The sequence below is a fragment of the Faecalimonas umbilicata genome, assembly GCF_004346095.1.
GTDB lineage: Bacteria > Bacillota > Clostridia > Lachnospirales > Lachnospiraceae > Faecalimonas > Faecalimonas umbilicata.
This window is the reverse complement of the sequence record NZ_SLZV01000007.1, coordinates 66,160-123,830: the sequence shown is the minus strand read 5'-3', so window position 1 is coordinate 123,830 and position 57,671 is coordinate 66,160. Positions and strand designations below refer to the sequence as shown.

At 42.1% G+C, this 57,671-nt stretch carries 47 protein-coding genes (2 of these 47 only partly in view); 33 read left to right on the top strand and 14 right to left on the bottom strand.

Translation table 11 applies throughout. The features are described from left to right. The 3 genes from EDD74_RS15330 to EDD74_RS05025 all read left to right on the top strand — a co-directional run. On the top strand, positions 1–73 hold the final stretch of the coding sequence (locus EDD74_RS15330) for an LPXTG cell wall anchor domain-containing protein (RefSeq protein ID WP_242990125.1). Its footprint begins 731 nt before the window's first position; 73 of the gene's 804 nt are visible here — the last part of the coding sequence; its start codon lies off the left edge, out of view; its stop codon occupies positions 71–73. A 247-nt stretch (positions 74–320) separates the two neighbouring features. After that, positions 321–587 carry a type II toxin-antitoxin system Phd/YefM family antitoxin gene (locus tag EDD74_RS05030; RefSeq protein ID WP_008976571.1) on the top strand — a complete coding sequence of 89 codons (267 nt, stop codon included), beginning with the start codon at positions 321–323 and terminating at the stop codon, positions 585–587. A gap of 3 nt (positions 588–590) precedes the next feature. Then, positions 591–908 (top strand): type II toxin-antitoxin system RelE/ParE family toxin, encoded by a 318-nt coding sequence (locus EDD74_RS05025; RefSeq protein WP_008976570.1) that lies wholly within the window; start codon positions 591–593, stop codon positions 906–908. A 575-nt stretch (positions 909–1,483) separates the two neighbouring features. Here the strand turns inward: EDD74_RS05025 and EDD74_RS05020 are convergent. The 7 genes from EDD74_RS05020 to EDD74_RS04990 form a co-directional block, all read right to left on the bottom strand. Continuing rightward, positions 1,484–1,822, bottom strand: a complete 339-nt coding sequence (locus EDD74_RS05020) for a hypothetical protein (RefSeq protein WP_116441646.1) — start codon at positions 1,820–1,822, stop codon at positions 1,484–1,486. Positions 1,823–1,906: 84 nt separating this feature from the next. Further along, positions 1,907–2,413, bottom strand: a complete 507-nt coding sequence (locus tag EDD74_RS05015) for a hypothetical protein (protein WP_116441647.1) — start codon at positions 2,411–2,413, stop codon at positions 1,907–1,909. A gap of 440 nt (positions 2,414–2,853) precedes the next feature. Then, on the bottom strand, positions 2,854–3,732 hold the full coding sequence (locus EDD74_RS05010) for an ABC transporter ATP-binding protein (RefSeq protein ID WP_116441648.1): 879 nt from the start codon (positions 3,730–3,732) through the stop codon (positions 2,854–2,856). Positions 3,733–3,736: 4 nt separating this feature from the next. Beyond that, entirely contained in the window at positions 3,737–4,396 is a 660-nt protein-coding gene (locus tag EDD74_RS05005; protein ID WP_116441649.1) for a hypothetical protein, read from the bottom strand. After that, positions 4,397–5,461, bottom strand: coding sequence for an ABC transporter permease (locus EDD74_RS05000; RefSeq protein WP_116441650.1), 1,065 nt, complete (start codon positions 5,459–5,461; stop codon positions 4,397–4,399). Between the two features lie 81 nt (positions 5,462–5,542). Beyond that, the gene (locus EDD74_RS04995) at positions 5,543–6,724 is read right to left on the bottom strand and encodes a HAMP domain-containing sensor histidine kinase (protein WP_116441651.1); all 1,182 of its coding nucleotides are present in this window, start codon (positions 6,722–6,724) and stop codon (positions 5,543–5,545) included. Then, a complete protein-coding gene (locus EDD74_RS04990) occupies positions 6,712–7,386 on the bottom strand; it encodes a response regulator transcription factor (protein WP_116441652.1) in 675 nt (224 codons plus the stop codon). Before EDD74_RS04990 ends, EDD74_RS04995 begins: the two co-directional genes overlap by 13 nt. A gap of 298 nt (positions 7,387–7,684) precedes the next feature. On the opposite strand from EDD74_RS04990, the gene EDD74_RS04985 reads away from it, so the two are divergent. Genes EDD74_RS04985 through EDD74_RS04975 form a run of 3 tightly spaced genes read left to right on the top strand, consistent with a single transcriptional unit; the run spans position 7,685 to position 12,205 of the window. Then, positions 7,685–8,131 carry a MarR family winged helix-turn-helix transcriptional regulator gene (locus EDD74_RS04985; protein ID WP_008976563.1) on the top strand — a complete coding sequence of 149 codons (447 nt, stop codon included), beginning with the start codon at positions 7,685–7,687 and terminating at the stop codon, positions 8,129–8,131. 1 nt (position 8,132) lies between these two features. Next, on the top strand, positions 8,133–10,370 hold the full coding sequence (locus EDD74_RS04980; RefSeq protein WP_008976562.1) for an ABC transporter ATP-binding protein: 2,238 nt from the start codon (positions 8,133–8,135) through the stop codon (positions 10,368–10,370). 2 nt (positions 10,371–10,372) lie between these two features. After that, complete coding sequence (locus EDD74_RS04975) at positions 10,373–12,205, top strand: ABC transporter ATP-binding protein (RefSeq protein ID WP_008976561.1); 1,833 nt, start codon at positions 10,373–10,375, stop codon at positions 12,203–12,205. 153 nt (positions 12,206–12,358) lie between these two features. Here the strand turns inward: EDD74_RS04975 and EDD74_RS04970 are convergent, their stop codons facing one another. Next, the gene (locus EDD74_RS04970; protein ID WP_008976560.1) at positions 12,359–13,837 is read right to left on the bottom strand and encodes a DUF1846 domain-containing protein; all 1,479 of its coding nucleotides are present in this window, start codon (positions 13,835–13,837) and stop codon (positions 12,359–12,361) included. 252 nt (positions 13,838–14,089) lie between these two features. Here EDD74_RS04970 and ftsH point away from each other — a divergent pair, with 252 nt between their 5' ends. The 4 genes from ftsH (at position 14,090) to EDD74_RS04950 (ending at position 20,054) form a co-directional block, all read left to right on the top strand. Then, positions 14,090–16,090 (top strand): ATP-dependent zinc metalloprotease FtsH, encoded by a 2,001-nt coding sequence (gene ftsH, locus EDD74_RS04965; protein ID WP_116441653.1) that lies wholly within the window; start codon positions 14,090–14,092, stop codon positions 16,088–16,090. A 217-nt stretch (positions 16,091–16,307) separates the two neighbouring features. Next, entirely contained in the window at positions 16,308–18,146 is a 1,839-nt protein-coding gene (gene uvrC / locus EDD74_RS04960; RefSeq protein WP_116441655.1) for an excinuclease ABC subunit UvrC, read from the top strand. A gap of 42 nt (positions 18,147–18,188) precedes the next feature. Continuing rightward, a complete protein-coding gene (hprK, locus tag EDD74_RS04955) occupies positions 18,189–19,115 on the top strand; it encodes an HPr(Ser) kinase/phosphatase (protein WP_008976557.1) in 927 nt (308 codons plus the stop codon). Between the two features lie 12 nt (positions 19,116–19,127). Beyond that, the gene (locus tag EDD74_RS04950) at positions 19,128–20,054 is read left to right on the top strand and encodes an ROK family glucokinase (protein WP_016439975.1); all 927 of its coding nucleotides are present in this window, start codon (positions 19,128–19,130) and stop codon (positions 20,052–20,054) included. Positions 20,055–20,178: 124 nt separating this feature from the next. Here the strand turns inward: EDD74_RS04950 and EDD74_RS04945 are convergent, their stop codons facing one another. Next, entirely contained in the window at positions 20,179–22,773 is a 2,595-nt protein-coding gene (locus tag EDD74_RS04945; protein ID WP_016439976.1) for a transglycosylase domain-containing protein, read from the bottom strand. A gap of 176 nt (positions 22,774–22,949) precedes the next feature. On the opposite strand from EDD74_RS04945, the gene EDD74_RS04940 reads away from it, so the two are divergent. Beyond that, entirely contained in the window at positions 22,950–23,609 is a 660-nt protein-coding gene (locus EDD74_RS04940) for a YigZ family protein (protein WP_009263001.1), read from the top strand. A gap of 54 nt (positions 23,610–23,663) precedes the next feature. On the opposite strand, the gene hpf is transcribed toward EDD74_RS04940, so the two are convergent. The 3 genes from hpf to typA form a co-directional block, all read right to left on the bottom strand. Further along, positions 23,664–24,200: a ribosome hibernation-promoting factor, HPF/YfiA family gene (hpf, locus tag EDD74_RS04935; RefSeq protein WP_008976553.1), complete on the bottom strand. Its 537-nt coding sequence runs from the start codon at positions 24,198–24,200 to the stop codon at positions 23,664–23,666. Between the two features lie 211 nt (positions 24,201–24,411). Further along, positions 24,412–25,311 (bottom strand): phosphatase PAP2 family protein, encoded by a 900-nt coding sequence (locus EDD74_RS04930; protein ID WP_116441656.1) that lies wholly within the window; start codon positions 25,309–25,311, stop codon positions 24,412–24,414. Continuing rightward, positions 25,311–27,134: a translational GTPase TypA gene (gene typA / locus EDD74_RS04925; protein ID WP_008976551.1), complete on the bottom strand. Its 1,824-nt coding sequence runs from the start codon at positions 27,132–27,134 to the stop codon at positions 25,311–25,313. Before typA ends, EDD74_RS04930 begins: the two co-directional genes overlap by 1 nt. A gap of 261 nt (positions 27,135–27,395) precedes the next feature. Here typA and EDD74_RS04920 point away from each other — a divergent pair, with 261 nt between their 5' ends. The 9 genes from EDD74_RS04920 (at position 27,396) to EDD74_RS04880 (ending at position 37,565) form a co-directional block, all read left to right on the top strand. Next, a complete protein-coding gene (locus EDD74_RS04920; RefSeq protein WP_009262999.1) occupies positions 27,396–28,043 on the top strand; it encodes a single-stranded DNA-binding protein in 648 nt (215 codons plus the stop codon). Positions 28,044–28,158: 115 nt separating this feature from the next. Beyond that, complete coding sequence (gene dapA / locus EDD74_RS04915) at positions 28,159–29,049, top strand: 4-hydroxy-tetrahydrodipicolinate synthase (RefSeq protein WP_008976549.1); 891 nt, start codon at positions 28,159–28,161, stop codon at positions 29,047–29,049. 182 nt (positions 29,050–29,231) lie between these two features. Beyond that, positions 29,232–30,005 (top strand): 4-hydroxy-tetrahydrodipicolinate reductase, encoded by a 774-nt coding sequence (gene dapB, locus EDD74_RS04910; RefSeq protein ID WP_008976548.1) that lies wholly within the window; start codon positions 29,232–29,234, stop codon positions 30,003–30,005. A gap of 102 nt (positions 30,006–30,107) precedes the next feature. Then, the gene (locus tag EDD74_RS04905; RefSeq protein WP_016439979.1) at positions 30,108–30,497 is read left to right on the top strand and encodes a hypothetical protein; all 390 of its coding nucleotides are present in this window, start codon (positions 30,108–30,110) and stop codon (positions 30,495–30,497) included. A gap of 263 nt (positions 30,498–30,760) precedes the next feature. Then, on the top strand, positions 30,761–33,331 hold the full coding sequence (secA, locus tag EDD74_RS04900; RefSeq protein ID WP_116441657.1) for a preprotein translocase subunit SecA: 2,571 nt from the start codon (positions 30,761–30,763) through the stop codon (positions 33,329–33,331). Between the two features lie 104 nt (positions 33,332–33,435). Further along, positions 33,436–34,555, top strand: a protein-coding gene (gene prfB / locus EDD74_RS04895; RefSeq protein WP_116441658.1) for a peptide chain release factor 2 whose coding sequence is annotated in 2 segments (ribosomal slippage) — positions 33,436–33,510 and positions 33,512–34,555 — 1,119 coding nt in all. Because the reading frame shifts where the segments join, the coding sequence is not laid out codon by codon here. A 35-nt stretch (positions 34,556–34,590) separates the two neighbouring features. After that, a complete protein-coding gene (locus EDD74_RS04890) occupies positions 34,591–35,031 on the top strand; it encodes an ACT domain-containing protein (protein ID WP_008976544.1) in 441 nt (146 codons plus the stop codon). A 3-nt stretch (positions 35,032–35,034) separates the two neighbouring features. Beyond that, positions 35,035–36,270, top strand: a complete 1,236-nt coding sequence (locus tag EDD74_RS04885; protein ID WP_008976543.1) for a homoserine dehydrogenase — start codon at positions 35,035–35,037, stop codon at positions 36,268–36,270. An 83-nt stretch (positions 36,271–36,353) separates the two neighbouring features. Beyond that, positions 36,354–37,565 (top strand): aspartate kinase, encoded by a 1,212-nt coding sequence (locus tag EDD74_RS04880; protein WP_116442482.1) that lies wholly within the window; start codon positions 36,354–36,356, stop codon positions 37,563–37,565. Positions 37,566–37,639: 74 nt separating this feature from the next. On the opposite strand, the gene EDD74_RS04875 is transcribed toward EDD74_RS04880, so the two are convergent. Beyond that, the gene (locus EDD74_RS04875; protein WP_116441659.1) at positions 37,640–38,092 is read right to left on the bottom strand and encodes a CYTH domain-containing protein; all 453 of its coding nucleotides are present in this window, start codon (positions 38,090–38,092) and stop codon (positions 37,640–37,642) included. Between the two features lie 150 nt (positions 38,093–38,242). Here EDD74_RS04875 and EDD74_RS04870 point away from each other — a divergent pair, with 150 nt between their 5' ends. From EDD74_RS04870 to EDD74_RS04830, 9 genes are all read left to right on the top strand, one after another. Beyond that, positions 38,243–38,800: a DJ-1 family glyoxalase III gene (locus tag EDD74_RS04870; protein ID WP_039861412.1), complete on the top strand. Its 558-nt coding sequence runs from the start codon at positions 38,243–38,245 to the stop codon at positions 38,798–38,800. A 23-nt stretch (positions 38,801–38,823) separates the two neighbouring features. Next, positions 38,824–39,495: a hypothetical protein gene (locus EDD74_RS04865; RefSeq protein WP_008976538.1), complete on the top strand. Its 672-nt coding sequence runs from the start codon at positions 38,824–38,826 to the stop codon at positions 39,493–39,495. A gap of 142 nt (positions 39,496–39,637) precedes the next feature. After that, positions 39,638–40,924 carry a trigger factor gene (tig, locus tag EDD74_RS04860; protein WP_016439982.1) on the top strand — a complete coding sequence of 429 codons (1,287 nt, stop codon included), beginning with the start codon at positions 39,638–39,640 and terminating at the stop codon, positions 40,922–40,924. Between the two features lie 37 nt (positions 40,925–40,961). Further along, entirely contained in the window at positions 40,962–41,543 is a 582-nt protein-coding gene (clpP, locus tag EDD74_RS04855; protein WP_008976537.1) for an ATP-dependent Clp endopeptidase proteolytic subunit ClpP, read from the top strand. Between the two features lie 59 nt (positions 41,544–41,602). After that, a complete protein-coding gene (gene clpX, locus EDD74_RS04850) occupies positions 41,603–42,880 on the top strand; it encodes an ATP-dependent Clp protease ATP-binding subunit ClpX (RefSeq protein WP_009262990.1) in 1,278 nt (425 codons plus the stop codon). Positions 42,881–42,949: 69 nt separating this feature from the next. Then, on the top strand, positions 42,950–45,292 hold the full coding sequence (gene lon / locus EDD74_RS04845) for an endopeptidase La (protein ID WP_116441660.1): 2,343 nt from the start codon (positions 42,950–42,952) through the stop codon (positions 45,290–45,292). Positions 45,293–45,309: 17 nt separating this feature from the next. Then, positions 45,310–45,927, top strand: coding sequence for a ribosome biogenesis GTP-binding protein YihA/YsxC (gene yihA / locus EDD74_RS04840; protein WP_009262988.1), 618 nt, complete (start codon positions 45,310–45,312; stop codon positions 45,925–45,927). A gap of 44 nt (positions 45,928–45,971) precedes the next feature. After that, positions 45,972–47,093 carry a sporulation integral membrane protein YtvI gene (gene ytvI, locus EDD74_RS04835; RefSeq protein ID WP_039861409.1) on the top strand — a complete coding sequence of 374 codons (1,122 nt, stop codon included), beginning with the start codon at positions 45,972–45,974 and terminating at the stop codon, positions 47,091–47,093. A 36-nt stretch (positions 47,094–47,129) separates the two neighbouring features. After that, positions 47,130–48,368 (top strand): MalY/PatB family protein, encoded by a 1,239-nt coding sequence (locus EDD74_RS04830; RefSeq protein WP_008976530.1) that lies wholly within the window; start codon positions 47,130–47,132, stop codon positions 48,366–48,368. A 195-nt stretch (positions 48,369–48,563) separates the two neighbouring features. Here the strand turns inward: EDD74_RS04830 and EDD74_RS04825 are convergent, their stop codons facing one another. Further along, the gene (locus tag EDD74_RS04825) at positions 48,564–49,355 is read right to left on the bottom strand and encodes a ZIP family metal transporter (protein ID WP_116441661.1); all 792 of its coding nucleotides are present in this window, start codon (positions 49,353–49,355) and stop codon (positions 48,564–48,566) included. A 202-nt stretch (positions 49,356–49,557) separates the two neighbouring features. Between EDD74_RS04825 and uvrB the strand changes: the two genes are divergently transcribed. The 4 genes from uvrB to recD2 all read left to right on the top strand — a co-directional run. After that, the gene (gene uvrB, locus EDD74_RS04820; protein ID WP_116441662.1) at positions 49,558–51,549 is read left to right on the top strand and encodes an excinuclease ABC subunit UvrB; all 1,992 of its coding nucleotides are present in this window, start codon (positions 49,558–49,560) and stop codon (positions 51,547–51,549) included. Between the two features lie 25 nt (positions 51,550–51,574). Further along, positions 51,575–54,424, top strand: coding sequence for an excinuclease ABC subunit UvrA (gene uvrA / locus EDD74_RS04815; RefSeq protein WP_008976521.1), 2,850 nt, complete (start codon positions 51,575–51,577; stop codon positions 54,422–54,424). Between the two features lie 43 nt (positions 54,425–54,467). Beyond that, entirely contained in the window at positions 54,468–55,457 is a 990-nt protein-coding gene (gene mreB / locus EDD74_RS04810) for a rod shape-determining protein (RefSeq protein WP_008976520.1), read from the top strand. Positions 55,458–55,721: 264 nt separating this feature from the next. Next, a protein-coding gene (gene recD2 / locus EDD74_RS04805; protein WP_008976519.1) for an SF1B family DNA helicase RecD2 crosses the window boundary here: on the top strand, positions 55,722–57,671 show its 5' portion. It continues 273 nt past the right edge of the window; the window shows 1,950 of its 2,223 coding nt (coding positions 1–1,950); its start codon is at positions 55,722–55,724; its stop codon lies beyond the right edge, outside the window.

Below are 57,671 nucleotides of genomic sequence, written 5' to 3'. Positions count from 1 at the left end.
ACTTCCAGTCGCAGGAGCAGGACTTGCTTCACTCGGAGTTGCCCTTGCAACCATCTTAAAGAAACGGAAATAATTCAATAGTTTGATTTCATTGAAGCCTAATCGCTTATGCGTGAGGGCTTCTTTGTGTATGAGGGAAAATATAGGCTGATTTGTTGCCCGCGGCATCATGCGGAACTGGGTGTATGGATAGGGGATGGACAAAATGGATAGTATTTGTTATAGATATTATGTTGAGTTCTTTTTCTGTATTGATTTAATAGTATAATAAATGTATAATATAGTTAGAATATTGTTATCAATAATTAGGAGGTGTCATTATGAATATTCGTCCATCCGCAGCAATCCGCCAGAATTATAACGAGATTGCCGATATGTGCAGAAAGACCGCAGAGCCAATTTTCCTTACCAAGAACGGCGAGGGAGATTTAGTCGTTATGGATATTGAAACTTATAACCGCAGGGAAAAAATGCTGAAGCTACGTGAGGAACTTTTGGCAGTAGAGGAAGACAGAATGGCAGGCAGAGTTGGCTGTACGCTTGATGAACTGGACGCTTACCTTGATGATGTGATTGCAGAGGTGTAGCGTATGACAGAGAGTAAGAGATACCAAGTCATTGTTTCTGATAGGGCAAAGAGAATGTTGGGAACACATATCCGTTTCATGGCACAGGTCAACAAAGAAGCAGCAGCGGCAAAAAAGAAAGAGATTATGACTGCTATGCGTTCCCTCTGTCAGATGCCGCAGCGTTTTCCATTTTTTGAAGAATCCTATATTACACCGAATAAATATCACAAGATGTTTGTTGCAAAGTGGTATCTTGTCCTCTATCAAATACAAGATGATACGGTGTATGTGGAGTATATTTTAGATTGCCGTAAGGATTACAGTTGGCTCATTCGATAATAATAAAAGTAGGAGCAGGACTTGCTTCACTCGGAGTTGTCCTTGCAACCATCTTAAAGAAACGGAAATAATTTGATAAATTTATTTGATCGAAGCCTAATCGCTTATGCGAGAGGGCTTCTTTGTGTATGAGGGAAAATATAGGCTGATATGTGATGTATAGAGAGGGGACACTTGCCCAGCCGTCCCACCGCCCTGTTAGGAACCGTCGCTCTGGGCATCCTACGGAACGTTGGAAGTGAATAAGAGTGGACAAAACAGATAATATTTGCAATAGATACTATGCTGATTTTCCTTTCTTTGTAGTCAAAATGTAGTCATATGTAGTCAAATTGAAAAAGCAAAAATGCTGATTTTTCAAGGGAAATTGGATTTTCCAACGGGGTTCGATTTTCTCATCCCCTGCTTTGAAAAGCCTTAAGAACAGCGTAGAATTGTTGTTTTAAGGCTTTTTCTATTTTAAATTTTAAAGAGTAGAATCCCTGCAGGCTGAATATATGGAATACAGTTCTAATGAAGTAGCTGCACGATAACTCTATACTTTTTAAACGATTCAACAACCCAAAGAATTTCCCTTAGTACTTTTTCTTTAGGAACATAGAAATCAGCATCGCCAAGATCCCTAAGAATAAATAGACCAATGCATATAAGAGAAATGCCTTTTCACCTATATCCAAAAACAACCATGTGCCGACCAAAAAGAATAACGCTGTAAGAATTGGTGATGCCCATAATTTTTTTATGTCTTTACCAGCATATACTCCGGTACAAATTGCGTAAATAGGGTCCACTGCAAAAAATAGAATAAGGCAAGTTGCCATTCCACTGTCACCTTCTAGAAAGGTAACCGCAAGACAAGGCAATCCCAACATGATTACTCCTGATGCTATTATCCAAGGTAAAAATTTCTTCATGTGCGCAAGCTCCTTTACAAATGCTATCTTCATATATTTCTTTTAGTTCCTATCACAACGTGTCAATTCCAATGTTGTAAACCGCTATGTATCAAATTCTAAAAGATACATTATATCCGTATCTAAATCATATAGTGCTAAAGAAAAATTGAAGGAACCTCTAAATATATTCGTGTCATCTTTAGGATCTTTGCTGTTTGCATATCTATCATAAAAATAATAATATCCATTCTTAATTTCAGGAATATTTGAAGCATCAGCCAGATTATAATTATAAAAATGATCTTCTTTTTCACCCCCATACATTAAAAGCTGAAGATTTTCCGTCAATGGAAGGCTTTTCCATTCCTTTGTATATTCCAATGCTTTTTCTCTATTTTCAGAGCAATCTAATATTAGAACGTAATCTCCATCTCCATGAAAACCTCTGTGGCTATCTGTTTCTTTTAAAACCTTAAACTCTTTTTTATTAAAGCCAAAGGTATCTCTAATGAAATGATTCTGTTTTGCTTTTAATATGTAATCAAATAAAAATGGGCTACTTAAAGTAATGATCACCAACAATACAACAACTAGTTTCCAGCGTTTCATAGAACATCCCCTTTCGTTCATTTTCTCATTTCATTTACTATGTTCTGTTTTTCACAGTATATCATATTTTTCTACAAACATTTCTTAATATTTTTTATTTTTTAGTTCCAAAAGATCAAGTGTGTAATTACTCTGTCTGTAAAATTTAAATTACAACATAGCCTATAAGAGTTGTTTTACATTGTGCCGACATAAAACTATATCTGACGATTTTTGCTTCCAAAAGTAACTATTGGCATGTATGTATCACAGATTCATGTAGAAAAAAGCCTTAAGAACAGCATAGAAGCACTGTTTTAAGGCTCTTTAACACTTCAAATGAAAGTTAATCATAAGTTTTGTACATGTGATTAAAAAAACTCCGAGAACCTGGAATTTTACCAGTTTTATCCAATGTGTTGTAACATCTCTTGCTTTAGCTATGGGGAGTGTCAAACATATTACTTATTACACTTATTTGTAAAGTAAATGTATGCATCTTCCAATGTACCAGGAATAGACATACAATCTAATTCAGGTTGTGTGTCCGAAAGCACTCTTAACTGCAAACCTCCTTCTACATATTGTTTTGATGTAATGCGATACTTGCCTTCTATTTTTCTTGCTTTTTCCTCATCAGATACTTTACAGATCCATATCTTTCCCTGTGCTTCTTCGGCTAAATTTTTCATAGAACCCGCATATAAAAATCTGCCTTTATGCATAATTGCAAGTTGATTACAGGTAGCAGCTAAATCTTCTACTACATGAGTTGAAAACAAAACCGTTCTGTTTTCAGAAAAGTCTACTAACAAATTCCGAATACGAATGCGTTCTTCTGGATCTAAGCCGGTAGTTGGTTCATCTACAATTAAAAATTCTGGTTCATTCAAAAGCGCCTGGACTAATCCGACACGTCTTTTCATACCGCCTGATAGTTGTTTCATTTTCTTTTTTCGATGTTCGATCAGACTGGTTTTTTCCAAATAATAGTCTATTCGTTTTCTGCATTCTTTTTTCTCTACACCTGCCAGAGCCCCCATATATTCCAAGCATTCCTGAACAGTCAAATTCGGATAAAGTTCAATTTCCTGTGGAAGATACCCTATTTTTTTCTGAATTTTTTCATAATTTCCTTCACTGTATAATATTCCATCCAACGTGACCGTACCGCTGACTGGTTTCAATACAGTAGTCAATACCCGCATGAAAGTTGTCTTACCAGCTCCATTTTCTCCTAACAGTCCGAAAATTCCGTTTGGTATGTCTAGGTCTGCATGGTCAATTGCTGTCACACCATTCTTAAATCTTACCGTTAAATCCTCAATATGAATACTCATAAACTTACCCTCTCTTTCTAACTATCTTTGGCAATGCTATTAATAAAACAAATCCTATACAAATACACAAAGCTTTCCCATATAGCCACGTAATATCAGCAGTATTTTCTATATTTCTAAAGGTATAAGAAAACAGATTCCATGCCCCAAAAAGCTTGTCTCCCCCTGTGGAATTTGTTGCTACCCAGATCAAAAGGCAGCTTCCAATTCCCATCCACATATTGCGAAAAAGCATAGACAATGTATTAGCCAATATTCCCCAAAAGAAAATGGTTACTGTAATTGCCAAAAAATAGGAAATAAACTGAAGTAGTTCACTTTCTGTTACTGGATGTGTGATCGGCTTCTGAAATGTAAAAAATAGTCCGTATCCTAGAACAGAAAGCAGTAATAAGAAGATTTCCTGTATCATTATTCGCTGCATGATGGAAGAAATTCTCCTTTTTATTGGATATAGTCTGTGTACTTCGGAACGTTTGCTTGTAATTTCCTGTACATACGTGTCTGCACAAAAAGTAGCAGTCAATATCGCAAAAGGGGGTTCTATGGAAAGTCCTATTTCATTTGTGAATATAACACCACGAATCAAACTTAAAATCACAACAAAGGATGAGGCATAAGCAATCTTATAAAATGGCAGGACTATCTTTAGTTCTTTCTTCATTTACATCCGCCTCCTCTTCCAAATCTGTATCGAAATCAAAATAATTGCTACAGATACTAAAATAAGAAAACTCTGATTTAAAAGTGCCATTGGCGGCGGTGTCATATCGAACAGCTGTCCGGGAAATCGAACCATAATTGCAAAAGGTCTTCCCCAATATCCATAGACTCCTTCCGCATTTCTTTCGCCCATATTGGAATACATCATGTAAAGAATCAGAAGCGGCACTCCAGGAAGTGGATTTTTAAACAGGAGTGAAATCAATGTATATACACTTACAATCATCATCATATTGGGAAGTATATAAAGTGCAGTAGAAACTACAAAATCCCATAACCGCACTTCAAATCCACTGTCTTTTGTATAGATGAGACATAACACCCAAAATAGCAGATTTAAAATAGTCAAAGCAATCAAACATGTTACAAATCCTGCGCTTACTTTTGCCAGTACATACTTTCCAGCAGAAATCGGTTTTGTGTGAAGCAATTCATAAGTATGCTTTTTCGTGTCCTGTAAAAACAGAACTGCTAACATGACTGTTGAAAAAAAACACATAAACAGTCCTGCAAAATCAGCAAATTTTCTTGAGTAATAAAAAGAAAATGTCTTATTTTTCAGCTTTTTATTTAAATAGGCGTTGATTTCTTCTGGAGTTCCCTTGTAATAAGTGCTGTCTTCATATACATAACGCGCGCCATACCAATCATATTCGTCATCCAGATATGTAAACGCTTCTTCTAACTCCATATTCGCAAGCTTGTTTATTACTGATTGTGCATCTGAATCAGACATTTTAAATTCATCAATTAGTGCTTGCTTTATTTGGCTGCTCCATATTTCCCGGTGCTTTTCTAGATTAGCAGGCACATACCCTTCATAAACATCTGCTAAACGAACTGTATCAGGATAGTCATTAACAATTTTTTCTTCTTGTGCCAGATAATGTGTAGTTAGATATGGACTTGTTGTATGAAACACACCATAGATTACAAGCAGAATACCTAGCCAAAATAATGGTCGCTTTAGATAATTCTTAATCTCTCTTTTAAAAATAGCAATCATATATTTGCCTCCTTTCTTGTTATAGACATCATAAAATATAAATCACAACAAAAAGACAACATCATAAAAAAATCGGACTGCTTACGCAATCCGATGAAATATTGCTGTTATTACAGCTCCATTCTGTTTTTCGTTTTCTATAAGTAACTGTCCACCATGCTTTTCACAATATAGTCTACTGATATACATGCCCATTCCGGAATGTTTCAAACTATCTTTCACATTTTGCTGATAAAAAAGCTCTGTTGCCTTTTGCTTGTCTGCTGTAAATCCCACTCCATCATCCTTTACTCTGATTTGTAATTCAGAATAAGCAAGGAGCACTTCTATTTTCACTTTTGTCTTGGCGTAACGGAAGGCATTTGACAAAAGGTTTTCTATAACCTCTAAAATCACTTCCTTATCTCCTGAAAATTTTTCTGCTGTTTCCAAACATTCTAATTCGCATCCCTTTCCAAACGCTTTCTCAAACACATTCAGCTCTGCCCGTAAATCTATTTCTAACCGCTTACTTGTAATTTCTTCTGCTACTAACTCTCTTGTATCTAAACTGCTTATCTTCCGCATTGTTTCTACAAAGGTATCCATGCGTTTAATCTGTTTTTTACTTTCATTTACCATATCTAATGCTTGAACTATATCTATCTCTTCTTCAGGGAGGTATTCCGAAAGCATTTCCTGATACCCAGCCAGTACGGATAACGGAGAACGGATATCATGTGCAATTGCTGCGCGCAAAGCTTTTTCCTCCTCAATCATTTCCCATAATTTATGGTTATTTTCTGCGAGCTGTTCCCTCATTCGTTCAAATTCTCTGCACAATTTTCCCATTTCATCTTTATTTTCATAGGTAATATGAAAATCCAAATTATTTCGACCAACTTGTTGTGATGCCAGTTCTAATTCCTCAATGGGATGTTTCAATTTATGCTTATAAAAAAGAAATACTGCTATGAGATTGCCTATCACAGACACGATAAGTACTGTAAACGTCTGAAGGAAATCGCATATTTCTGATGCAAGATGATCAAATGTTGTCATTTTATAAGAATTTGGTCTCGGAACATCTGTTAAATACTTTCTACCATCACCTTCAGCCATTTTAAAATACTTCTCTTGATCTACGTATTTCCACCAAATGTCATCTTGGATCGTGTCTGCGATTCGCATAATCAATGCCGAAAGATAAAAACTGACTATCAAACTCACCAGCATATATAAGACAATGGTTTTTCTTAACGAAAGATTTTTTATTTTGTCCATTTATATCCTATCCCCCATACCGTTTCAATATATTCATGTTCCGTATATTGTTTTAATTTTTTTCGAATTCTGCGGATCAATTCAGTCACCACCCGACTATCTCCTTCTGCATCATATCCCCTAATCTTTTCATAAATACGTTCTTTGTCAAACACCATTTCAGGATTCATGGATAAAAATTCTATAATCTGATACTCTAATTTTGTAAACTCCAACTCTTCTCCTTTTATCTGTACATGTTTGCTAACATAATCGATTATCAAATCCCCATAAAATCGTTGTTCTGTTCTCCTATGTAAACGTTCCTCGCGTTTTAGGTGAGCAAATATTCTAGCATCTAATTCTTTTAAACTAAATGGTTTTAAGACATAATCATCGCCACCAGACAACAAGCCTATCACACGATCCTGTTCTTCTACCTTCGCAGTCAAAAAAATAATCGGACAGGAAACTATATCTCTGATTCTTCTGCATACTTCAATTCCATCTATTCCCGGCATATTTACATCCAATAAAATAATATCAGGATTTACACTTATCTTTTCCAATGCTTCCACACCATTTTCAGCAGTAATTATTGTATAATTCTTCAATGTGAAATAACGATGCAGCATCTTTAATAATTCTCTATCATCATCGACTATTAAAATTTTATATCCCATAGTGTTTCCCCCAGATTCTATCATTCTTAAATTATAGTATATTTCATAAAAAACAACAAATAAACAATCGTTGAAAATGAAACTATTGGTGTCTGTGGAGGATATATGTGGCTATAGTAAGAAAAATGCTATCTGTAAAAATGGCACACTTACAAGAAAAAATTAATTAAATATTTAATTAAATTTTCGGTGAAAAATATTAAAAAAATATAAATAGTACGAATGGATATTGACATTTTTTGTATAGAAAAATAAAATATTAATTAAACGATTAACTAATTTAGAAAGGAGAGACAGAATGGGAGAGAGTACACAGTTATTGATGTGTCATGTGATGCACCTGTATTTGCAGAGAAGCATTTGTCTGTTTAAGGAGTTAGATATACATCCGGGACAGGCGGGACTTTTGTGGGCGTTGAATTGCAAAGATCAAGATCACAGAGGTATGGCACAAAAGGAACTGGCAAAACATATCGGTGTAAAGCCTCCTTCGATTACCGTAATGTTAAAGAAGTTGGAAGCAGAAGCGTATATAGAGAAGAAGCAGGATGAAAATGATCAGAGGATCATGAGAATTTTTCTTACGGAGAAAGGAAAGAATATTGCGGCAAAAATGGAAACTGTGATGGAGCAGTTGGAACAGGAAGCGTTCGCAAATATGAATGAGCAGGAAGTAATGCTTTTTCGCAGACTCTTGCTTCAGATGAGAGACAACTTAAAGAGTGCAGGCAGAAAGGAAGATTAAAATGGGAAAATTATTTAAATTTATGAAGCCGTATGCAGCAACCATTCTGATGATTGTTGTGTTTCTTGTACTTCAGGCTTACTGTGACCTGTCGTTGCCGGGATATACATCAGACATTGTAAATGTCGGTATCCAGCAGGGCGGAATTGACACGGCGATACCAGAACAGATTTCTGTGGAAGATATGGACAGATTATTTTTGTTTGTTTCTGAGCAGGACCAGAAGACCGTTCTGGACGCGTATGAAAAAGATACAGATACTTATGAGTCTGAGGCATATGTGCTGAAGGATGGAATTTTGAAGGATGAGAAGAGAACAGATAAAATCGGGGCAATCTTAAGTAAACCGATGATGCTTGTGACTGTGTTTTCATCAGACAGTGAGGAGACAAAGGAAATGACAGATGCGATGTTTGCCAGTCTCCCAAAAGAAATGTTAAGCGAAGACATGACAGTTTTTGATGTGCTTGGCATGATGCCAGAAGAACAGCGGGCGCAGATGGTGACTCAGATTGGAGAGAAGGTCGATGAGATGCCGGAGACGATGTTGGAACAGGCGGCGACCATTTATCTCAAAGAAGCATATAAAAACTTGGGAATGGATACGGATAAGATTCAGACTGGTTATATGTTGCGCACAGGGGGAAAAATGCTGGCGCTTGCTGCGGTTGGAATGATTGTGAGTATGATCGTTGGATTCCTGGCATCCAAAGTAGGTGCTTCGACAGGGCGAGATCTGCGAGGAAAAGTATTCCGCAAGGTGGTAGAATTTTCAAATGGAGAATTTGACAAGTTTTCAACTGCATCATTGATTACGAGAAGCACAAATGATATCCAGCAGATTCAGATGCTGACGGTAATGATTTTGCGAATGGTACTTTATGCACCGATCATGGGAATTGGAGGTGTATTCAAAGTATTCCATACGAATGTGTCTATGTCTTGGATCATCGGGCTTGCAGTTGTCCTGATTGCGATGGTCGTAATGGTCTTATTTGTTGTAGCAATGCCGAAATTTAAGATCTTGCAAAATCTGGTAGACCGATTAAATCTTGTTACAAGAGAAATTCTTACTGGATTGCCTGTTATCCGTGCGTTCAGTACAGAAAAGCATGAGGAAGAGCGATTTGATCAGGCAAACAAAGATTTGACAAAGACAAACTTATTTGTCAATCGTGCTATGACCTTTATGATGCCGACGATGATGCTGATCATGAATGCGATCTCAATCCTGATTGTATGGGTAGGTGCAAATGGAATTAACGATGGTCAGATGCAAGTTGGAGATATGATGGCATTTATTCAATATACAATGCAGATTATTATGGCATTCTTAATGATCTGTATGATCTCAATCATGCTTCCGAGAGCGGCAGTTTCTGCAACGCGTGTGGATGAAGTGTTGACAAGTACAACGCTGATCAATGATCCGAAGCAGCCGAAACATCTGAAAGAAGGCAAGGGGATGGTAGAATTTGACCATGTATCGTTCCGGTATCCGGGTGCGGAGGAAGATGTGCTGCATGATATTTCCTTTACAGCAAAACCGGGTGAGACGACAGCGATCATCGGAAGTACCGGAAGTGGTAAATCTACAATGGTAAATCTGATTCCAAGATTTTATGATGTGACAGAAGGAAAAATTACGATTGATGGGGAAGATATCCGAAATGTAACACAGCATGAGTTGAGAGACCAGCTTGGCTATGTGCCGCAGAAAGGAGTTCTGTTCTCAGGAACCATTGCAAGCAACATTTTGTATGGAAATCCAGACGGAAGTGAAGAGACAATGATGGAGGCTGCCAAAGTGGCTCAGGCAGCAGAATTCATTGAGGAGAAGCCAAAATGTTACGACAGCAGAATCTCCCAGGGGGGAGGAAATGTTTCTGGTGGACAGAAACAACGTTTATCGATCGCAAGGGCAATTGCGAAAGATCCAAAGATATTTATTTTTGACGATAGTTTTTCTGCTTTGGACTATAAGACAGATGTAACATTGCGGAAAGCATTAAAAGAACATACTGTGAACAGCACAGTCATTATTGTTGCACAAAGAATCAGCACGATCCTCCATGCAGAGCAGATTATTGTTCTGGATGAAGGAAAGGTTGCGGGAATTGGAACGCACAAAGAATTGCTGAAAAATTGTGATGTATATTATCAGATTGCGGCATCTCAGTTATCGGAAAAAGAACTGGAACGAGATCTTAATCAGGATGAACAGGAAGGGGGCAGATAGGCATGAGTAAAGGACAAAGACATGGTGGTGGCCATATGGGCGGCATGAGAGCCGGAGAGAAAGCAAAAGATTTCAAAGGCACAATGAAGAAACTCCTGAAATATATGAGCGCATATAAGTTGGGAATATTTGCGGTGATGCTTTTTGCAGTCGGAAGTACGATATTCACTATCGTAGGACCGAAGATTCTTGGAAAAGCCACAACAGAAATCTTTCATGGACTTGTAAGCAAAGTGTCAGGTGGAAGTGGAATTGATTTTGACAAAATTACGCAAATCCTTCTGTTTCTGTTAGGATTGTATGTGTTGAGTGCGCTGTTCTCCTTTATTCAGGGATTTATTATGACAGGAGTGTCCCAGAAGCTGACTTACAAACTCAGAAAAGAAATTTCTGAGAAGATCAACCGTATGCCGATGAATTATTTTGATACAAAGACGCATGGTGAGGTGCTTTCCAGAGTTACCAATGACGTGGATACATTAAGCCAGAGTTTGAACCAGAGTGCGACACAGATTATTACTTCTTTTACGACGATCATAGGTATTTTGGTTATGATGCTCAGCATCAGTCCTCTGATGACTGTTGTAGCATTGTTAATTCTTCCGGTGTCAATGCTCCTGATTTCCACGATTGTAAAGAAATCACAGAAACACTTCAAGAATCAACAAGAGTATTTGGGACATGTCAACGGACAGGTAGAGGAGGTCTATGGAGGCCACAGCATTGTCAGAGCATTTAACAAGGAAGATGATGTCATCCGGGAGTTTACTGAGACAAATGAAATTTTATATCAGTCTGCATGGAAATCTCAGTTTTTCTCGGGGATGATGATGCCGATCATGCAGTTTGTTGGAAATCTTGGATATGTTGCAGTAGCAATTTTAGGAGGATATCTGGCGATCAAAGATGCGATTGAAGTCGGAGATATCCAGTCCTTTATCCAATATGTAAGAAGTTTTACACAGCCAATCACACAGGTGGCACAGGTGGCCAATATGTTACAGTCTACAGCGGCAGCTTCTGAGAGAGTTTTTGAATTTTTGGAAGAAGAGGAAGAAGACCAGTTTGCAGAGCATCCGGTTTCCGTAGAGGGACTGAAGGGAGATGTAGAATTTAAACATGTTCATTTTGGATATAATGAAGATCGTATAATTATCAATGACTTCTCTGCAAAGGTAAAGGAAGGACAGAAAATCGCTATTGTAGGACCGACCGGAGCAGGAAAGACAACAATGATCAAACTTCTGATGAGATTTTACGATGTCAACAGTGGAGAAATCTTGATCGATGGACATAATCTGAAAGATTTTAACAGAAGTGAACTTCGACAGATGTTTGGAATGGTGCTGCAGGATACATGGCTGTTCCATGGATCGATCAAAGACAATATCCGCTATGGAAAGCTTGATGCGACCGATGAAGAAGTCGTAGAGGCAGCAAAGGCAGCATATGTACACCGGTTTGTGCAGACTCTTCCAGATGGATATGATATGGAGTTGAATGAGGAAGCAAGCAATGTATCACAGGGACAAAAGCAGCTGCTTACGATCGCAAGAGCGATTCTGGCAGATCCAAAGATTTTGATCTTAGACGAGGCGACTAGCTCAGTGGATACAAGAACGGAAATCAGGATCCAGAAAGCTATGGATAATCTGATGAAGGGCAGAACAAGTTTTATCATCGCGCATAGATTGTCTACAATCCGTGATGCGGATTTGATCCTTGTTATGAAGGATGGAGATATCGTAGAGCAGGGAAATCATGAAGAGCTGTTGGAAAAAGGTGGATTTTATGCAAATCTCTATAATTCTCAGTTTGAGCAGACAGGTGCATAGAACTATTTCGGATAATTGCGGAGAAGAGAGTTGGAGAGCAATGATAAACAGATACTAAAAAGAAAATAAAAAAGACCCGTACGGTAAGGGAGAAATCCTTGAAAATCTGATTTTTAGGAATCTTACCGTACGGGTTTTATTTATTGTTCAGAATTAATGATAAAGTTTTTTGTTCTCGTATTTTGCTTCAGAAGTCAGCTGGATGGAAAGCTTTTTGAATTGCTTGACGTCAACTTCGGAGAGCATTACGGATGTATGAACCTGACAGCCTCTTAATTTTGGAATCTGATCTAAGGCAAGCTGTGCGGTTTCATTTGTTGCGGCGCTGATGGAAAGTGCAATCAGAACTTCATCAGTATGAAGGCGCGGATTCTTACTTCCCAGATAGGAAGTTTTCAGTTTTTGGATCGGTTCAATGGCAGATGGAGAAATGATGTGCACTTCATCCTCAATGCCGGCGAGTTTCTTCAGAGCATTTAAAAGTAATGCAGCAGATGCTCCGAGAAGGTTGCTTGTCTTTCCGGTAATGATACTTCCATCAGGAAGTTCTAAAGCGGCAGCAGGAGCACCTGTCTCTTCAGCACGCTTCAGTGCGGCATCTACAACGGTACGGTCATTGACTGTAATATGCGCCTGTTTCATCAGAAGTTCAATCTTAAATACTTCTTCTTCGGTGGAAGTTCCTTCTGCGAGCCCATTCAATGCCTGATAGTAGCGGCGGATAATTTCCTGATTGGATGCATCACGACACGCCTCATCGTCACAGATACAGTTTCCGGCCATATTTACACCCATATCTGTCGGGGATTTGTAAGGATTTTCTCCATATATTTTTTCAAAAATAGCACTGAGCACCGGGAAAATTTCCACATCACGATTATAATTGACAGTTGTGATGCCGTAGGCTTCCAGATGGAATGGGTCGATCATATTGACGTCATTTAAATCAGCGGTAGCAGCCTCATAGGCAAGATTGACCGGATGTTTTAAAGGAATGTTCCAGATAGGGAATGTCTCAAATTTTGCGTATCCTGCGCGGACACCACGCTTATGCTCATGATAGAGCTGAGAGAGACAGGTTGCCATCTTCCCGCTTCCAGGTCCAGGAGCTGTGATGATCACAAGTGGTCTGGAAGTCTCGATGTAATCGTTTTTTCCATAACCTTCGTCACTGACGATCAGCGGAATGTTAGAAGGATATCCTTCGATCACATAGTGGATATATACACGGATGCCAAGCTTCTCCAGTCTTGTTTTAAACAGATTGGCGCTGCTCTGACCGGTATACTGAGTGATCACAACGCTGCCGACAAAGAGTCCTTGCTCGCGGAAAGATTCAATCAGACGGAGTACATCTGAGTCGTAGGTGATTCCGAGATCTCCGCGGACTTTATTTTTTTCGATGTCACCGGCACTGATGACAATGACAATTTCGGCCTGATCGGATAACTGCATAAGCAGTTTCAGCTTGCTGTCCGGTGCGAATCCCGGAAGTACTCTGGAGGCATGATAGTCGTCAAATAATTTCCCACCGAATTCCAGATACAATTTGTTGTCAAATTGATCAATTCTTTTTCTGATATGTTCTGACTGCATGGTCAGATACTTATCGTTGTCAAATCCAATTTTCATAGCGCATTCAGTCCTTTATCTCATTCTTATATTATAATGTTACTAAAAAGTTGTATATAATAAACATACGTCAATAGTATACTATAAAACAATTGTGTTTTGCAAGGAGAAAAATTTCCCAATGGGAAACAGGAGGTGCAATGGGGAAATTCACAAAAGTTTTAGAAATGCGGTGCTGATTTCACAATGTTTTTATTGATTTATGAGGAGACCATACTTATAATAAAAGAGATGATAATTAGGAGGAAAAGAATGGACAACCAAAACAAAAATAACCAGAAGAACAACAAACAGGGCTTTGGGATTATTATAATTACAACATTGATTGCGGCGGTCATTGTGCTTGGCCTTTATCAGTTTATGGAAGAAAGCACATCAAAGGAGATTGCGTACAGTGAATTTCTGAAGATGGTAGATGACGGTAAAGTAGAAGAAGTTCGGATCGGCGCCAATGAGCTTATAATTACTCCGAAAGAGGAGAAAGTTCCAGGGCTGAAAGTAAAATATTTTACTGGAAAAGTAGAAGATGAGAATCTTTCACAGCGTCTCTATGAAGCGGGCGTTAAGTATGGGGCAGAGATTCCAGATTCGACTTCAGCAATGCTTTTTAATATTCTGATCAGTATTGTACTTCCATTCGCATTTATTTGGATCGGTTTGAGTTTCCTGATGCGTCGGATGTCCAAGAGCGGCGGAATGATGGGCATTGGAAAGAGTAATGCAAAGATGTATGTAGAGAAGGAAACCGGAGTTACCTTCCGTGATGTGGCAGGAGAAGATGAGGCGAAAGAATCACTTCAGGAAGTGGTGGATTTTCTTCATAATCCAGGCAAATATACCGGAATCGGTGCAAAGCTTCCAAAGGGAGCGCTTCTTGTAGGACCTCCGGGAACCGGTAAGACATTGCTTGCAAAAGCGGTTGCGGGAGAAGCAAAAGTACCGTTCTTCTCTCTGTCAGGTTCTGCATTTGTAGAGATGTATGTAGGTGTAGGTGCATCGAGAGTGCGAGATTTGTTCAAAGAAGCTCAGGCGATGGCTCCGTGTATTATTTTCATCGATGAGATTGATGCGATCGGTAAGAGCAGAGATAATGCGATGGGAAGCAACGATGAACGAGAACAGACTTTAAACCAGCTTCTTGCGGAGATGGATGGATTTGACACGGACAAAGGTCTGCTGATTCTTGCAGCGACAAACCGTCCAGAGATCCTTGATCCGGCGCTATTAAGGCCGGGACGTTTTGACAGACGGATCATTGTAGATAAGCCGGATTTGAAAGGACGTGTGGACATTTTGAAAGTTCATGCAAAGGACGTCAAAATGGATGAGACAGTCGATTTGGAAGCAATTGCACTGGCAACATCAGGGGCAGTCGGTTCAGATCTTGCAAACATGATCAATGAGGCTGCAATCAATGCAGTCAAGCATGGAAGAAAAGTGGTATCGCAGGAAGATCTGTTTGAAGCAGTAGAAGTAGTTCTTGTCGGAAAAGAGAAGAAAGACCGTATCATGAATGCGGAGGAGAGAAGAATCGTTTCATATCATGAAGTAGGTCATGCGCTTGTCAGTGCACTTCAGAAAGATGCAGAGCCGGTACAGAAGATTACGATTGTACCAAGAACGATGGGAGCGCTCGGATATGTTATGCATACACCAGAGGAAGAAAAGTTCTTAAATACAAAGAAGGAGCTGGAGGCAATGCTCGTTGGTATGCTCGGTGGAAGAGCTGCGGAAGAGATTGTATTTGATACAGTTACAACTGGGGCTTCTAACGATATCGAGAAGGCGACACAGGTGGCCAGAGCGATGATCACTCAGTATGGTATGTCAGAGAAGTTTGGTCTGATCGGTCTGGAGTCTATTCAAAACAGATACTTGGACGGACGTCCGGTTATGAATTGTGGTGAGGCGACAGCAGCAGAGATTGATACAGAAGTTATGAGAATTCTGAAAGAAGCTTATGCTGAGGCAAAGAGACTTTTATCTGAGAATCGCAGGGCGCTGGATGAGATTGCAGCATTCTTGATTGAAAAAGAGACGATTACCGGAAAAGAATTCATGGAGATTTTCCACAAAGTTCAGGGAATCGAGGACGGTACTCAGGAAAAAGAGGCTAGAATCTCAATGAAAGAAGTTTCCGCAGCAGATGTGGCACAAGAGGATGTCACGGAAGAAAACGAAGCAGAAAGAAATACTCTACAAGAGAGTGCCGCACAAGAGGATGCTGCACAGGAGAGCGGGCAGGACCACTAATATAAAAAAATAAAGAGTATCTGATATTGCTAATAATGGTCAGTGAAAATAGAAATCATAAGTTCACAGGGAAAACAGCTATGGATCAGATGTGGTGGAAAAGAGGAGTGCCTTTCGGCACTCCTCTTGCGTTAAAAACATTTTGTGGAATCAAAATCATATGCGTTTATTCGATATATGCAACTGTAGGGAAAAAGATGAAATTAGGGAGAAAATAATGTTTAATATAGAAGAGGAATTAAAAAAGCTTCCATCAAAACCGGGAGTCTATCTGATGCATGATGAGAAAGATGATATTATTTATGTGGGAAAAGCAATCAGCCTAAAGAATCGTGTGCGGCAGTATTTTCAAGCAAGCAGGAATAAAGGAGTGAAGATTGAGCAGATGGTCACACATATTTCACGCTTTGAATATATTGTGACAGATTCGGAGCTGGAGGCGCTTGTACTGGAATGCAATCTGATCAAGGAGCACAGACCGAAGTATAATACGATGCTGATGGATGACAAGACGTATCCGTTTATTAAAGTGACGATAGAGGAGGCATATCCGCGGATTCTGTTTGCAAGAGAGATGAAAAAAGATAAGGCGAAGTATTTCGGACCATATACAAGTGCAGGAGCAGTGAAGGATACGATTGAACTGCTGAGAAAACTGTACCACATAAGGAGCTGTAACCGGAATTTGCCAAAAGATATCGGAAAAGAGCGGCCATGCCTGAACTATCACATTAAGCAATGCTATGCACCGTGTCAAAATTATATTAGCCAGGAAGCATATCGGGAATCGGTGCAGAAAGCAGTAGAATTTTTGAGCGGAAAATATGATCCTATCCTCAAAGAACTTCAAGAAAAGATGGAATGTGCATCAGAAGCAATGGAATTTGAGAAGGCAATGGAATATCGAGATCTGCTTGCCAGTGTAAAGCAGATTGCGCAGAAGCAAAAGATTACGAACAGTGATGGGGAGGATAAAGATATTCTCGCGGTGGCAACGGAGGATCGGGATGCAGTGGTGCAAGTGTTTTTCATCCGGGGAGGAAGACTGATCGGTAGAGATCATTTCTATATGACGATTGCCGACAGAGAGCCGAAGGCAGAGATTCTTACAAGTTTTATCAAACAGTTTTATGCGGGGACACCATATGTGCCACGAGAGTTGATGATCCAGCAGGAAATCGAAGAGCAGGAGGTGCTGGAGGAATGGCTGTCTGAGCGAAGAGGGCATCGGGTTCACATTCGTGTGCCGAAAAAAGGGGAGAAGGAGAAGCTGGTAGAACTTGCGAAGAAGAATGCACAGCTTGTTTTGAGTACGGATAAGGAGCGCTTAAAGAGGGAAGAGGGAAGAACGATCGGAGCGGTAAAAGAGATTGAAAAATGGCTGGGAATTGCATCTGTGAAACGAATTGAGGCATTTGATATATCCAACACAAATGGATTTAATTCTGTTGGTTCTATGATCGTGTATGAGAAAGGGAAACCGAAGCGAAACGATTACCGGAAATTTAAAATCAAAGGGGTACAGGGTGCAGATGACTATGCAAGTATGCGGGAAGTATTGACGAGAAGATTCGAACATGGAATGAGGGAGAGAGAAGAGGGGAAGGATCACGGAGGCTTCCAGACATTTCCAGACTTGATCATGATGGACGGGGGAAAAGGACAGGTCAATATTGCATTAGAAGTGCTGGATCAACTGGGAATTGTGATACCGGTATGTGGGATGGTGAAAGATGATCATCATAGGACAAGAGGGCTATATTACAATAATGAAGAGATTGGGATTGACAGAAATTCAGAAGGATTTCGTCTGATCACGAGGATTCAGGATGAAGCACACCGGTTTGCAATCGAATTTCACAGAAAACTGAGAAGTCAGGGACAGGTACATTCCATTCTTGACGATATTCCGGGAATCGGGCCGGCAAGGAGGAAAGCGCTGATGAAGCATTTTATGAGCCTGGATGCGATCAAAGCGGCAACGATAGAGGAATTAAAAGAAATTCCATCTATGAATGAAAAATCTGCAAATGAAGTATACAACTTTTTCCATTGATGATATACTAAGGAGAGAATAAGAACGAAGAAGGAGAGCATTATGGGAAGCGTAGAGTTACAGAAAGTTGCAGAGAAAATGAATTTAAAAAATCTGACTCCGCAAATTGATCTTTTAGGAAAAGAAGTCAATGTGCCGGATATTAACCGCCCGGCGCTACAGCTCACAGGCTTTTTTGAACATTTTGAATCCGATAGAGTACAAGTGGTAGGATATGTAGAGTATACCTATCTTCAAAAGCTCAGCGATGATAGAAAGGAAGAAGTATACCAGTCACTATTATCCTATCCAGTGCCTTGTATCATTTTCTGCAGAGATCTTATGCCAGATCAGAGATTTTTGGAAATTGCGGTAGAAAAAGATGTGCCGATTTTTCTGACAGACAAGACGACATCTTCTTTCATGGCGGAGATCATCCGGTGGCTGAATGTGGAACTGGCTCCGTGTATCTCTATCCACGGTGTGCTTGTGGATGTCTACGGTGTCGGTGTGCTGATCATGGGCGAGAGCGGAATTGGAAAGAGTGAGGCTGCTCTGGAACTGATTAAGAGAGGACACCGCCTTGTGACAGATGATGTGGTTGAGATCCGAAAAGTCAGTGACGATACATTGGTTGGAACTGCTCCGGATATCACGAGACATTTTATTGAACTGCGAGGAATTGGTATCGTAGATGTCAAGACGTTGTTTGGTGTTCAGAGTGTAAAAGAGACACAGACGATAGATCTTGTGATCACACTGGAAGACTGGAATAAGGACAAACAGTATGACCGGTTAGGATTGGAAGAAGAGTATACAGAATTCCTTGGCAACCGTGTTGTATGTCATTCCATCCCGATTCGTCCAGGAAGAAATCTTGCGATCATAGTAGAATCTGCATCTGTAAATCATAGACAAAAACAGATGGGATATAATGCAGCACAGGAATTGTACAGGCGTGTGCAGGAGAATTTGACAAAGAGAAAATAGGAGACGAGAGAAATGAATTATTGCTTTGGAGTGGACATTGGAGGAACAACAGTAAAGTTAGGACTATTTGAATTCAACGGGACAATCGTGGATAAGTGGGAGATTAAGACCTATACAGAGAATGAAGGTGCAGCAATTCTTCCGGATGTAGCAAAATCAATTGCTTCCAAAATGGAAGAACATCAGATGAAGAAAGAGCAGATTCTTGGAATTGGTGTCGGGGTACCGGCTCCGGTGGCAGATGGAATTGTAAATGGAAGCGCAAATCTTGGATGGAAGTATAAAAATGTGAAGGCGGAGCTGGAAGAGCTGACTGGAATCAAGGTGAAGGTTGGAAATGATGCAAATGTAGCTGCGCTTGGAGAAATGTGGAAAGGCGGAGGCCAGGGAAATAAGGATTTGATCATGGTCACACTTGGAACGGGAGTCGGCGGAGGAATCATTGTCGACGGACGTATCTTAGGTGGATTTCATGGAGCAGGCGGAGAGATTGGTCATCTCTGTGTAAATTATGAAGAGACAGAAGTGTGTGGCTGTGGAGGTCGTGGATGTCTGGAGCAGTATGCATCTGCTACAGGTGTAGTAAGACTTGCCAAGAGAAGGCTTGCGAAAAATGATGATGAGACAATATTGCGGGAAGAAGAGATTACGGCAAAAGCTGTCTTTGATGCAGTCAAGGCAAACGATGCAGTTGCAATGGAGATTGCCGAAGAGTTTGGACGCTATCTTGGATATGCACTTGCCAATCTGGCGACAGCAGTTGATCCATCGGTGATCGTGATCGGCGGAGGAGTGTCGAAGGCAGGCGAAGTACTTCTCCAGTATATTGAAAAATATTTTCGTGAGAGAATGTTCTTTGCAAATGCAAAGGTGCAGTTTGCTCTTGCAAAGCTTGGAAATGAAGCAGGTATCTGCGGAGCTGCAAAACTGATTTTATAAAGTAAAAGCTTATATACGAAAAGATAACAAAAAGAAGACAGAAATGAATGTGAGTATTAGTAACATCATTTCTGTCTTCTTTTTTTGTTCGTGTATAGAAAATTGATTTTGAAATCCGGGAATACTATTCCTCTGGCGTGATAGAGCCATCCCCCTGATCAGGTGGGGAGGTTTCTCCACCACCGTGGTCTTCGCCATTTCCGTTTTCGCTGCCAGTTCCATTCTCAGATCCATTATTTCCATTTCCAGAACCGTTGTTTCCATTTGGATTTCCGGAATTTGGATTTTCTGGGTCAGGTGTTACTGTTTCATTGTCTGTTGATTCGTCTTCTGACTCGTCCTCAGCGGAACTGTCTGAGTGAGTGTTAGTAGAAGGCATATAGTAGCCTTCGTGCTTTCCGTCACATCTTTGACCGGAATCTGTTGCAACATATTCTGTCACTTGTGGACAGCTGGACAGCGGCAGCTTTCCAGAACTTGCACAGACGGCAGTCTTTTCAACTGTGTCAGGCATCACAAAATCTTTGTATTCTAGACCTTCGTGTACTCGCTCCATAATGCTGTTCCACAGTGTCAGGTGCCATGAAGTATTATCCATAGGCTTGTTGGAGTCGTATCCACCCCAGACAGAAGCAGTGTAGTATGGAGTATATCCGGAGAACCAGATATCTACATTATCGGAAGTCGTACCAGTCTTACCGGATACTGGCATATTGCTGAGTGCAGCACCGGTACCGGTTCCTTTTGTCACAACATCTATCATGGCATTTGTCAGCAGTCCGGCAGTAGAAGCCTTTACGACTTGATGTGTCTCGGAAGTGTTATCAATCAGTACATTTCCAGAATGATCGAGAATCTTCGTATAGAACTTTGGTTTTGTGTAAGTTCCGTTATTTGCAAGGGACGCATAGGCGGCAGTCATCTCGAGGTTGTAGACGCCGTGCGTGATACCTCCGAGTGCAGTTGCCTGCTGGATATCGCTGAAAGTCTGTCCGTTGATTACTTCCTGATCTACAACAGTGGAGAATCCAAAGCTCTTCAGGTAATCAAATCCAGTCTGCTCTCCAATCTCAGTGAGTGCTTTGACTGCAACGACATTCATAGACTGTTCAATCGCTTTCCTTACAGTCACCCAACCTTTGTAGGAGAAATCCCAGTTATTGACTTCTTTTCCGTTTTTATAGCGGTATGGTTCGTCTTTGATCGAGGTGTGAAGTCCCATTGCACCAATATCAAGTGCAGGGGCATAAGTTGATACAATCTTAAAGCAGGAACCAGGCTGTCTTGCAGATTCCGTCGCACGGTTGAGAGAAAGGCTTTCCGTCTTCTCGCCGCGTCCTCCGACGATTGCTTTTACTTCCCCGGTGTATTGATCCATAATCACAAAAGAAGCTTGTGGTTGTGGAACGATCGTCTTTTTTTCCACCTGAGTGTCTCCTTCGCGGGAGATTGTTGATTTGTATTCATCAATCGCCGCCTGAGCAAGTTCAGGGGTAGAGAAGACGAGCGGATAAGAGTCATTTCTTGTCTGACGCAGATACTGCTCGAGCATCTCTTTGCTGAAGTTTTCGACAGTTCCATCAGAGCGTGTGATCGTGAGCTGATAGTCGATGAGGCCAAATTCTGTATTGTACGGATAGTTATTCGGGTTTAAAAACTCTTCATCACAGATTTGCTGAATTCTTGCATCCTGAGTTGCGTAGATAGAAAGACCACCGCTGTAAAGAGCATTATAGGCTTGTGTCTCCGTATATCCCAGCTTTGTCTGTAAGTCGGAAATGACTTGTTTAGAAAGCTCATCGATAAAATAAGTGTATGGAGTGTCTGTGGATGTATCGGCATTTGTAACCTGAATCCGGTCATAAACGGGATCAGCCATGGCAGTATCGTACTCTTCCTGGGAAATATATTTCTGTTCTAACATGTTGCCGAGAACAAGTTTGCGCCGCTTGGCATTTTCTTCCGGGTTGACTGTAGGGTCATATCTTCCAGGATTCTGAGTAATGCCGGCGATCACAGTACATTCTGAGAGTGTCAGCTGCGATACGTCTTTGTTGAAGTAGCGTTTGGCAGCGGATTGAACTCCCAGTGTGTTCTGTCCTAGGTTGATCGTATTCATATAATTTTCCAGAATCTCTTCTTTGCTCATCTGCTTTTCTAACTCCAGAGCAAGGAACTGTTCCTGAATTTTACGTTCGACACTGTCTAAGAATGTCTTTTCCTGTGAGAAATTCGGAAAGACATTATTTTTTATCAATTGCTGGGTAATCGTGCTGGCACCTTCAGAAAAGTCACCGCTTGTGATGCCAACAAGACCGGCACGAAGAATTCCTTGCAGGTCGATTCCGTTATGCTTGTAAAAACGTTCATCTTCGATCGCTACAAAAGCGTCCTGAAGGTCTTCCGGTATTTCGTTGATTGTTTTATAAATACGGTTGGAACCGGAAGTAACAAATTTTTCTAATTCCTGTGAACCGTCTGCGTTATAAACAGTTGTGAAGTATCCACTCGGTTTGACAGAAGCAGGAGAGATCTTCGGAGCTTTGTCAAGAATTTTCTTCAAGAACAGACCGCCGCCAATCATACCGATGATAATGAGCAAGAGAAAAACAATTAAAAATCCTTTGAAAATCCGGACACCTGCTCGTTTTTTCTTCATCTTTGATTTTGAAGATATTTTCTTCTGTTTTTTGACAGAATTTCGTTTTCCATAATTCATGAATGGTTTCCTCCTTTATCAGGTAATTATATCAAATTTATGTATTGAAATAAAGCATAAAATAAAATCTTCATATTTCAAGGCAAAAACTTAAGAAAAACTTGTGAAAACAGAGTTCTGTTGATATAGTATAAACAGTTTCAGATAAAATGTAATTAGAAAAAGGGTGATAGTATATGTTAAGTAAATTTCATACAGTCTATGAGGGGGGAGAAGCAGAAATCATTGAGAAGAAGTCCCGCTTCATTGCGACAGTACTTCCGGTCACCTGCGAGGAAGAGGCGCTGGAATTTATCGAGTCTATGAAGAAAAAATATTGGAATGCCACTCATAACTGCTATGCTTACGTGATCGGGGAGCGATTTGAGACACAAAGATGCAGTGATGACGGAGAACCGCAGGGGACAGCAGGAAAACCGATGCTCGATGTGTTGCTGGGGGAGGAGATACACAATACAGCAGTCGTAGTGACAAGATATTTTGGAGGTACGTTACTTGGAACCGGAGGGCTTGTGAGGGCTTATTCCGGAGCAGTCAAAGCAGGATTGGAAGCCAGTAAGATTATTACCAAAAACTGGGGGATTAAACTGGAAATACAGACAGATTATACCGGACTTGGCAAAATACAGTATATCCTTGGACAGAGGGGGATTACGGTTCTGGATTCTGTCTATGCAGAGAATGTGATGCTGATTGCGCTCATTCCTGAAGAGATGAATCAGGAGGTGATAGCAGAGATCACAGAGGGGACAAACGGACAAGCAAAGATGACACAGAAGGAAAGCTGCTATTTTGGAACAGTTGACGGTGAGATGAAAGTGTTTGATACAGAATAAAAACCCCTCCCGGTAATGGAAAGGGATGTCCATTGCCGGGAGGGAAGGAAATGTCTACTGAAATTCCGGTTCGATCAAACCGAAAGTACCATTCTTTCTCTTGTATACAACATTGACTTCTTCTGTCTCTGCGTTGAAGAATACGTAGAAATCATGTCCAAGTAAATCCATCTGGATACACGCATCCTCAGGGAACATTGGCTTGATTCCAAATCGTTTTGTACGGATGATCTTAATCTCATCATCCTCTGAAGAAGTATCTTCTGATTCAAAAAATTCTTGCTTGAAGTTGCTGCCTTCTTGATTTCTGGCAACTAATTTATTCTTATATTTGCGAAGCTGTCGCTCAATCACCTCTTCTACGAGATCAATCGATACATACATATCATTACTGCTTTGTTCAGAACGAATGATATGTCCCTTGACAGGAATTGTGACCTCAATCTTCTGACGTTCTTTTTCTACACTTAGTGTTACGATAATTTCTGTTTCAGGAGTAAAATACCTTTCTAGTTTCCCTAACTTTTGTTCAATGCAACTCTTTAAACCTGGTGTTACATCGATGTTTTTTCCGCTAATGATAAAGTTCATGCTGCCAACCCCTTTTCGGTATATTCTACAAATAATAGAAATAAAAATGAGTTATTTGTAGTATGTTTGTATTATACATCAAAATTCCGCGAAGAGCAATAAAATATTTGATAAAAATATAAAAAAATAATAAAAGACTGACAAAAGAAAGGTTTTATAGACAGTGTTCGCAGAAAAGAAAGCAGGTGTCCATTTGGACACCTGAAGTAAATTAGTTTTGAGTGGAAGATGATTGATGAAATTTTTTTAGAATCCATGGATAGAGGAAGATTACCCACAGAACTAAAAGAAAGTAAGCAAACATATCTGCCGGAAGGGAGTTGCCGAATAGAAATTCTATCCCGATTTTGAAGGAAACGGCGACGAGAAGACCGATAATGAGTTTTCCAATCTGAAACGGGATCGATCCTTTGACGGAAAAATTCACATAGCGATTTTCAAGATACCAGCCGACACCGAATCCAATCCCTGCAGCAGATGCTTTGCAACAGTCAGATGCGTAGTGAAGTGAGATATCCCCACGGGAAAGTAGGAATAAGGCATAGATACTGACAGCAGAAGAAAGGAGCAGGAGTGACAGAAGAATCAGCCTTCTGTATCGCGTGGAATCCAGAAGGAAATCGCTTGCTTTATACACGGCAAAGGAAATACAAAGTGAAACTGCCATAGATACAACTACATCTTTCGGTGTGTGTACCCCGAGATACATGCGGGAAAATCCAATCAGTAAAAACATAAAGGCAAACAGGAGCTTAGAAAGCCAGCGTTTGCTTTTGAACATGAATGGAGCGAACAGGCAAGTACCACCCTGGGTATGTCCGCTTGGAAAGGAGTAGCCGGTCGCAGCAGGTACGGCGCTTTCCACTGGAGAAAAGCTTGGATCTAATATCCAGGGCCGTGGGATCCGGAATGTGATCTTTAATGTCTGTACACACAGACCGGCAAGAAAGTAAGTAAATCCCAGCTGATAAGCAAAGCGCTTATCCACACACCAGTAGAGTGTGCAGATAACCGCTATGATGATGACTTCCTGCCCAAAATAAGTGACAAACTGAAAAAAATGTTCCCCGAAAGGAGTACGCAGTTCTGCCAGAACGTGTAAGAAGTCCATTATTTATTTCCTCGTTTTCTCATCTTTGAATCTAATATTTTTTTGCGGATGCGCAATGTTTCTGGAGTTACTTCCAAAAGTTCGTCTGTGTCGATGAAGTCCAGTGCCTCCTCGAGACTCAGTGTTCTAGGAGTTGTCAGTTTCAAGGCATCGTCTGCTCCTGAAGAGCGAGTATTGGTAAGATGCTTTGTCTTGCAGACATTCAGCTCGATATCCTCTGCCTTTCCATTCTGTCCGATGACCATTCCGGCGTAGACTTTCTCGCCGGCGCCGATGAATAACGTTCCGCGTTCTTGTGCGCTATATAATCCGTAAGTGACAGATTCACCAGTCTCAAAGGCAATGAGAGAACCTTGCTTACGGTACTGAATATCTCCTTTGTATGGTGCATAGCCGTCAAAGGCAGTATTTAAGATTCCGTTTCCTTTTGTATCTGTCATAAACTCTCCGCGGTAGCCGATCAGTCCTCTTGCAGGGATCGAAAATTCGAGCCGAGTATAGCCACCGTTAGACACCCCCATATTCTGAAGTTCTCCTTTTCGTTGGCTTAATTTGTCGATGACAGTTCCGGTAAATTCATCTGGGACATCGATGTAGGCCGTTTCAATCGGCTCTAACAGCTTACCGTTTTCATCTTCTTTGTAAAGGACTTCTGCCTTGCTAACTGCAAATTCATATCCTTCCCGGCGCATATTTTCAATCAGAACGGAAAGGTGGAGTTCACCGCGGCCAGATACTTTGAAGCTGTCTGTATTTTCTGATTCCTCTACGCGCAGACTGACATCGGTATTCAGCTCACGGAACAGACGGTCTCGCAAATGTCGGGAGGTAACATATTTTCCCTCCTGTCCTGCAAACGGGCTGTCATTTACAATAAACTGCATAGCGATTGTCGGTTCGGAAATTTTCTGGAAAGGAATTGCAACCGGATTTTCCGGGGAACATAAAGTGTCTCCGATATGGATGTCTGCGATTCCGGAAATTGCCACGATAGAACCAATCGTTGCTTCTTTTACTTCTACTTTATTCAGCCCGTCAAATTCATACAATTTACTGATCTTTACACGTTTCTGTTTGTCCGGCTCATGGGCATTGACAAGCATGACTTCCTGATTGACGGCAATCGTACCATTGTCGACTTTTCCGACACCGATTCGTCCAACATATTCATTGTAGTCGATCGTGCTGATCAGTACCTGTGTATCTGCATCCGGGTCGCCTTCCGGTGCAGGAATGTAATCGATGATCGTCTCAAAGAGCGGGATCATGTTTTCCGGATTGTCTGTCAGATCAAGGATTGCATGACCAGCCTTGGCAGATGCATAGACAAATGGACAGTCCAGCTGCTCGTCAGATGCGTCAAGATCCATGAAAAGTTCTAAGATTTCATCGATTACTTCGTCTGGGCGTGCTTCCGGGCGGTCGATCTTATTGATGCAGACAATGACCGGAAGGTCAAGCTCGAGCGCTTTTTTCAGAACGAATTTTGTCTGTGGCATTGCACCTTCGAAAGCATCTACAACAAGAACAACCCCATTTACCATTTTCAGTACACGTTCTACTTCACCGCCGAAATCAGCGTGTCCTGGTGTGTCGATAATGTTGATCTTTGTATCCTTATAGTATACGGCAGTATTTTTTGAGAGAATCGTGATTCCACGTTCTCTTTCAATGTCGTTAGAATCCATGACGCGTTCTGCCACTTCCTGGTTGGCACGAAATACACCACTTTGCTTTAAAAGCTGGTCGACCAGTGTTGTTTTTCCGTGGTCAACATGGGCGATGATTGCGATGTTTCGGATATCTTCTCTTTTTGTTTTCATAAATAACCTTCTTTCTATTATAAATCCATGAATAAGCACTAATAACTCATACAGTTTACCACATTGGCAATAGATTACAAGTCCTTTTTAAAAAAACACATAATATGGAAAGAACACAGAAAAAATGAGGGAAGCATATCTTGCGGTCGATTTCTGTCGATGAAAAGTCCGGGGAATGTCCAATCGGATGGTTATAAATCCGTTATCATAGAATAAAATAATAAAGACAAAAAAATACAGCAAAGAGGAGAGAGATAAATTATGTCCGATAAGATTATTGAAAACAACCAGGTAACAATTATGGGAGAGGTGGCATCCAGATTCACATTTAGTCATGAAGTATTTGGAGAAGGATTCTATATGGTAGATGTCCTCGTTAAGAGACTTAGCAATTCTGAAGATCGGATTCCACTTATGATTTCCGAGCGTCTGATAGATGTGACCAAAGATTATACAGGGGAATTTATCATGGCAAGTGGACAGTTCCGGTCGTATAACAGACACGAGGAACATAAGAATCATCTTGTACTTTCCGTGTTTGTTCGGGAGGTAGCATTTGTGGATGAGGAGCTTGATGGGGCGAAGACAAATAATATTCTTTTAGATGGATACATCTGTAAACCACCTGTTTACCGCAAGACCCCTCTTGGGAGAGAAATTGCAGATCTTCTGCTTGCAGTGAACAGACCATATGGGAAATCTGACTACATACCATGTATCTGTTGGGGAAGAAATGCAAGATATGCTTCCGGATTTGCAGTGGGGGAACATGTGCAGATTTTAGGAAGGATCCAAAGCAGAGAATATGTGAAAAAATTGTCTGAGACAGAGACAGAAAAACGTGTGGCATACGAAGTGTCAGTCAGCAAGCTGGAATGTATCGGTGCTGAAATAAGTGAAGAAGAGTAGTAGGAATAGCTGTGGCTCCATTGACATTAGAAAAAAATGATGATAAAATTTCAGACAAGAAATCGCTGATGAAATGAAAAAAATCAAAGTAAAACTGATGTTTAGGAGGATAAATATGGCAATTTTTACAGGATCAGGAGTAGCGATCATAACGCCGTTTCATGAAGATGGAAGTATTAATTATGATCAGTTAAAGAAGCTGGTGGATTATCATTGTGAGAATGGAACAGACAGTATTGTAATCTGCGGAACAACAGGGGAATCTGCGACAATGACGGAGGAAGAACATCTGGAGTGTATTAAACGCACGATTGATTTTACTGCAGGAAGGATTCCGGTGATTGCAGGGACGGGATCAAACTGTACTGCAACAGCGGTAGAGCTGTCCAGAGAGGCTGCAAAAGCAGGAGCAGATGGCCTTCTTGTTGTAACTCCATATTACAATAAAGCGACGCAGAAAGGGTTGATCGAACATTATAAGGCAATCGCAAGAGAAGCAGATGCGCCGATCATCATGTACAGTGTGGCAAGCCGTACCGGGTGTAATATTGAACCGGCGACAGTTGCGGCGTTGGTAAAAGAAGTCGATAATATTGTGGGCGTGAAAGAAGCCTCCGGTAATATTTCACAGGTGGCAAAGATCATGCAGCTGACACAGGGAGATATCGATCTATATTCTGGAAACGATGATCAGATCGTTCCGATTTTGGCTCTGGGAGGAAAGGGAGTTATCTCTGTATTATCCAATGTGGCTCCAAGAGAGACGCATGAGATCTGTGCAAAATTCTTTGCGGGAGATATTGAAGGAAGCAGAGAACTTCAATTAAAAGCGATTCCGCTGATCAATGCACTGTTCAGTGAAGTTAACCCAATTCCTGTTAAGAAGGCAGTTTCTTTGATGGGAATGGAAGTCGGTGGACTGCGGATGCCGCTGACAGAGATGGAAGAAGCAAATGCACAGAAATTGGCACAGGCAATGAGAGCGTTTGGAATTCAGCTCGCATAAAGAAAGCATAGAGGAGCTGCCATAGGATGGAAGCTGTCGGAAGAATATAGTATTGCAGCAAGAAAAGAACTGCATTCTGTCCGGACAGACATTCTGTGGCAGCCCCTTTTGTCAATTGTATCGCAAAACCTCGCACATTCGCTGTGAGGGATGTAAAACATAAGAAAATGGAGGAGAAGATGATGGTAAAAGCAATTATGCACGGATGTAATGGGAAAATGGGGCAGGTAATTTCCAATCTTGTAAAGGAAGATGATGGGATTGAGATTGTTGCAGGAATTGATAAATATACAGGTGTGAAAAATGAATATCCGGTTTTTACGGATATTGCGGACTGTGATGTGGAGGCGGATGTCGTGATTGATTTCTCCAATGCACTTGCAGTGGACGGACTGCTTTCTTACTGTGGAGAGAAAAAGCTCCCGGTGGTACTTTGTACTACTGGATTGTCTGAAGAGCAGCTTGCACAGGTACAGCGTGTTTCCGAAAAGACAGCAGTGCTGAAATCGGCAAATATGTCACTGGGAATCAATATGCTGTTAAAGCTTCTTCAGGATGCTGCCAAAATTCTTGCTCCGGCAGGATTTGATATTGAACTGGTGGAAAAGCACCATAATCTGAAAGTGGATGCCCCAAGCGGGACAGCGCTTGCACTGGCGGACAGCGTAAATGAAGCGCTTGGAAATGCGTATGAATACGTTTACGACAGAAGCAAAGAACGCAAAAAAAGAGAAAAGAAAGAAATCGGAATCTCGGCAGTGCGCGGCGGCACGATTGTAGGAGAACACGAAGTGATTTTCGCCGGAGCAGATGAAGTGATTGAATTTAAGCATACGGCATACTCAAAAGCAGTCTTTGGGAAAGGCGCTGTGGAAGCGGCAAAATACCTTGCAGGGAAACAAGCCGGACTTTATGACATGAGTGATGTGATTGAATCTTCTTCTGAAAATCAATAGAAAAAATTACCATTACTTTCCGAATGTATAGAATGGCAGGGAATGCAGACAATATTGGCGAGAAGCAATTCTTACTACATTTCAGGAAAGGAAGATAGCCAGATGAAGAGAGCAAAGAAAATGATACTCAGTATTTTGTGTGTGAGTGTTCTTTTGTGCATGACAGCGTGTGCAAGGGGAAACAAAGATAATGTGGCAGATGATAATACTGCAACGGGAACAAATGAAGAGAAGAAAAATGACAGTGAAAGAAAGCGGGAAGAAACAAATACAGATGGAGAGGCGCCGCGTGACGGAGTGCTTGAAGATGTAGGGGATGCCGTGGAAGATGGAGCAAGAGATGTCAAAGACGGAGTAGAAGATGTCCTTGACGGAACAGACCAGAATGACGGACGTACGGAAAAACGTATAGACGATAACAAGGATGGCGGAAATGCGGATACAATGAACGGTGCGACGGACAATACCGGACAAACGAACACGGCAAGATAGCAGAAACTGTATATTTTTTGATTTTGGACGCCCTGCGGCTGTATGCCGTGGGGCATTCTTGCAGAGATGGCAGAAAAATGATGAAAACTCAAAAAAGAATGGGGATATTTTGCCGGAGAACAGAATGCTTTGTGGAAAAAATTTAACAAAGGTGTAAAGAAGATGGGAAGAGTTTATGAACAGTTGATAAACTTGTTGAAGAAGCGAAAGGATAGTGTTAAAATAAGAAACAGAGTAAATTTGGATAAATTAAGGAGTAGGTCATGGGTTTATTAGAGAAGATATTTGGGACGCACAGTGAGAATGAATTGAAGCGTATTTATCCGATCGTTGACAGAATTGAGGCGATGGATGAAGAAATGCAGCAATTATCCGATACAGAACTGAAAGGGAAAACAGTGGAGTTTAAGAAACGTCTGGAAGAGGGCGAGACATTAGATGATATTTTACCGGAAGCATTTGCAGTCGTAAGAGAAGCAGCTTCCCGTACCTTACATATTAAGCATTACAGAGTACAGCTGATTGGTGGAATCATTCTTCACCAGGGAAGAATCGCAGAGATGCGTACCGGAGAAGGTAAGACATTGGTTTCTACACTTCCTGCATATTTGAATGCTTTGACTGGAAAGGGAGTTCATATTGTAACAGTCAATGACTATCTGGCAAAGCGTGATGCAGAGTGGATGGGGCAGGTGCATGAATTTTTAGGACTGAAAGTCGGAGTTGTACTTAACTCGATGGATAATGATGAGCGAAGAGAGGCATATAACTGTGACATTACTTATGTGACCAACAATGAACTGGGATTTGATTATCTGAGAGATAACATGGTCATCTATAAAGAGCAGCTTGTGCAGAGAGGACTGCATTTTGCGGTTATCGATGAGGTTGACTCGGTATTGATTGATGAGGCGAGAACACCGTTGATCATTTCCGGACAGAGCGGAAAGTCTACAAAGCTTTATGATGCCTGTGACATTCTTGCAAGACAGCTTGTAAAAGGAGAGGCAAGCGGTGAATTTTCCAAGATCAACGCGATCATGGGAGAGGAAATCGAGGAGACAGGTGATTTCATCGTCAATGAGAAAGAAAAGAATGTCAACCTGACAGAAGAAGGTGTGAAGAAGGTAGAGAAGTTCTTCAGCATTGAGAATCTTGCAGATGCGGAGAATTTAGAGATTCAGCATAACATTATTCTTGCTTTGCGTGCGCACAACTTAATGTTTAAAGATCAGGATTATGTTGTGACTTCTGACGGAGAGGTAATGATCGTTGATGAGTTCACCGGACGTATTATGCCGGGAAGACGTTATTCCGATGGACTCCATCAGGCCATTGAGGCAAAGGAACATGTAAAAGTAAGACGGGAAAGTAAGACGCTGGCAACAATCACCTTCCAGAACTTGTTTAATAAGTTTGAGAAAAAGAGCGGTATGACAGGTACTGCGTTGACAGAAGAGAAAGAATTCCGCGATATTTACGGTATGGATGTTGTTGAGATTCCGACGAACAGACCGGTGCAGAGAGTTGATTTAAACGATGCGGTATATAAGACAAAGAAAGAAAAATTTGAAGCGGTGATCGAGGAGATCATCGAAGCACATGCCAAAGGTCAGCCAGTTCTTGTCGGTACGATCACGATTGAGACATCAGAACTTCTCAGTAAGATGCTGAAGAAGAGAGGAATCCAACATAAGGTGTTAAATGCCAAATTCCACGAGAAAGAGGCGGAAATCGTAGCAGATGCAGGTGTACATGGCGCTGTAACTATCGCTACGAATATGGCCGGCCGTGGTACTGATATTAAGCTGGACGATGCGGCGAGAGAAGCAGGAGGACTGAAGATCATCGGTACAGAGCGGCATGAATCAAGACGTATCGATAATCAGCTGCGTGGACGTTCTGGACGACAGGGAGATCCGGGAGAATCCAGATTCTACATTTCGCTGGAAGATGATCTGATGAGACTCTTTGGTTCGGAACGACTGATGAATGTCTTTAACACACTCGGTGTGGAGGATGGAGAGCAGATTGAACATAAGATGTTGTCCAGTGCGATTGAGAAGGCTCAGAAGAAGATTGAGAATAATAACTTTGGAATCCGTAAGAACTTACTTGAGTACGATCAAGTTATGAATGAACAAAGAGAGATCATTTACGAAGAGCGAAGAAGAGTACTTGACGGAGAAAGTATGAGAGATTCTATTTATCATATGATCACGGAATACGTGGAAAATGTTGTGGATTCCTGCATTTCTCCGGATGTAGATTACGAAGAATGGGATCTGACCGAGCTGGATGTCAACCTGCATGCAACACTCCCAATCAAGATTCCGACAATCGAAGATGTCAAAGGTATGAACCAGAAAGAATTAAAGCATCTTTTGAAAGAGCGTGCCGTAAAAGCTTACGAGGAGAAGGAAGCAGAATTTCCGGAGCCGGAGCATTTAAGAGAGATTGAACGTGTGATTCTTCTGAAGGTTATCGACGCAAAATGGATGGATCACATTGACGATATGGATCAGCTGCGACAGGGAATCGGGCTTCAGGCGTATGGACAGAGAGATCCACTTGTAGAGTATAAGATGATGGGTTACGATATGTTTGGAGAGATGACAGCAGCAATTGCAAAAGATACAGTACGTCTCCTCTTTAACGTAAGAATTGAACAGAAAGTAGAACGTGAACAGGTTGCAAAAGTGACTGGAACAAATAAAGATGAAAGTGCAGCACATACGCCGATGAAGCGGGAGGAGAAGAAAGTATATCCGAATGATCCTTGTCCGTGTGGAAGCGGCAAAAAGTATAAACAGTGCTGTGGTCGTAAAGCATAAAAGAAAGGAAATTTCTCTGCGGGCAGATATCTGCCTTCGCGGGAGAAATTTCTTTTTACAGATTTTTAGATAAAAATTTTGAAAATTGGAAAGAGGTGATCAAGGTGGTAGCATTGGATGAGATTAAGAGTATTTTAAATACATATGAGGCACCGCTGAAAGAACTGAGGGATTCACTTTGACCCGGAAGGGAAGAAGCAGAGAATCGAGGAATTAGAAAGAAAAATCGGAGAGGCAGACTTTTGGGATGACGCAGAACATTCTCAAAAAGTGATGAAAGAACTGAAAAGCCTGCAAGATTCGGTGAAAAGAACTGAAGAACTGTACCGGCAGTATGAGGATATTCAGATTTTGATCGATATGGCATACGAGGAAAACGATGAGAGTATGATCAAGGAGATCGAGACAGAGTTAAAGCAGATCGAGAGCACATATGAAGAACTGCGGATCGAGACACTTCTGTCAGAAGAGTATGATAAGGATAATGCGATTGTCACCTTACATGCGGGAGCGGGCGGTACAGAGGCTTGTGACTGGGTGAATATGCTGTACCGAATGTACAATCGCTGGATTGAGAGCAAAGGATTTACAACAGAAGTGCTCGATTATCTTGACGGGGATATTACAGGGATCAAGACAGTAACCTTTGAGGTCAATGGAGAGAATGCATATGGATATTTGCAGTCAGAAAAAGGAGTGCACAGGCTGGTGCGGATTTCTCCGTTTAATTCAGCAAATAAAAGACAGACTTCGTTTGCCTCATGTGATGTGGTGCCGGATCTCGAAGATGACATTGATATTGAGATTAATGAAGATGAATTGAAAATTGATACTTACCGGGCGAGCGGCGCCGGCGGACAGCATGTCAATAAAACATCATCCGCGATCCGTCTGACACACCTTCCAACCGGGATCGTGGTACAATGCCAGAATGAGCGTTCCCAGCACAGCAATAAGGAAAAGGCAATGCAGATGTTAAAGGCGAAGCTTTATCTGCTGAAGGAACAAGAACAGGCAGAAAAAGTATCGGGAATCCGGGGTGAAGTAAAGGAAATAGGGTTTGGAAATCAGATCCGTTCCTATGTGATGCAGCCTTATACGCTTGTGAAGGATCACAGAACGAATGAGGAAAGCGGAAACGTTACAAGTGTGCTGGATGGGAATCTGGATCCGTTTATCAATGCCTATCTAAAGATGCGAAATGCAAAAAAGGAAGAAAAATAAAAGTCTGGTGATCCAGACAAGGAGAGTGGAACGTTATGGATAAGACAAAGTATTATGTATTAAAGAAAAAGGCTGTTCCGGAAGTACTTTTAAAAGTCGTAGAAGTAAAAAGGCTTCTTGCTGCTGAGCGGGGGCTGACCATTCAGGAAGCGACAGAGCGAATCGGAATCAGCAGAAGCTCTTTCTACAAATACAAAGACGATATATTTCCGTTTCATGAAAATGAAAAAGGGCAGACAGTGACGATGGTCATTCAGATGGATGATACACCGGGACTTTTAGCAGAACTTCTCAGAGAGGCGGCAAAGTATCGTGCGAATATCCTGACTATTCATCAGAGTATTCCGATCAACGGAATTGCAACATTGACACTTAGTATAGAAATTTTATCGACAACAGGAAATATATCGGAGATGGTGGACGAGATGGAAGAAAATGAAGGCGTCCATTATCTGAAAATTGTAGGCAGGGAGTAGACTATGATAAATATTGCAGTATTAGGATATGGAACGGTAGGCTCCGGGGTAGTAGAAGTGCTCGACACAAACAGAGAGTGTATCAGCCAGAGAGTCGGAGAGGAAATCCGGGTAAAATATGTGCTGGATCTCAGAGACTTTCCGGGAGATCCGGTACAGAACATACTGGTCCATAATTTTGAGGAAATCATCCGGGATGAGGATGTTAAAATCGTTGTAGAGGTTATGGGAGGGATTGAGCCTGCATATACTTTTGTGAAGCGCTCGCTTCTCGCCGGAAAGAGTGTGGCGACATCGAACAAGGCGCTTGTAGCAAAGCACGGAGCAGAACTTTTATCAATCGCAAAAGAAAAGCAGATCAATTTTTTATTTGAGGCAAGTGTGGGAGGAGGAATCCCGATTATCCGCCCGCTCAATTCTTCTATGACCGCAGATGAGATTGAAGAGATCACAGGGATCTTAAATGGAACAACAAACTATATGCTGACGAAGATGTTCTATGAAGGAGCAGGGTACGAAGAAGTGCTCCGGCAGGCGCAGGAAAACGGATATGCAGAGAAGAATCCGGAAGCAGATGTAGAAGGTTATGATGCATGTCGTAAGATTGCAATCCTATCCTCTCTGATCTCGGGACATCAAGTTGATTTTGAGGATATTTACACAGAAGGGATCACAGAAATCACAGAGAGAGATATGGAGTACGCAAAGCAGATGCAGATGACGATTAAGCTGCTTGCGAGCAGTAGAAGAAGCGGCGAATGCTTAAGTGCGATCGTGGCACCATGTCTTCTTGAGAATACCCATCCTCTTTTTGGAGTCAATGGAGTATTTAATGCGATTTTTGTACATGGAAATGTACTTGGGGATGCGATGTTTTATGGAAGTGGCGCGGGAAAACTTCCGACCGCGAGTGCAGTTGTGGCAGATGTTGTGGAGGAAGCAAAAAATCTGAACCGCAATGTTATGACCATGTGGAAGAGTGATAAGCTAAAACTTCAGGATAAAGGCGATACAATCCGAAGATTTTTTGTGCGGATCACAGGAAATGCGGAGGCGATGAAGACTTATATCGAGAGTATTTTCGGACCGGTTCAGATTGTGATGCTTCCGGATGTGGAGGAAGAGTTTGGATTTCTCACAGGGCGCATGACGGAGCGGGCATATGAGGAGTGTGCGGCAAAATTTCCGAATATTATCCGTATGATCCGCATGCAGGAGCAGAGCGGGTCCAAAGAGTAAAAGATTCTTCGGAATGTCTGGTACGAGAACAAGGAGAAAGGAGAGTCTGTTCGTGTAAAATAGAAAGCGGACAGAAAAGTGATATGCTGATAGTGAAAAAATTTGGCGGCAGTTCCGTTGCGAACAAGGAGCGGATCTTTCGGGTCGCAGAGCGATGTATAGAAGAATATAAGAAGGGAAATGATGTTGTAGTTGTACTGTCCGCAATGGGAGATACGACTGATGAACTGCTTGCAAAAGCTGCTGACATCAATCCGAATGCACCAAAGAGAGAGCTGGATATGCTTCTGACGACAGGAGAACAGGTTTCTGTATCATTGATGGCGATGGCAATGCACGCACTCGGAGTGTCGGCAGTTTCTCTGAATGCGTATCAGGTCATGATGCATTCCACCTCTAGATATGGAAATGCAAGATTTAAGCGAATTGATTCAGAACGGATCAGACACGAATTGGATTCTCGGAAGATTGTCATTGTCACCGGCTTTCAGGGAGTCAATAAATATGATGATTATACAACACTTGGAAGAGGTGGTTCGGATACGACTGCAGTGGCGCTTGCAGCGGCATTGCGCGCAGATGCGTGTGAGATTTATACAGATGTAGATGGAGTATACACAGCGGATCCGCGTGTTGTAAAAAATGCGAGAAAATTAAAAGAGATTACCTATGATGAAATGCTGGAATTAGCAACTTCGGGGGCGAAAGTGCTTCATAATCGCTCTGTGGAGATGGCAAAAAAATATGGCGTACAGCTGGTAGTCAGATCTAGCTTGAATTTAGAAGAAGGAACGACTGTGAAGGAGGTAGCGAAGATGGAGAAAATGTTGATCAGTGGGGTAGCAGGGGATAAGAATACAGCACGAATTTCAGTACTTGGAGTCAGTGACCAACCGGGAGTGGCATTTAAGATCTTCCACACGTTGGCAAAAAATAATATCAATGTGGACATTATCCTTCAGTCTGTCGGACGGGAAGGGACAAAGGACATTTCTTTTACTGTTTCTCAGGAAGATTTAAAGCCGGCACTGGCAATCCTGGAGGAATATCAGGAGCCAATGACAATCCGGGAGATCAAGTGGGAGGATACTGTTGCAAAAATATCAATCGTGGGAGCGGGTATGATGAGCAATCCGGGGGTTGCGGCAAAGTTATTTGAATCGCTCTACAACAATGGAATCAATATCAACATGATCTCTACTTCAGAAATACGTATTACGGTTCTGATCGATGAGAAGGAAATTGACAAGGCAATGCAGGCAGTCCATGATGGGTTTGGACTTGGAGATGTGTAAGAACGAGAGGAAAAACAAAAAAGAGAGGGTGAAGTAGGACCCTCTCTTGTGTTTGCAAAAAGATTGTGCTGAGATCAGAGCAGTTTCATCTGACTCAGAGCGCTGTTGTGATATTGTGGACAGAACGTTACATCTTCGCCAAACCAGTCAGGCGGAGTGAAATGTTCAGCGGACATTGCATCTGCAAATTCAACTTCTGCAATTTGAAGTCCGAAGAGCTTGCCGGAAAAAATATCCAGTTCGATGGTAAGCGAGTCGGAGAGCGGAATCATATAGCGAGTTTTTTCGATGCAGATGCCGTCAATCTTTGTCTTAAGATGTTCGTAGCCTTCGGCGGTCAGAGGAAGATTGTGTTCTTCTCGGATCATCATGCCGCGGGATTTGTAGGTGAGTTCATAGCGGTCGTTATCCTTTCGGATACGCACAACGGGGTTTGTGCAGAGATAGCCCTGTTCAATCGTGCGAAAAGGAAAGGATGACAGATCGAAAGGGATTGTGTGGATCAGATATTTACGTTCGATTTCCATAAAAAATACCTCCAGTGATTTTTACATACAGCGACAAATTTGTGTCGGTTGTTTAAAATAACAGTTCAAAATACTCTTCGGTATCATAGTACAGATAAATGAAAATGTAAAGCAGTCATGGAAAAATACGTAGGGAAAGGAAAGGTTGATATGAAAAAAGAAGCTGTGATCTTTCTTGCAGAAGGATTTGAAGAAGTGGAAGCACTGGCAGTTGTGGATGTACTGCGCAGGGCGGGAGCCGTTGTTCGTATGGTATCAGTCAGCGGCAAGAAGTATGTGGCAGGTTCTCATCAAATTTGCGTGCAGGCAGATGAAGTGTTTGGAGAAAAGACTTATGAGGAGGCAGATGTGGTGATTCTTCCGGGAGGCATGCCGGGAACACTCCATTTGAAAGCACATGAAGGAGTAAGAAGTGTTGTAAAAAGGGCAGCCAAAGAAAAGGTTGTGGCTGCAATCTGTGCGGCTCCTACCGTGCTTGCGGATATGGGGCTGTTGGAAGGAAAAGAGGCAACCTGCTATCCGGGGATGGAAAAAGACATGTGCAAGGCTGTCTGCCGGGAGGAGAAGGTAGTGCAGTCGGGAAATATCATTACCGGAAGAGGGCTGGGCACGGCAATTGATTTTGCGTTGAAGTTGACGGAAGTGTTGTTTGGCAGAGAACAGGAAGAGAAGGTCAGAGAGACTATCGTATATTCTGCGCAGGAATAAAACAAAATGGAAATGAGGTATCTATGCGGAAACAGAAAAGGATCATGATATGTTTTTGTCTGCTGCTCGGCATGAGTATGGTCGGCTGTGGAGTATTGAAAGGATTTGATGCAGAAGCCTATACGGAGGCTGTCTTAAAGCAGCGGCTTTCGGGGGACACAAAAGAAATTGCCAGACTTACCGAGGAGATGTCAGAAGAAGAACTGGCCGCACAGTACGAGAAAGAAGTGCAGACGTTTGTTGCGGGATATATCACAAAGGATGTGTCGATGGGAGAAGAATTGACAGAAAAATATACGGCATTGTGTTCCGAAATTTTTAAAAGTCTGAAGTATGAAACGGTGAAAGCTGAAAAGAAGGATAAGAATACTTATGATGTGAATGTGGATATTTATCCTACGGATATATTTGTGACTTTTTCAGAAAAATTAAAACATCCTGCAGATGAAATGATCCAGAAGGCAGAAAATGGTGAGTATAAAGGTACTGAGGAAGAAATTAAGACCCAAATGCAGAGCGAGTTTTTAGAATATTCCTATACGCTTTTAGAAGAGAGTTTCGAGGGAGCGCAAAATGGCAAAAAAGAAACGGTAGTGTTGACGATCAGCAATAAAGAGAAAAAGGGATTTGCAGTTGAAGAAGAAAGCTTTTCAAACTTTCTTACAGCAATACTCAGACTTGATGAAGTGAAATGATCCGGCAGGGAAATGCAAAATAATTTGAAATACACACTAGTAATTTCAGATACTTTATGCTATAATTTTTTAGTGACTCTGAGTAGGAGTAATTATACGAAGTGAAAAACAAAAGTTACCATATATAAGGAGGAAACTGTAAATGAGTTTACAAGTAGAAAATTTAGAAAAGAACATGGCGAAGCTTACAATCGAAGTGTCCGCTGAAGAATTAGAAAAAGCAATCCAGGGTGCATACTTAAAACAGAAAAATAAAATCAGCGTACCAGGATTCCGTAAAGGAAAAGTTCCGCGTCAGATGATCGAGAAAATGTATGGAGCAGAGATTTTCTATGATGATGCTGCAAATGCACTCATTCCGGAAGCATATTCCAATGCTTATGATGAAAGCGGATTAGAGATTGTTTCTCAGCCAAAAGTAGAAGTAGTTCAGTTAGAAAAAGGAAAACCATTTATTTTCACAGCAGAAGTTGCAGTAAAACCGGAAGTAACTCTCGGTGAGTACAAAGGTCTTGAAGTAGATAAAGTTTCTAACAGAGTAACTGCAAAAGAAGTTGAAGAAGAGATCAAAAAAGAACAGGAAAAGAATGCAAGAACAATTGAAGTAGAAGACCGTGCAGTACAGGACGGAGACGAAGTTGTATTAGACTTCGAAGGATTTGTTGATGGTGTTGCATTTGAAGGTGGAAAAGGAGAAAACTATCCGTTAACAATCGGATCAGGATCTTTCATCCCAGGATTTGAAGAGCAGTTAGTAGGTGCTGAAAAAGAAAAAGAAGTAGAAGTAAATGTGACATTCCCAGAAGAATATCATGCAGAAGAATTAGCAGGAAAACCGGCAGTGTTCAAGTGTACAGTACACGAGATCAAAGCAAAAGAACTTCCGGAATTAGATGATGAATTCGCAGCAGAGGTTTCTGAATTTGATACATTAGACGCTTACAAAGCAGATGTGAAAGCAAAGATCAAAGAGAGAAAGAACACAGAAGGAAGAAGAAAGAAAGAAGATCAGGCAGTAGAAAAAGCAGTTGCAAACGCTACAATGGAGATTCCGGATGCGATGATCGACACTGAGGTAAGACAGATGGCAAATGACTTCTCACAGAGAATCATGCAGCAGGGACTTACTATGGAACAGTACTTCCAGTTCACAGGAATGACAGCAGAGAAGATGTTCGAAGAACTTCGCCCACAGGCTGTAAAACGTATAGAGACAAGATTAGTTCTGGAAGCAATCGCAAAAGCTGAGAACATTGAGATCAGCGATGAAAAATTAGACGAAGAATTAGCTAAAATGGCAGAAGCTTACAAGATGGAAGTAGAAAAACTGAAAGAATTCATGGGAGAAGCTGAGAAGAAACAGATGAAAGCTGATATGGCAGTTCAGGAAGCTGTTACATTCTTAGTAGAATCAGCAGTAGAAGCTTAATTCATTTTGGCATTGCAAAAAAATAGGAGGGATATACATGAGCTTAGTACCTTATGTCATTGAACAAACAAGCCGTGGAGAACGCTCTTACGACATTTATTCAAGACTATTAAAAGACAGAATTATTTTTCTCGGAGAAGAAGTAAACGATGTGTCTGCAAGTGTGATCGTTGCCCAGTTATTATTTTTAGAGGCAGAGGATCCAGAGAAAGACATCCATCTTTACATCAACAGTCCGGGTGGCTCGGTAACGGCAGGAATGGCAATCTATGATACAATGCAGTTTATCAAATGTGACGTATCAACAACATGTATTGGTATGGCGGCAAGTATGGGAGCCTTCTTATTAGCCGGAGGAGCAAAAGGAAAAAGATACGCTCTTCCGAATGCGGAGATCATGATCCACCAGCCGTCAGGCGGTGCACAGGGACAGGCAACAGATATTAAGATCGTAGCTGACCATATCTTAAAGACCCGCACAAAATTAAATAAAATTTTAGCAGAAAATACTGGTCAGGATTTATCTGTGATCGAAGTAGACACAGAGAGAGATAACTATATGTCTGCTGAGGAAGCAAAGGCATATGGACTGATTGACGAAGTAATTATTAAGCATTAGACTAAGGAGGGGTTGTTCCGGGTGGGCATCCCCTTTCCGTGTAAAAATGAGGTGAGCATATGGCAGGAAAAATGAGCGATGATCTGATAAGATGTTCGTTCTGCAACAAGACACAGGCGCAGGTGCGCAAGCTGATTGCAGGCCCGAACGGGGCATATATCTGTGACGAGTGTATTGATGTATGTGCAGAAATTATAGAAGAAGAATTTGCTTACGAGGACGAGAGTAAATTTAGCGGAATCAATCTGTTAAAGCCGGAAGAGATCAAAGCATTTTTAGATGATTATGTAATCGGACAGGACGAAGCAAAAAAAGTGTTAGCAGTTTCCGTGTACAATCATTACAAAAGAATTATGGCAGAGAAAGACCTGGGAGTAGAGCTGCAGAAGAGCAATATTCTGATGTTAGGACCAACCGGGTGTGGAAAGACATTTCTCGCACAGACGCTTGCAAAGATTCTGAATGTACCGTTTGCGATCGCAGATGCGACTGCGTTGACAGAAGCAGGATATGTAGGAGAAGATGTGGAAAACATTCTTCTGAAGATCATTCAGGCGGCAGATGGAGATATTGAGCGCGCAGAGTATGGAATTATCTATATCGATGAGATTGATAAGATCACGAGAAAATCAGAAAATCCATCGATTACAAGAGACGTATCAGGTGAGGGAGTGCAGCAGGCGCTCTTAAAAATCCTTGAGGGAACGGTTGCCTCTGTTCCGCCACAGGGAGGAAGAAAACATCCTCATCAAGAACTGATCCCAATCGATACGACAAATATTCTGTTTATTTGCGGAGGAGCTTTTGAGGGCATTGAGAAGATCATAGAGTCTCGTGTGGATAAGAAATCAATCGGGTTCAATTCTAAGATGACAGGTGCCAATGAGCATGATAAAGACAAGCTGTTAAGTCAGGTGCTTCCGCAGGATCTTGTGAAATTTGGATTGATTCCAGAACTTGTAGGGCGAGTTCCGGTGACGGTAACTTTAGAACAGCTTGACGAAGATGCGCTGATCCGCATTTTGACGGAGCCAAAGAGTGCGATCGTCAAACAGTATCAGAAGTTGCTAGAACTTGATGGTGTAGATCTTCAATTTGATGAAGATGCACTGAAAGAGATTGCGAAGATTTCTCTTTCTAGAAAGACTGGTGCGAGAGGCCTTCGTGCAATTCTGGAAAATGTCATGATGGACACAATGTTTAAAGTGCCATCGGATGATAAGATCAAGACATGCAGAATTACAGAAAATGTAGTAAAAGGACTGGAAGATCCAGAATATGGATATGAGCGTGTACTTCTTCCAAAGAGGGAGAAAGTGGCATCAGAAAGTGCATAGAAAAGAGAAAGGGACGGGGGAAGCGGATTCTCCTGTCCTGTTTTATAATAGATAACATTTGGAGGAAATATGGAGAAAATACTGGAAAGCCTGCCGATGATTCCGCTTCGCGGCATGACGATCCTTCCAGAGATGGTCGTACATTTTGATATCAGCAGGAAAAAATCGATCGAAGCCGTGCAGGAAGCGATGGTGGGAGATCAGAGAATATTTTTAGTGACACAGCGGGAAGTGGAGACCGAAGAGCCACAGCAAAAAGAATTGTTTGAAATCGGGACGATTGGTACAATCAAGCAAGTGATCAAGCTTCCGAAAAAGATTTTGAGGATTCTTGTAGTAGGCGAAGAGCGGGCAATGCTTCGCAATATTGAGTGCGGGGAGCCATACATGAGGGCGCTTGTGGAAGTAGAGCGTGAAGAAAAAAAAGAGTTGCCAGAGGAGGAAGGAATCCAGGAACAGGATCCGCAGACCGAAGCACTTGTGAGAAATCTGAAAGAAATGTTTGCAGAGTTAGGGGTGAAAAGTCCGAAAGTCAGTAAAGAGACCGTTGCACAGATTCTTGATATTGACGATCCCAAAAAGCTGGTCAGACAGATTTGTGCAAATATTCCGCTTCCTTATCGGGAACTTCAGGAACTATTGAATGAAGGAGATCCATGGAAACTTTACGAGCTGCTTAGTTTTAAGTTGGCCAATGAACTTCAGATCATGAATATTAAGGAAGAACTTCAGGTCAAAGTCAAAGAGCGTGTCGATAAACACCAGAGAGAGTATATTTTAAGAGAACAGTTAAAACTGATCCGGGAAGAACTCGGTGATGATACGACAATGAGTGATGCCGAAGAATTCGAGGCTGCGACAAAGAAACTGGAAGCATCCAAAGAAGTCAAAGAGAAGTTGATGAAAGAAATCAAGCGTTTTAAAAATTCTATGGGAAGTGCGGCAGAGACTTCGGTTATCCGAACTTATATTGAGACTATGCTGGAGATGCCGTGGGATAAGAAGAAAGAAGAAAGTTATGATTTAACCTACGCAAAAGAAGTGCTGGAAAAAGAACATTATGGATTGGAGGAAGTCAAAGAGCGTGTGTTGGAATATCTTGCAGTCCGTACACTCACACAGAAAGGGAACACACCGATCCTGTGTCTGGTAGGGCCTCCGGGAACTGGAAAAACTTCCATTGCACGGTCTCTTGCGAAAGCTCTTCACAAACCATATGTGAGAATTTCGCTCGGCGGCGTCAAAGATGAGGCAGAAATCCGGGGACATAGGAAAACGTATGTCGGTGCAATGCCGGGAAGAATTGCAAATGGGTTGAAGACAGCAGGAGTCAAAAATCCATTGATGTTGTTAGATGAGATAGACAAAGCAAGCTCCGATTATAAGGGGGATACTTTCTCAGCACTTTTGGAAGTGCTTGACAGTGAGCAGAATTATAAGTTCCGGGATCATTATCTTGAAGTTCCGGTGGATCTTTCGGAAGTACTGTTTGTCACAACTGCAAATTCACTCCAAACTATTCCGAGACCGCTGTTAGACCGTATGGAGATCATTGAGATCAGCAGCTACACAGAAAATGAAAAAGAGCATATTGCAGACAGACATTTGATTCCGAAACAATTGGAACGTCATGGATTATCTGAGGAACAACTTCAGATCAGTAAGAATGCCGTAGGAAAGATGATCCGTTCTTACACGAAAGAAGCAGGGGTGCGCCAATTGGAGCGAAAAATTGGGGCTGTTTGCAGGAAATCTGCAAAAGAGATTCTTGAGAAGGACAGAAAGAAAATCCGGGTGACGGAGAAGAATATTGAAAAGTATCTTGGAAAAGAAATCTTCACGTATGAGATGGCAAATGAAACAGACGAAGTCGGAATTGTGCGCGGGCTGGCATGGACAAGTGTCGGAGGGGATACACTTCAGATTGAAGTGAATCTGATGCCGGGAAAAGGGGAATTGCTTTTAACCGGACAGCTTGGGGATGTCATGAAAGAGTCGGCGATGGCCGGGATCAGCTATATTCGCTCGATCAGTGAAAAATATGGAATTGAGGCAGATTATTTTGAAAAACATGATTTCCATGTACATATTCCGGAGGGGGCTGTTCCAAAAGACGGACCATCTGCCGGAATCACGATGGCGACGGCAATCTTTTCGGCAATTCTGGATCGAAAAGTGCGCGCAGATGTTGCGATGACAGGAGAGATCACACTGCGTGGAAGAGTGCTTCCGATTGGAGGTCTGAAAGAAAAATTGTTGGCGGCCAAGAATGCCGGGATCAAGAAGGTGCTGATCCCAGCAAGGAACAAAAGAGATGTGGAAGAACTTTCAGCAGAGATTACAAAAGGACTGGAAATCATTCCGGTAGAACAAATGGAAGAAGTGTTAGAACATGCATTTGTTCCGGAATAGGAAGGAAAGGAAAAATTATGATTATCAGAAATATTAATTTAGAGACTGTCTGCGGGATCACAAGTAAGCTGCCGGAAAATGATAAGCCGGAGATTGCGTTTGCAGGGAAATCAAATGTGGGGAAATCTTCGTTGATCAATGCGCTGATGAACCGCAAATCCTATGCAAGAATTTCAGCCACACCAGGAAAGACGCAGACAATTAATTTTTATAATATCAATGAAGAGATGTACCTTGTGGATCTCCCGGGATATGGATATGCAAAAGTGTCGGAGAAAGAGAAAATCCAGTGGGGAAAATTGATTGAAAAATATCTGCATACATCAAAACAGTTACGGGCAGTGTTTCTTCTGATCGACATCCGGCATGAACCATCGGCTAATGATAAGATGATGTATCAGTGGATCGTGGATCAAGGATATAATCCGATTATTATTGCGACAAAATTAGATAAAATCAAGCGCAGCCAGGTGCAAAAACATGTTAAAATGATAAAAGAAGGTCTGCAGCTTGTGCCGGGAACGACAGTTATTCCATTCTCTTCGGAGACAAAACAGGGAAGAGATGAGATTTGGGACCTGGTCGAGCGAGAATTTCTAAATGACGAAGAGACATTACAGGAAACTGAAAACTAAGAAGCAAAGAAAGCTTACTGATTCATAAAAAAGAGGTGGAGCATATGGAAGACAGAAGACCTTACTGGAAAGTGGCGGCAAGTCTTTTGGTCAGTCTGATTGGAACAGTCGTGTTTGTGGTGGCAGGATTTCAACTGATGGGGTATTTTATGCCATTCGTGATTGGGTGGGTAATCGCAATGATTGCCAATCCGGTCGTGCGATGGCTGGAAAAGCGGTTGAAGATCGTAAGAAAGCTGGGCTCAGCGATCATTATTGTAATGGTGCTCGGTCTGATCGTGACAGGACTTTACTTTGGATTCAGCAAGGCGTTTACGGAAATCAAAATTTTTATTGACAATTTTCCGGAGATGTATCAGCAGTTCGAGGAAGATTTTCGACAGATCGGAAGAGAATTCCAGGGGATTTTTCATTTGTTGCCGGCAGAACTGCAGGTGGGCTGGGATGAGATGGTCAACAATATGGATCAGGGAATGGCAGATTTGATCACGGGGATCAGCGAGCCGACAGTGACTGCAGCAGGAAACTTTGCAAAGCGTCTTCCATCTATTTTGATTGCAGTAATCGTGACGGTCATTTCTGCCTACATTTTTATTGCGGAACGTGACGAGATCATTGTGTGGAGCAAGAAGATTGCTCCAAGTGCAGTTCAGAAAAAAATGACGATGGTTGTGGACAATTTTAAATATGCAGTGGGGGGATATTTTAAAGCGCAGTTTAAGATTATGATCGTTGTTGCACTGATCTTGAGTTTGGGGCTGGCATTCTTAAAAGTCAAGTATGTATTACTCTGTGCGATTTTGATTGCACTGCTTGATTTTCTTCCATTTTTTGGAACCGGGACAGCAATGATACCGTGGGCTGTATTCGAGTTTCTGACAGGGGACTATAAACTTGCAATCGGTCTGATTATTTTATATGCTACCACACAGCTTGTAAGACAGCTGATCCAGCCTAAGCTTGTGGCAGATAGCATGGGACTGACGCCGCTTGTGACATTGGTTCTGCTTTATGTTGGTTACAAGATGGGAAGTGTATTTGGCATGATACTGGCAGTTCCGGCAGGAATGATCGTTATTAATATGTACAAAGCAGGAGCCTTTGATTATATTTTAGATGATGTGAAAATATTGCTCAAAGGGATTCAAAAGCTCAGAGAGCCTTAAGGGAAACCAATCCGACAATAGCCGGTAGGAATAAAAATGATACAGCAGAAAGGTGGAAAAACAATGAAGTACGATTTTACAACAATTGTGGACAGACATGGAAAAGATGCAGTGGCAGTAGATCTTCCGGAGTTTTTTGATCCATACAAAGATGGAGTGACATTAAAAGAAGGATTTGATCTGATTCCGATGTGGGTGGCAGATATGAATTTTCCGGCAGTGCCGACAATTCCAAAGGCGATGGAGGAGCGTATCCGACATACGACTTATGGATATTTCGAGCCAAGAAAAGAATATTTCGACTGTATTATCCAATGGCAGAAAAGAAGAAACGGTGTGGAAGCGTTGACACCGGAATGTATCGGTTATGAGAACGGTGTGCTTGGAGGTGTTGTAAGTGCACTCAGAGTTTTCTGCTCACAGGGAGATACGGTGCTTGTACATAGCCCGACTTACATCGGGTTTACCAATACATTAAAGAACAATGGCTTTGATATTATCCATAGTCCGCTTGTGCAGGATGAGGATGGAATCTGGCGTATGGATTTTGAAGATATGGAGCGAAAGATTAAAGAACATAAAATTCATGCTGCAATTTTGTGCTCTCCGCATAATCCGACCGGACGTGTCTGGGAAAGATGGGAATTAGAAAAGGCGATGGAGATTTATAAAGAGAATGACGTCTATGTGATTTCCGATGAAATCTGGTCTGATCTTGTTCTCTATGGAAATCAGCATATTCCGACACAGTCTGTATCTGAAGACGCGAAAAATCGTACAGTAGCTCTGTATGCTCCGTCTAAGACATTTAATCTTGCAGGAATGGTAGGAAGTTACCATATTATCTATAACAAATATATCCGCGAGCGTGTGGAAAAAGAATCTTCCTTATGCCATTACAATTCGATCAACCTCTTATCGATGTATGCGCTGATGGGAGCTTACTGTGAAGAGGGTGCAGAGTGGACAGATGAGCTTCGCGAGGTGCTTGGTGAAAATGTAACATATGCATGTGATTTTATTGAAGCACATTTCCCTGGGGTAAAAGTATCAAGACCGCAGGGAACGTATATGCTGTTTTTAGATTGTACGGAGTGGTGTAAGGAACATGGAACTACAATCGATGAAGTGCAGGCAAAAGGATATGAAGTAGGTGTTGTCTGGCAGGATGGGCGTGCATTCCACGGTCCATGTGCAATTCGTATGAATTTGGCACTTCCATTTAGCCGGGTAAAAGAGGCATTTGACAGACTTGCAGAGTATGTATTTTGTTAAGATAGAAGCGGTGAAAGTTTAGATTTCCTGCTAGTTTGCAGAAGAAAAATGCGACCGTAGAGGAAATTGGGATATGGATCTGTGACAGAATATTCAATTTGAAAGAACAGGACTGCGACCTATCAGGGGGAAATGAAGAACCCAGATAGGTGCGGTCCTTTTGTTAGAGGAGTGTTTCTAAAATAAAGGGAAAAGTTAACCGAGTGCTACATCCAGAATCATCATGACACAGAAGCCGACTGCAAATCCGATTGTGGCAATGTTGGAATGTGTTCCTTCACTTGCCTCAGGGATGATCTCTTCTACGATTACATAAATCATAGCTCCTGCCGCAAAACTTAGCAGGTATGGAAGGAGTGGAATCAGAAAATCGGAGAGCAGGATTACTGCGATTGCCCCAAACGGTTCCACCAGACCGGAAAGCGTACCGTAGAGAAATGATTTTCTGCGGCTGATCCCTTCTGATTTCAGTGGCATGGAGATGATTGCCCCTTCTGGGAAATTCTGAATTGCAATCCCGACAGAGAGAGCAAAAGCAGAGGCAAGAGTTACCTCTGTACCGGCATTTTTCAGTCCGGCAAATACGGCACCGACTGCCATCCCTTCCGGCAGATTGTGGATTGCGACTGCAAGAATCATCATAGTTGTTTTTTGAAGACTGCTCTTTGGTCCTTCCGGTTGCGTTTGATTGAGGTGTAGATGTGGGATCAGGCGGTCACAGAGAAGCAGGAGCAAGATGCCGATCAGAAGACCGGATATTGCTGGGAGGAAGCTGAACTTTCCCATGCCTCTTTCGGTAGACAGATCCATTGCGGGAATCAGCAGAGACCAGACGGATGCGGCCATCATTACCCCGGAAGAAAATCCGAGCAAAGCCTTCTGCAAAAGAGGATGGATTTTGTCTTTCATAAAAAACACCATAGCTGCGCCGAGGGTAGTTCCGACAAATGGGATGGAAACCCCTGCAATTGTATTAAAATCTAACATAGAACCTCCTTGTACTTTTTGATAAAAATGAAATGTTTAATGGAAAAATTATATTGTTATCATATTGTGAAGTGTGAAAAATGTCAATGGCAATGGAAAAAGAAGAAACAGAACAAACATTCGATTTCTTCTGTACTTTTATTATATATTTTGATATAATAACCAAAGAGAATGAAGATAATAGATTCATAGGAGGAATTTCATGGATCATTTTGAATTAGTATCAGAATACGCCCCAACCGGCGACCAGCCGCAAGCCATCGACCAGCTTGTAAAAGGCTTTCAGGAAGGCAACCAATGCCAGACACTTCTTGGCGTTACCGGTTCCGGTAAGACATTTACGATGGCGAACGTCATCGCACAATTAAATAAACCAACATTGATTATCGCCCACAATAAAACTTTGGCTGCCCAGTTATACGGCGAATTTAAAGAGTTCTTTCCTAATAATGCGGTAGAATACTTTGTATCCTACTATGACTACTACCAACCAGAAGCCTATGTTCCATCTTCGGACACCTACATTGCAAAGGATTCTGCCATCAATGATGAGATTGATAAGCTTCGACACTCTGCGACAGCTGCACTGTCGGAGCGAAGAGATGTGATTATTGTGGCGAGTGTATCTTGCATCTATGGACTGGGTTCACCGATTGATTATCAGGAGATGGTGATCTCGCTGAGGCCGGGTATGATCAAGGACCGGGATGAGGTCATTGCGAAGTTGATTGAGATTCAATACGATAGAAATGATATGGATTTTAAGCGTGGAACCTTCCGTGTAAGAGGCGATGTACTGGAAATCTTTCCGGCAATCTCGGAAGATTATGCAATCCGAGCAGAGTTTTTTGGAGATGAGATTGAACGGATCACGGAGATTGATCTTCTGACAGGAGAGATTAAGAGCGAACTGAGCCATGTTGCAATTTTTCCGGCATCACACTACGTCGTATCGAAGGAGAGCATTGACCGGGCAACGAAGGCGATCGAGGAAGAACTGGAGGAGCAGGTTCGATACTTTAAGAGTGAGGACAAGCTGCTGGAGGCACAGAGAATCGCAGAACGGACGAATTTCGATATCGAGATGATGAGAGAAACTGGATTCTGTTCGGGAATTGAGAATTATTCCAGACACCTGACGGGATTAAAGCCGGGAGAAGCGCCACACACATTGATTGATTATTTTCCGGATGATTTCATCATTATGATCGATGAGTCACATAAGACAATTCCGCAGATTGGGGGAATGTATGCGGGGGACCGCTCGCGCAAGAAGACTTTGGTGGACTATGGGTTTAGGCTTCCTTCGGCGTTGGATAACCGACCGCTGAATTTTGAAGAATTTGAAAGTAAGGTCAATCAAATGCTGTTTGTCTCTGCTACGCCGGGAGAGTATGAGGAACGCAATGAACTTCTGCGGGCAGAGCAGGTAATCCGTCCGACAGGACTTCTTGATCCGGAGGTGGAAGTACGTCCGGTGGAAGGGCAGATAGACGATCTTGTTGGCGAAGTGAATAAAGAGATTGCGAAGAAAAATAAGGTGCTGATCACAACGCTGACGAAGCGTATGGCAGAGGATCTTACGGATTATATGCGAGAACTTGGAATCCGGGTGAAATACCTTCATTCGGATATCGACACTTTGGAGCGGACAGAGATCATCCGCGATATGCGTATGGATGTGTTCGATGTTCTTGTGGGAATCAACCTTTTGCGAGAAGGGTTGGATATTCCGGAGATCACACTTGTTGCGATTCTCGATGCAGACAAGGAAGGATTCCTTCGTTCGGAGACATCGCTGATCCAGACGATCGGTCGAGCTGCAAGGAATGCAGAGGGTCATGTGATCATGTACGCGGATACGATGACAGATTCTATGAAGGCTGCCATTGAAGAGACAAAGCGAAGACGTCAGGTGCAGATGGAATACAATGAGAAGCATGGAATTACGCCGAAGACAATACACAAATCCGTACGGGATCTGATCAGTATTTCAAAAAAGGTGTCTTCCGAGGAGATGAAGCTGGAAAAAGATCCGGAATCTATGAGTGAAAAGGAATTACAGGCTGCAATTAAGGATATTAATAAGAAGATGAAAAAAGCCGCAGCAGAACTGAATTTTGAGGTGGCAGCAGAACTAAGAGATCAGCTGATAGAATTTAAGAAAAAGCTGTTGGAGATAGAGGAATCATAAGGACAAAGAAAAGAAGAGGTAAGAAATGGCACGCAAAGCAGAAAAGAAGCAGTATATTAAGATTAGAGGTGCAAACGAACACAATCTGAAAAATATTGATGTGGATATTCCGAGAAATGAGCTTGTAGTATTGACAGGATTGAGTGGTTCTGGAAAGTCTTCTCTGGCATTTGATACGATTTATGCAGAGGGACAGAGAAGGTATATGGAGTCATTATCCTCCTACGCGAGACAGTTTCTAGGACAGATGGAGAAGCCGGATGTAGAGAGTATCGAAGGCCTTTCCCCGGCGATTTCGATCGATCAGAAATCTACGAATCGAAATCCGAGGTCGACGGTTGGAACGGTGACAGAGATTTATGATTATTTTCGATTACTGTATGCCAGGATTGGTATCCCACATTGTCCAAAGTGTGGAAAAGAGATTAAAAAGCAGACAGTGGATCAGATGACAGATCAGATTATGGAACTGCCGGAAGGAACGAAGATTCAACTACTTGCTCCGGTAGTCAGAGGGCGCAAGGGAACTCACGCAAAACTGTTTGAGAAAGCGAAGAAGAGTGGATATGTTCGTGTGCGCGTGGATGGAAGTATGTATGAACTGACCGAGGAGATTATACTGGATAAGAATATCAAGCATAATATTGAAATTGTTGTAGATCGTCTGATCGTACGGGAAGGGATTGAAAAAAGACTGTCAGATTCGATTGAGAGTGTACTGACATTGGCGGAAGGATTGCTTCAGGTAGATGTGATCGGCGGAGAAACATTAAATTTCAGCCAGAGTTTTTCCTGTCCAGATTGTGGAATCAGTATCGAAGAGATTGAGCCGAGAAGCTTTTCTTTCAATAATCCTTTTGGAGCATGTCCGGATTGTTATGGTCTTGGATATAAGATGGAATTTGATATTGATTTGATGATCCCGGATAAAACACTCAGTATCAATGACGGAGCGATTACGGTGATTGGATGGCAGTCTTGCACAGATAAAGGGAGTTTTACAAGAGCAATCCTGGAGGCGCTCTGCAAAGAGTACGGATTTGATCTGGATACGCCGTTTGAGGACTATCCGGAAGCGGTGCAGCATGTGCTGATTCATGGTACAGATGGAAGGGAAGTGAAAGTGTACTATAAAGGACAGCGGGGTGAAGGTGTTTATGATGTCGCGTTTGAGGGACTGCTAAGGAATGTAGAGCGCCGATACCGGGAGACTGGTTCTGAGACGATGAAAGCAGAATATGAATCTTTTATGCGGATTACCCCGTGTCATACTTGTGGGGGACAGCGTTTGAAGAAGGATGCGCTTGCAGTGACTGTCGGCGGAATGAATATTGCGGAGGTAACCGCATTATCAATCGAAAAATTGCAAAAATTTCTTGCAGAACTCGTGTTGACAGAGACACAGGAGCTGATCGGCGGACAGATTCTAAAGGAGATCAAAGCGAGGACAAATTTTCTGATGGATGTTGGGCTGGATTACCTTACCCTTTCTCGGGCGACAGGAACACTCTCCGGCGGTGAGGCACAGAGAATCCGACTGGCGACCCAGATCGGTTCCGGACTTGTAGGTGTGGCCTACATCCTTGATGAGCCGAGCATTGGACTGCACCAGAGAGACAATGACAAGTTGTTAAAGACGTTGAAGCATTTAAGAGACCTTGGAAATACACTGATTGTTGTAGAACATGATGAAGATACGATGAAGGAAGCGGATTATATTGTCGATATCGGTCCGGGGGCAGGAGAGCATGGCGGAGAAGTTGTAGCGGCAGGTACGGCAAAAGAGATTATGAAAAATAAAAAATCTGTGACGGGCGCGTATTTGAGCGGTCGGAAGAAGATTCCGGTGCCGGAAGAAAGAAGGGAGCCGAAAGGATTTCTTAAGATTCTTGGAGCGAGAGAAAACAATTTGAAAAATATTGATGTGGAGATTCCACTGGGGGTCATGACATGTGTAACAGGAGTCTCGGGATCCGGAAAGAGTTCTCTTGTGAATGAGATTTTATATAAAGCACTGGCAAAAGAACTAAACCGCGCCCGGACAATTCCTGGAAAGCATACGCGGATCGAAGGGCTGGAACAGGTAGATAAAGTAATCAATATAGACCAATCTCCGATCGGAAGGACACCGAGATCGAATCCAGCAACTTATACGGGAGTCTTTGATCTGATCCGTGATCTGTTTGCGGCAACGGCAGACGCAAAGGCCAGAGGGTATAAGAAAGGAAGATTCAGTTTTAATGTCAAGGGAGGACGATGTGAAGCGTGCAGTGGAGATGGGATCCTGAAAATCGAGATGCACTTTTTGCCGGATGTCTATGTACCATGTGAAGTTTGTCATGGAAAAAGGTATAACCGTGAGACGTTGGAGGTAAAATATAAAGGAAAAAGTATTTATGATGTACTCAATATGACTGTGGAAGAAGCACTTCATTTCTTTGAAAATGTGCCGAGCATCCGCAGGAAAATGGAGACGTTGTATGATGTAGGACTGTCTTACATTCGTCTTGGACAGCCATCCACCACATTGTCGGGAGGAGAAGCGCAGAGGATCAAATTGGCGGCGGAATTGAGTAAGCGCAGCACCGGAAAAACAGTGTATATCTTGGATGAACCGACAACTGGACTGCATTTTGCAGATGTGCATAAGCTTACAGAAATTTTGCAGAAGCTGTCTGCAGATGGAAATACAGTGGTAGTCATTGAGCATAATCTGGATGTGATTAAAACGGCTGATTATCTGATCGATATCGGTCCGGAAGGAGGAGACAAAGGAGGGACGGTGATCGCAAAAGGAACACCGGAACAGGTTGCCGCTTCCGAATGCTCTTACACCGGAAAGTATATTGCACCGCTGTTGCGGCAGGGGGAATAAACAAAAAAATCAGACAGACGAAAATGAGGAAAGGGGAATCGAGATGTCGGCAGATATCGGAATTGATCTGGGAACTGCAAGCGTACTCGTGTTTATAAAAGGCAAAGGGGTTGTATTAAAGGAGCCCTCTGTCGTGGCACTGGACCGGGATACGAAAGAGATAAAAGCCATTGGAGAAGAAGCTAGACTGATGCTTGGAAGGACACCGGGGAATATCATCGCGATCAGACCTTTGGAAAAAGGTGTTGTATCAGACTATACGGTCACAGAGAAGATGATTAAATATTTTGTGCAGAAGTCGCTCGGAAGAAGAATGTTAAAGAAGCCTAGAATCAGCATTTGTGTTCCGTGTCAGATCACAGAAGTGGAACAGAAGGCCGTGGAGGAGGCTGCTTATGCAGCAGGAGCAAGAGAAGTCTGTCTTGTGGAAGAACCGGTGGCGGCAGCAATCGGAGCTGGTTTGGATATTATGAAACCATTTGGCAATATGATTGTAGATATTGGCGGCGGAACAACGGATGTAGCGGTGATTTCGCTGGGGGCAGCAGTGGTCCATACTTCTGTGAAGACGGCGGGGAATGATTTTGATGAGGCAATTGCACGCTATATGAGAAAAAAGCAGAATCTGCTGGTTGGTGATCGTACGGCGGAGGAGATTAAGATCAAAGTGGGAACGGTTTATCCGCTTGAAGAGGAACTGGAGATAGAGATCAGAGGAAGGAATCTTGTGACGGGATTGCCGAAAACGGTTACGGTGACTTCCTCAGAGACAGAGTCTGTCCTGAGGGAAGTGGCAGACCAGATTGTAGAGTCGGTGATCCATGTACTGGAGCAGACACCACCGGAATTGTCAGCGGATATTTTGGAGCGTGGAATTATGCTGACCGGAGGAGGTGCACTTCTGCGGGGGCTGGATACACTGATGGAGGAGAAGACGGGAATCCGGACGATGGCAGCAGAAGATCCGATGAAAGTTGTTGCAGTGGGAAGTGGACAATTTGCAGAAGTTACTGGGATGAGAAGAAATTCTTAGTCTGGTTTAGATTTTACGAAAAACATTGAAAAGAATAGAGCATAAGCTGCCGGGAAGTAAGGAATTCGGAAGAACAGACATAGGAAGGAAAATCCTGTGAAAAGTTTGGATGGAAGCTTTAGTTCACGGCAGTTTTTTCATATATTTTGTGTGATAGAAGGAGCATATGTATTTTCTGAAAAGCAATCTACAAAGGAGTTTTCATGCTTTTAAGAACGTGGTACGATAGAAACAGATTTAACAGAAAAGGAAAAGAGCAGGAACATGGAGAAAATAATCGGATATGTGGAGCACATTGTGTTTCGCAATGAAGACAATGGTTATACGGTGTTTCATCTGCACAATGAAGATGGGGATCTGACTTGTGTCGGGATGTTTCATTATATTAGCGAGGGAGAGTTTCTGGAGGTATCCGGAGAATATACGAATCATGCGGTGTATGGATCACAGCTTCAAGTACAGGAGTATCGGGTAAAAGAACCGGAAGATCTTCATTCTATAGAAGTTTATCTTGGTTCCGGAGCAATCAAGGGACTTGGAAGTGCGCTGGCAGGCAGAATTGTAAGAAAATTCAAAGGAGATACCTTCCGCATCATTGAAGAAGAGCCGGAGCGTCTCGCAGAGATCAAAGGAATCAGCGAGAGAATGGCAAGAGAGATTGCAGTGCAGGTAGAAGAGAAGAAGGAAATGCGACAGGCAATGTTGTATTTGCAGAAATATGGTATTTCAACAACACTTGCGGCAAAGATTTATCAGCATTATGGACAGAGTATTTATCGCGTGATCGAACAGAATCCGTATCAGTTGGCAGATCATGTAGAGGGGGTTGGATTTAAGACTGCCGATGAGATTGCGGCAAAGGTAGGGATCCATACAGACTCTGATTTCCGAATCCGGAGTGGTATCTTTTACACGTTGCTTCAGGCAGTTGGGGAAGGCCACGTGTACCTTCCGGAACAGACACTGCTTGCGCGAACAAGCCAGCTTTTGCAGGTGAAAATTGAAGATATGGAGCGGCATCTGATGGATCTGTGTATGGAAAAGAAGATCGTTGTCAAGGAGAAGCCAGAGGGAAAGAGAGTGTATGCTTCTCATTTCTATTATCTGGAATTAAATACTGCAAAAATGTTGTACGATCTAGATATCAAAAATGAAGTGGGAGAAGATTATCTGGAAAAGCGCCTGAGCAAGATTGAGGCGTATGCAGAGTTATCTTTGGATGAATTGCAGCGGACAGCAGTAAAAGAAGCAGTAAAAAATGGTCTGCTTGTGCTGACTGGAGGGCCAGGAACTGGAAAGACAACGACGATCAATGCGATGATTCATTTTTTTGAGAGCGAAGGGCTGAATATTTATCTGGCGGCACCGACCGGACGTGCGGCAAAGAGAATGACGGAGGCGACTGGCTGCGAGGCGCAGACATTACACAGACTGCTGGAGGTCAATGGCAATCCAGAGGGGGAACAGACAGGAGGATTTGGAAGAAATGAAGAGAATCCGCTGGAGGCAGATGTGATCATCATAGATGAAATGTCAATGGTGGATCTATCTTTGTTTCATGCGCTTTTAAAGGCGGTGATGGTTGGAACTCATCTGATCCTTGTGGGGGACGTCAATCAGCTTCCGTCAGTGGGACCGGGAAGTGTGTTGAAGGATATGATCAAATCAGAATGTTTTCCGGTTGTGCGGCTCAATAAGATTTTTCGCCAGGCGGGGGAAAGTGATATTGTAGTCAATGCGCATAAGATTAACAATGGAGAGCCGGTTGAGCTGAAAAACAAAGGAAGAGATTTCTTTTTCTTAAAACGGCAGGATGCAAACGTGATCATCAGCATCGTTATCCAGCTTGTAAAGGAAAAAATGCCGAAGTATGTGGATGCTCCGATGCATGAGATCCAGGTGCTTACACCGATGAAAAAAGGATTGATCGGGGTAGAACGGCTTAATGTGATCTTACAGGAATATCTGAATCCGCCGGATCGAAAGAAAGAAGAAAAAGAATATGGAAATAAGAAATTTCGGGTTGGCGACAAGGTCATGCAGATTAAGAATAATTACCAGCTGGAGTGGGAAGTTAAAACGAAATATGGGCTGACTGTGGACAAAGGAGTTGGCATTTTTAACGGAGATATGGGAATCGTCAAGAAAATCGATCATTACCAGGAACTCATGACAGTGGAATATGAAGAAGGAAAGCAGGTAGAGTATTCCTTT

Excerpts from the sequence above, each read along its gene's own strand:
- EDD74_RS05030 (WP_008976571.1), top strand. The coding sequence starts at position 321 with ATGAATATTCGTCCATCCGCAGCAATCCGCCAGAATTATAACGAGATT.
- EDD74_RS05025 (WP_008976570.1), top strand. The coding sequence starts at position 591 with ATGACAGAGAGTAAGAGATACCAAGTCATTGTTTCTGATAGGGCAAAG.
- EDD74_RS05020 (WP_116441646.1), bottom strand. The coding sequence starts at position 1,822 with ATGAAGAAATTTTTACCTTGGATAATAGCATCAGGAGTAATCATGTTG.
- EDD74_RS05015 (WP_116441647.1), bottom strand. The coding sequence starts at position 2,413 with ATGAAACGCTGGAAACTAGTTGTTGTATTGTTGGTGATCATTACTTTA.
- EDD74_RS05010 (WP_116441648.1), bottom strand. The coding sequence starts at position 3,732 with ATGAGTATTCATATTGAGGATTTAACGGTAAGATTTAAGAATGGTGTG.
- EDD74_RS05005 (WP_116441649.1), bottom strand. The coding sequence starts at position 4,396 with ATGAAGAAAGAACTAAAGATAGTCCTGCCATTTTATAAGATTGCTTAT.
- EDD74_RS05000 (WP_116441650.1), bottom strand. The coding sequence starts at position 5,461 with ATGATTGCTATTTTTAAAAGAGAGATTAAGAATTATCTAAAGCGACCA.
- EDD74_RS04995 (WP_116441651.1), bottom strand. The coding sequence starts at position 6,724 with ATGGACAAAATAAAAAATCTTTCGTTAAGAAAAACCATTGTCTTATAT.
- EDD74_RS04990 (WP_116441652.1), bottom strand. The coding sequence starts at position 7,386 with ATGGGATATAAAATTTTAATAGTCGATGATGATAGAGAATTATTAAAG.
- EDD74_RS04985 (WP_008976563.1), top strand. The coding sequence starts at position 7,685 with ATGGGAGAGAGTACACAGTTATTGATGTGTCATGTGATGCACCTGTAT.
- EDD74_RS04980 (WP_008976562.1), top strand. The coding sequence starts at position 8,133 with ATGGGAAAATTATTTAAATTTATGAAGCCGTATGCAGCAACCATTCTG.
- EDD74_RS04975 (WP_008976561.1), top strand. The coding sequence starts at position 10,373 with ATGAGTAAAGGACAAAGACATGGTGGTGGCCATATGGGCGGCATGAGA.
- EDD74_RS04970 (WP_008976560.1), bottom strand. The coding sequence starts at position 13,837 with ATGAAAATTGGATTTGACAACGATAAGTATCTGACCATGCAGTCAGAA.
- ftsH (WP_116441653.1), top strand. The coding sequence starts at position 14,090 with ATGGACAACCAAAACAAAAATAACCAGAAGAACAACAAACAGGGCTTT.
- uvrC (WP_116441655.1), top strand. The coding sequence starts at position 16,308 with ATGTTTAATATAGAAGAGGAATTAAAAAAGCTTCCATCAAAACCGGGA.
- hprK (WP_008976557.1), top strand. The coding sequence starts at position 18,189 with ATGGGAAGCGTAGAGTTACAGAAAGTTGCAGAGAAAATGAATTTAAAA.
- EDD74_RS04950 (WP_016439975.1), top strand. The coding sequence starts at position 19,128 with ATGAATTATTGCTTTGGAGTGGACATTGGAGGAACAACAGTAAAGTTA.
- EDD74_RS04945 (WP_016439976.1), bottom strand. The coding sequence starts at position 22,773 with ATGAATTATGGAAAACGAAATTCTGTCAAAAAACAGAAGAAAATATCT.
- EDD74_RS04940 (WP_009263001.1), top strand. The coding sequence starts at position 22,950 with ATGTTAAGTAAATTTCATACAGTCTATGAGGGGGGAGAAGCAGAAATC.
- hpf (WP_008976553.1), bottom strand. The coding sequence starts at position 24,200 with ATGAACTTTATCATTAGCGGAAAAAACATCGATGTAACACCAGGTTTA.
- EDD74_RS04930 (WP_116441656.1), bottom strand. The coding sequence starts at position 25,311 with ATGGACTTCTTACACGTTCTGGCAGAACTGCGTACTCCTTTCGGGGAA.
- typA (WP_008976551.1), bottom strand. The coding sequence starts at position 27,134 with ATGAAAACAAAAAGAGAAGATATCCGAAACATCGCAATCATCGCCCAT.
- EDD74_RS04920 (WP_009262999.1), top strand. The coding sequence starts at position 27,396 with ATGTCCGATAAGATTATTGAAAACAACCAGGTAACAATTATGGGAGAG.
- dapA (WP_008976549.1), top strand. The coding sequence starts at position 28,159 with ATGGCAATTTTTACAGGATCAGGAGTAGCGATCATAACGCCGTTTCAT.
- dapB (WP_008976548.1), top strand. The coding sequence starts at position 29,232 with ATGGTAAAAGCAATTATGCACGGATGTAATGGGAAAATGGGGCAGGTA.
- EDD74_RS04905 (WP_016439979.1), top strand. The coding sequence starts at position 30,108 with ATGAAGAGAGCAAAGAAAATGATACTCAGTATTTTGTGTGTGAGTGTT.
- secA (WP_116441657.1), top strand. The coding sequence starts at position 30,761 with ATGGGTTTATTAGAGAAGATATTTGGGACGCACAGTGAGAATGAATTG.
- EDD74_RS04890 (WP_008976544.1), top strand. The coding sequence starts at position 34,591 with ATGGATAAGACAAAGTATTATGTATTAAAGAAAAAGGCTGTTCCGGAA.
- EDD74_RS04885 (WP_008976543.1), top strand. The coding sequence starts at position 35,035 with ATGATAAATATTGCAGTATTAGGATATGGAACGGTAGGCTCCGGGGTA.
- EDD74_RS04880 (WP_116442482.1), top strand. The coding sequence starts at position 36,354 with ATGCTGATAGTGAAAAAATTTGGCGGCAGTTCCGTTGCGAACAAGGAG.
- EDD74_RS04875 (WP_116441659.1), bottom strand. The coding sequence starts at position 38,092 with ATGGAAATCGAACGTAAATATCTGATCCACACAATCCCTTTCGATCTG.
- EDD74_RS04870 (WP_039861412.1), top strand. The coding sequence starts at position 38,243 with ATGAAAAAAGAAGCTGTGATCTTTCTTGCAGAAGGATTTGAAGAAGTG.
- EDD74_RS04865 (WP_008976538.1), top strand. The coding sequence starts at position 38,824 with ATGCGGAAACAGAAAAGGATCATGATATGTTTTTGTCTGCTGCTCGGC.
- tig (WP_016439982.1), top strand. The coding sequence starts at position 39,638 with ATGAGTTTACAAGTAGAAAATTTAGAAAAGAACATGGCGAAGCTTACA.
- clpP (WP_008976537.1), top strand. The coding sequence starts at position 40,962 with ATGAGCTTAGTACCTTATGTCATTGAACAAACAAGCCGTGGAGAACGC.
- clpX (WP_009262990.1), top strand. The coding sequence starts at position 41,603 with ATGGCAGGAAAAATGAGCGATGATCTGATAAGATGTTCGTTCTGCAAC.
- lon (WP_116441660.1), top strand. The coding sequence starts at position 42,950 with ATGGAGAAAATACTGGAAAGCCTGCCGATGATTCCGCTTCGCGGCATG.
- yihA (WP_009262988.1), top strand. The coding sequence starts at position 45,310 with ATGATTATCAGAAATATTAATTTAGAGACTGTCTGCGGGATCACAAGT.
- ytvI (WP_039861409.1), top strand. The coding sequence starts at position 45,972 with ATGGAAGACAGAAGACCTTACTGGAAAGTGGCGGCAAGTCTTTTGGTC.
- EDD74_RS04830 (WP_008976530.1), top strand. The coding sequence starts at position 47,130 with ATGATACAGCAGAAAGGTGGAAAAACAATGAAGTACGATTTTACAACA.
- EDD74_RS04825 (WP_116441661.1), bottom strand. The coding sequence starts at position 49,355 with ATGTTAGATTTTAATACAATTGCAGGGGTTTCCATCCCATTTGTCGGA.
- uvrB (WP_116441662.1), top strand. The coding sequence starts at position 49,558 with ATGGATCATTTTGAATTAGTATCAGAATACGCCCCAACCGGCGACCAG.
- uvrA (WP_008976521.1), top strand. The coding sequence starts at position 51,575 with ATGGCACGCAAAGCAGAAAAGAAGCAGTATATTAAGATTAGAGGTGCA.
- mreB (WP_008976520.1), top strand. The coding sequence starts at position 54,468 with ATGTCGGCAGATATCGGAATTGATCTGGGAACTGCAAGCGTACTCGTG.